General features: G+C 35.7%; 53 protein-coding genes and 1 tRNA gene. 27 read left to right on the top strand and 27 right to left on the bottom strand.

The window, feature by feature from the left end:
- The first annotated feature begins 36 nt into the window (after positions 1 to 36).
- From VJJ03_RS02735 to VJJ03_RS02725, 3 genes are read left to right on the top strand one after another with little or no spacing between them, the layout of a single operon-like run.
- Complete coding sequence (locus tag VJJ03_RS02735; RefSeq protein ID WP_323973691.1) at positions 37 to 873, top strand: mechanosensitive ion channel family protein; 837 nt, start codon at positions 37 to 39, stop codon at positions 871 to 873.
- A 29-nt stretch (positions 874 to 902) separates the two neighbouring features.
- Complete coding sequence (galE, locus tag VJJ03_RS02730) at positions 903 to 1,931, top strand: UDP-glucose 4-epimerase GalE (protein ID WP_323973689.1); 1,029 nt, start codon at positions 903 to 905, stop codon at positions 1,929 to 1,931.
- Between the two features lie 11 nt (positions 1,932 to 1,942).
- Complete coding sequence (locus VJJ03_RS02725; RefSeq protein ID WP_040358412.1) at positions 1,943 to 2,590, top strand: rhodanese-like domain-containing protein; 648 nt, start codon at positions 1,943 to 1,945, stop codon at positions 2,588 to 2,590.
- Between the two features lie 83 nt (positions 2,591 to 2,673).
- On the opposite strand, the gene VJJ03_RS02720 is transcribed toward VJJ03_RS02725, so the two are convergent.
- The 5 genes from VJJ03_RS02720 to VJJ03_RS02700 all read right to left on the bottom strand — a co-directional run bounded on the left by VJJ03_RS02720 (position 2,674) and on the right by VJJ03_RS02700 (position 6,256).
- A complete protein-coding gene (locus VJJ03_RS02720) occupies positions 2,674 to 3,507 on the bottom strand; it encodes an alpha/beta hydrolase (protein WP_323973687.1) in 834 nt (277 codons plus the stop codon).
- A gap of 14 nt (positions 3,508 to 3,521) precedes the next feature.
- On the bottom strand, positions 3,522 to 4,037 hold the full coding sequence (locus tag VJJ03_RS02715; protein WP_323973685.1) for a DUF2892 domain-containing protein: 516 nt from the start codon (positions 4,035 to 4,037) through the stop codon (positions 3,522 to 3,524).
- A gap of 29 nt (positions 4,038 to 4,066) precedes the next feature.
- Positions 4,067 to 4,139, bottom strand: a tRNA-Pro gene (locus tag VJJ03_RS02710).
- A gap of 197 nt (positions 4,140 to 4,336) precedes the next feature.
- Positions 4,337 to 5,611: a serine hydroxymethyltransferase gene (glyA, locus tag VJJ03_RS02705; protein WP_323973683.1), complete on the bottom strand. Its 1,275-nt coding sequence runs from the start codon at positions 5,609 to 5,611 to the stop codon at positions 4,337 to 4,339.
- A gap of 84 nt (positions 5,612 to 5,695) precedes the next feature.
- Positions 5,696 to 6,256 (bottom strand): L-threonylcarbamoyladenylate synthase, encoded by a 561-nt coding sequence (locus VJJ03_RS02700; protein WP_009745917.1) that lies wholly within the window; start codon positions 6,254 to 6,256, stop codon positions 5,696 to 5,698.
- A 124-nt stretch (positions 6,257 to 6,380) separates the two neighbouring features.
- Here VJJ03_RS02700 and VJJ03_RS02695 point away from each other — a divergent pair, with 124 nt between their 5' ends.
- Complete coding sequence (locus tag VJJ03_RS02695; RefSeq protein WP_323973681.1) at positions 6,381 to 8,003, top strand: S8 family peptidase; 1,623 nt, start codon at positions 6,381 to 6,383, stop codon at positions 8,001 to 8,003.
- Between the two features lie 143 nt (positions 8,004 to 8,146).
- On the opposite strand, the gene VJJ03_RS02690 is transcribed toward VJJ03_RS02695, so the two are convergent.
- Positions 8,147 to 10,351 carry a RelA/SpoT family protein gene (locus tag VJJ03_RS02690; protein ID WP_009745919.1) on the bottom strand — a complete coding sequence of 735 codons (2,205 nt, stop codon included), beginning with the start codon at positions 10,349 to 10,351 and terminating at the stop codon, positions 8,147 to 8,149.
- 160 nt (positions 10,352 to 10,511) lie between these two features.
- Between VJJ03_RS02690 and purH the strand changes: the two genes are divergently transcribed.
- Positions 10,512 to 12,044, top strand: a complete 1,533-nt coding sequence (gene purH / locus VJJ03_RS02685; RefSeq protein WP_323973678.1) for a bifunctional phosphoribosylaminoimidazolecarboxamide formyltransferase/IMP cyclohydrolase — start codon at positions 10,512 to 10,514, stop codon at positions 12,042 to 12,044.
- 40 nt (positions 12,045 to 12,084) lie between these two features.
- Here purH and VJJ03_RS02680 read toward each other — a convergent pair whose 3' ends face one another.
- Positions 12,085 to 13,104, bottom strand: a complete 1,020-nt coding sequence (locus VJJ03_RS02680; protein WP_323973677.1) for a quinone-dependent dihydroorotate dehydrogenase — start codon at positions 13,102 to 13,104, stop codon at positions 12,085 to 12,087.
- Positions 13,105 to 13,231: 127 nt separating this feature from the next.
- Here VJJ03_RS02680 and VJJ03_RS02675 point away from each other — a divergent pair, with 127 nt between their 5' ends.
- Entirely contained in the window at positions 13,232 to 13,936 is a 705-nt protein-coding gene (locus tag VJJ03_RS02675; protein WP_009745922.1) for a ZIP family metal transporter, read from the top strand.
- 63 nt (positions 13,937 to 13,999) lie between these two features.
- On the opposite strand, the gene VJJ03_RS02670 is transcribed toward VJJ03_RS02675, so the two are convergent.
- Positions 14,000 to 14,950 carry a peptidylprolyl isomerase gene (locus tag VJJ03_RS02670; protein ID WP_323973675.1) on the bottom strand — a complete coding sequence of 317 codons (951 nt, stop codon included), beginning with the start codon at positions 14,948 to 14,950 and terminating at the stop codon, positions 14,000 to 14,002.
- Between the two features lie 11 nt (positions 14,951 to 14,961).
- A complete protein-coding gene (locus VJJ03_RS02665; RefSeq protein ID WP_323973673.1) occupies positions 14,962 to 15,894 on the bottom strand; it encodes a sulfite exporter TauE/SafE family protein in 933 nt (310 codons plus the stop codon).
- Positions 15,895 to 16,054: 160 nt separating this feature from the next.
- On the opposite strand from VJJ03_RS02665, the gene VJJ03_RS02660 reads away from it, so the two are divergent.
- Positions 16,055 to 17,008, top strand: a complete 954-nt coding sequence (locus tag VJJ03_RS02660; RefSeq protein WP_323973671.1) for a PhoH family protein — start codon at positions 16,055 to 16,057, stop codon at positions 17,006 to 17,008.
- On the opposite strand, the gene VJJ03_RS02655 is transcribed toward VJJ03_RS02660, so the two are convergent.
- Positions 17,005 to 17,442, bottom strand: a complete 438-nt coding sequence (locus VJJ03_RS02655) for a nucleoside deaminase (protein ID WP_009745926.1) — start codon at positions 17,440 to 17,442, stop codon at positions 17,005 to 17,007. The genes VJJ03_RS02660 and VJJ03_RS02655 overlap by 4 nt on opposite strands.
- Before the next feature lie 32 nt (positions 17,443 to 17,474).
- Between VJJ03_RS02655 and VJJ03_RS02650 the strand changes: the two genes are divergently transcribed.
- Positions 17,475 to 17,834: a YraN family protein gene (locus tag VJJ03_RS02650; protein WP_009745927.1), complete on the top strand. Its 360-nt coding sequence runs from the start codon at positions 17,475 to 17,477 to the stop codon at positions 17,832 to 17,834.
- A gap of 48 nt (positions 17,835 to 17,882) precedes the next feature.
- Here VJJ03_RS02650 and VJJ03_RS02645 read toward each other — a convergent pair whose 3' ends face one another.
- From VJJ03_RS02645 to VJJ03_RS02620, 6 genes are all read right to left on the bottom strand, one after another.
- Positions 17,883 to 18,626, bottom strand: coding sequence for a uroporphyrinogen-III synthase (locus VJJ03_RS02645; protein WP_009745928.1), 744 nt, complete (start codon positions 18,624 to 18,626; stop codon positions 17,883 to 17,885).
- A 3-nt stretch (positions 18,627 to 18,629) separates the two neighbouring features.
- Positions 18,630 to 19,301, bottom strand: a complete 672-nt coding sequence (locus VJJ03_RS02640) for a DUF4271 domain-containing protein (protein ID WP_009745929.1) — start codon at positions 19,299 to 19,301, stop codon at positions 18,630 to 18,632.
- A 19-nt stretch (positions 19,302 to 19,320) separates the two neighbouring features.
- Positions 19,321 to 19,710 (bottom strand): DUF4296 domain-containing protein, encoded by a 390-nt coding sequence (locus VJJ03_RS02635; RefSeq protein ID WP_040358068.1) that lies wholly within the window; start codon positions 19,708 to 19,710, stop codon positions 19,321 to 19,323.
- Positions 19,711 to 19,842: 132 nt separating this feature from the next.
- Entirely contained in the window at positions 19,843 to 21,417 is a 1,575-nt protein-coding gene (gene rny / locus VJJ03_RS02630; protein WP_323973669.1) for a ribonuclease Y, read from the bottom strand.
- A gap of 185 nt (positions 21,418 to 21,602) precedes the next feature.
- Positions 21,603 to 21,899: a cell division protein ZapA gene (locus VJJ03_RS02625; RefSeq protein WP_009745932.1), complete on the bottom strand. Its 297-nt coding sequence runs from the start codon at positions 21,897 to 21,899 to the stop codon at positions 21,603 to 21,605.
- Between the two features lie 6 nt (positions 21,900 to 21,905).
- A complete protein-coding gene (locus VJJ03_RS02620; protein WP_253908267.1) occupies positions 21,906 to 22,235 on the bottom strand; it encodes a hypothetical protein in 330 nt (109 codons plus the stop codon).
- A gap of 117 nt (positions 22,236 to 22,352) precedes the next feature.
- Here VJJ03_RS02620 and VJJ03_RS02615 point away from each other — a divergent pair, with 117 nt between their 5' ends.
- The gene (locus VJJ03_RS02615) at positions 22,353 to 22,892 is read left to right on the top strand and encodes an isochorismatase family protein (RefSeq protein ID WP_323973667.1); all 540 of its coding nucleotides are present in this window, start codon (positions 22,353 to 22,355) and stop codon (positions 22,890 to 22,892) included.
- A gap of 37 nt (positions 22,893 to 22,929) precedes the next feature.
- Here VJJ03_RS02615 and dnaB read toward each other — a convergent pair whose 3' ends face one another.
- Positions 22,930 to 24,495, bottom strand: coding sequence for a replicative DNA helicase (dnaB, locus tag VJJ03_RS02610; RefSeq protein ID WP_323973665.1), 1,566 nt, complete (start codon positions 24,493 to 24,495; stop codon positions 22,930 to 22,932).
- 317 nt (positions 24,496 to 24,812) lie between these two features.
- Between dnaB and VJJ03_RS02605 the strand changes: the two genes are divergently transcribed.
- Genes VJJ03_RS02605 through VJJ03_RS02590 form a run of 4 tightly spaced genes read left to right on the top strand, consistent with a single transcriptional unit; the run spans position 24,813 to position 28,933 of the window.
- Entirely contained in the window at positions 24,813 to 26,597 is a 1,785-nt protein-coding gene (locus VJJ03_RS02605) for a long-chain fatty acid--CoA ligase (RefSeq protein WP_323973663.1), read from the top strand.
- A 12-nt stretch (positions 26,598 to 26,609) separates the two neighbouring features.
- Positions 26,610 to 27,125 carry an IS1096 element passenger TnpR family protein gene (locus tag VJJ03_RS02600; RefSeq protein WP_009745937.1) on the top strand — a complete coding sequence of 172 codons (516 nt, stop codon included), beginning with the start codon at positions 26,610 to 26,612 and terminating at the stop codon, positions 27,123 to 27,125.
- Between the two features lie 6 nt (positions 27,126 to 27,131).
- Positions 27,132 to 27,761 carry a rhomboid family intramembrane serine protease gene (locus tag VJJ03_RS02595; protein WP_323973661.1) on the top strand — a complete coding sequence of 210 codons (630 nt, stop codon included), beginning with the start codon at positions 27,132 to 27,134 and terminating at the stop codon, positions 27,759 to 27,761.
- Between the two features lie 47 nt (positions 27,762 to 27,808).
- On the top strand, positions 27,809 to 28,933 hold the full coding sequence (locus VJJ03_RS02590) for a nucleoid-associated protein (RefSeq protein ID WP_323973659.1): 1,125 nt from the start codon (positions 27,809 to 27,811) through the stop codon (positions 28,931 to 28,933).
- A gap of 68 nt (positions 28,934 to 29,001) precedes the next feature.
- Here VJJ03_RS02590 and VJJ03_RS02585 read toward each other — a convergent pair whose 3' ends face one another.
- The 5 genes from VJJ03_RS02585 to atpD form a co-directional block, all read right to left on the bottom strand.
- On the bottom strand, positions 29,002 to 30,009 hold the full coding sequence (locus VJJ03_RS02585) for a 3-oxoacyl-ACP synthase III family protein (RefSeq protein WP_009745940.1): 1,008 nt from the start codon (positions 30,007 to 30,009) through the stop codon (positions 29,002 to 29,004).
- Positions 30,010 to 30,074: 65 nt separating this feature from the next.
- A complete protein-coding gene (gene sucC, locus VJJ03_RS02580) occupies positions 30,075 to 31,268 on the bottom strand; it encodes an ADP-forming succinate--CoA ligase subunit beta (protein WP_009745941.1) in 1,194 nt (397 codons plus the stop codon).
- 102 nt (positions 31,269 to 31,370) lie between these two features.
- Positions 31,371 to 32,780: a 23S rRNA (uracil(1939)-C(5))-methyltransferase RlmD gene (gene rlmD / locus VJJ03_RS02575; RefSeq protein WP_009745942.1), complete on the bottom strand. Its 1,410-nt coding sequence runs from the start codon at positions 32,778 to 32,780 to the stop codon at positions 31,371 to 31,373.
- Between the two features lie 101 nt (positions 32,781 to 32,881).
- A complete protein-coding gene (locus tag VJJ03_RS02570; protein WP_009745943.1) occupies positions 32,882 to 33,157 on the bottom strand; it encodes a FoF1 ATP synthase subunit delta/epsilon in 276 nt (91 codons plus the stop codon).
- 5 nt (positions 33,158 to 33,162) lie between these two features.
- Positions 33,163 to 34,677, bottom strand: a complete 1,515-nt coding sequence (gene atpD / locus VJJ03_RS02565; RefSeq protein ID WP_009745944.1) for a F0F1 ATP synthase subunit beta — start codon at positions 34,675 to 34,677, stop codon at positions 33,163 to 33,165.
- Positions 34,678 to 34,914: 237 nt separating this feature from the next.
- Here atpD and VJJ03_RS02560 point away from each other — a divergent pair, with 237 nt between their 5' ends.
- The 7 genes from VJJ03_RS02560 (at position 34,915) to VJJ03_RS02530 (ending at position 41,785) form a co-directional block, all read left to right on the top strand.
- Positions 34,915 to 35,427, top strand: coding sequence for a 30S ribosomal protein S16 (locus tag VJJ03_RS02560; protein ID WP_323973657.1), 513 nt, complete (start codon positions 34,915 to 34,917; stop codon positions 35,425 to 35,427).
- Positions 35,427 to 35,954, top strand: a complete 528-nt coding sequence (gene rimM / locus VJJ03_RS02555; RefSeq protein ID WP_323973656.1) for a ribosome maturation factor RimM — start codon at positions 35,427 to 35,429, stop codon at positions 35,952 to 35,954. Before VJJ03_RS02560 ends, rimM begins: the two co-directional genes overlap by 1 nt.
- 23 nt (positions 35,955 to 35,977) lie before the next feature.
- Positions 35,978 to 36,460, top strand: coding sequence for a septal ring lytic transglycosylase RlpA family protein (locus VJJ03_RS02550; RefSeq protein WP_009745947.1), 483 nt, complete (start codon positions 35,978 to 35,980; stop codon positions 36,458 to 36,460).
- The gene (locus tag VJJ03_RS02545; RefSeq protein WP_323973654.1) at positions 36,457 to 37,233 is read left to right on the top strand and encodes a hypothetical protein; all 777 of its coding nucleotides are present in this window, start codon (positions 36,457 to 36,459) and stop codon (positions 37,231 to 37,233) included. Before VJJ03_RS02550 ends, VJJ03_RS02545 begins: the two co-directional genes overlap by 4 nt.
- 75 nt (positions 37,234 to 37,308) lie before the next feature.
- The gene (locus tag VJJ03_RS02540) at positions 37,309 to 38,601 is read left to right on the top strand and encodes an MFS transporter (protein WP_009745949.1); all 1,293 of its coding nucleotides are present in this window, start codon (positions 37,309 to 37,311) and stop codon (positions 38,599 to 38,601) included.
- Positions 38,602 to 38,777: 176 nt separating this feature from the next.
- Complete coding sequence (locus tag VJJ03_RS02535; protein ID WP_323973829.1) at positions 38,778 to 40,523, top strand: thiamine pyrophosphate-dependent enzyme; 1,746 nt, start codon at positions 38,778 to 38,780, stop codon at positions 40,521 to 40,523.
- 317 nt (positions 40,524 to 40,840) lie between these two features.
- On the top strand, positions 40,841 to 41,785 hold the full coding sequence (locus VJJ03_RS02530) for an NAD(P)H-dependent flavin oxidoreductase (protein WP_323973652.1): 945 nt from the start codon (positions 40,841 to 40,843) through the stop codon (positions 41,783 to 41,785).
- Positions 41,786 to 41,790: 5 nt separating this feature from the next.
- On the opposite strand, the gene VJJ03_RS02525 is transcribed toward VJJ03_RS02530, so the two are convergent.
- Positions 41,791 to 42,546: a polyprenol monophosphomannose synthase gene (locus VJJ03_RS02525; RefSeq protein ID WP_323973650.1), complete on the bottom strand. Its 756-nt coding sequence runs from the start codon at positions 42,544 to 42,546 to the stop codon at positions 41,791 to 41,793.
- Between the two features lie 118 nt (positions 42,547 to 42,664).
- Here VJJ03_RS02525 and VJJ03_RS02520 point away from each other — a divergent pair, with 118 nt between their 5' ends.
- The 6 genes from VJJ03_RS02520 (at position 42,665) to VJJ03_RS02495 (ending at position 51,533) form a co-directional block, all read left to right on the top strand.
- The gene (locus VJJ03_RS02520) at positions 42,665 to 44,626 is read left to right on the top strand and encodes a M3 family metallopeptidase (RefSeq protein WP_323973648.1); all 1,962 of its coding nucleotides are present in this window, start codon (positions 42,665 to 42,667) and stop codon (positions 44,624 to 44,626) included.
- A gap of 258 nt (positions 44,627 to 44,884) precedes the next feature.
- A complete protein-coding gene (locus VJJ03_RS02515; RefSeq protein ID WP_323973646.1) occupies positions 44,885 to 46,474 on the top strand; it encodes a peptide chain release factor 3 in 1,590 nt (529 codons plus the stop codon).
- Between the two features lie 267 nt (positions 46,475 to 46,741).
- Complete coding sequence (lon, locus tag VJJ03_RS02510) at positions 46,742 to 49,207, top strand: endopeptidase La (protein ID WP_323973644.1); 2,466 nt, start codon at positions 46,742 to 46,744, stop codon at positions 49,205 to 49,207.
- A 76-nt stretch (positions 49,208 to 49,283) separates the two neighbouring features.
- On the top strand, positions 49,284 to 49,580 hold the full coding sequence (locus VJJ03_RS02505; RefSeq protein ID WP_009745956.1) for a hypothetical protein: 297 nt from the start codon (positions 49,284 to 49,286) through the stop codon (positions 49,578 to 49,580).
- Positions 49,581 to 49,691: 111 nt separating this feature from the next.
- A complete protein-coding gene (gene ffh, locus VJJ03_RS02500) occupies positions 49,692 to 51,038 on the top strand; it encodes a signal recognition particle protein (protein ID WP_323973642.1) in 1,347 nt (448 codons plus the stop codon).
- Between the two features lie 27 nt (positions 51,039 to 51,065).
- Positions 51,066 to 51,533: a DUF2750 domain-containing protein gene (locus VJJ03_RS02495; RefSeq protein WP_009745958.1), complete on the top strand. Its 468-nt coding sequence runs from the start codon at positions 51,066 to 51,068 to the stop codon at positions 51,531 to 51,533.
- Positions 51,534 to 51,574: 41 nt separating this feature from the next.
- On the opposite strand, the gene VJJ03_RS02490 is transcribed toward VJJ03_RS02495, so the two are convergent.
- Complete coding sequence (locus tag VJJ03_RS02490; protein ID WP_323973640.1) at positions 51,575 to 53,275, bottom strand: bifunctional alpha/beta hydrolase/class I SAM-dependent methyltransferase; 1,701 nt, start codon at positions 53,273 to 53,275, stop codon at positions 51,575 to 51,577.
- 334 nt (positions 53,276 to 53,609) lie between these two features.
- Between VJJ03_RS02490 and VJJ03_RS02485 the strand changes: the two genes are divergently transcribed.
- Complete coding sequence (locus VJJ03_RS02485; RefSeq protein WP_016479451.1) at positions 53,610 to 54,845, top strand: site-specific integrase; 1,236 nt, start codon at positions 53,610 to 53,612, stop codon at positions 54,843 to 54,845.
- Positions 54,846 to 55,655: 810 nt separating this feature from the next.
- Here VJJ03_RS02485 and VJJ03_RS02480 read toward each other — a convergent pair.
- The 3 genes from VJJ03_RS02480 to VJJ03_RS02470 are packed head-to-tail and all read right to left on the bottom strand — an operon-like array spanning position 55,656 to position 57,450.
- Positions 55,656 to 56,009, bottom strand: a complete 354-nt coding sequence (locus VJJ03_RS02480; RefSeq protein ID WP_323973638.1) for a DUF4280 domain-containing protein — start codon at positions 56,007 to 56,009, stop codon at positions 55,656 to 55,658.
- Positions 56,010 to 56,026: 17 nt separating this feature from the next.
- Positions 56,027 to 56,755, bottom strand: a complete 729-nt coding sequence (locus tag VJJ03_RS02475; protein WP_276884980.1) for a hypothetical protein — start codon at positions 56,753 to 56,755, stop codon at positions 56,027 to 56,029.
- 11 nt (positions 56,756 to 56,766) lie between these two features.
- The gene (locus VJJ03_RS02470) at positions 56,767 to 57,450 is read right to left on the bottom strand and encodes a hypothetical protein (protein ID WP_323973636.1); all 684 of its coding nucleotides are present in this window, start codon (positions 57,448 to 57,450) and stop codon (positions 56,767 to 56,769) included.
- Positions 57,451 to 57,671: the final 221 nt, after the last annotated feature.

Genomic DNA, 57,671 nt, shown 5'->3' with positions numbered 1-57,671 from the left:
ATTTTTATACAATAATACCTCTAAAAATAGAACCTTATGAAACAAAGCTCTGCATCTTTTAATGATTTTGAAGCATTTTTAAATAAGTTTATTGATAAAACTATTTCTTTTTTACCTAATTTAATAGGAGCTATTATTCTCTTTGTTGTGGGAATATGGGTGTGTAGGATTATCAGAAAGTTTGTAAAACGTATCATGATAAGCCGAAGCGTTGATACCACAATCCAGAACTTTGTGAACGAACTACTCAGATGGATTCTTTACATTATCCTCTTCCTAACTGTTATCCAGAAAATAGGAGTTCCCGTTTCCTCCTTCTTAGGAGCTTTAGCTGCTGCTGGTGTAGCCGTAGGTCTTGCTTTGCAGGGCTCTCTCTCTAACTTTGCGGGAGGAATTATGCTCCTTATTCTCAAACCTTTTCGTATAGGAGATTCTATAGAGACGAAAGGTCATATTGGTAATGTTGAACGCATAGGAATGTTCTATACTACCATTATTAAGTTTGGAAACGAACAGGTAATGATTCCCAACGGGCCTCTCTTCTCTGATAATATTGTTAACTATTCTCGAACTAAGAAACGACGAGATAAAATTATAGTGGGTATTGGCTATGGTTCTGACCTTAAAAAAGCAAAAGAAATACTATATACTTTAGCAAAAGAGTGTCCCACAGCCTTACAGGATCCTATGCCTATTGTATATGTGGAAGAATTAGCGGATAGTTCCGTCAATCTCTCTTTACGTGTGTGGTCAAATACTGAGAATTATTGGGATACTCATTTTTATTTAGTAGAACAAATGAAATTGAGCTTTGATAAGGAAAATATTGAGATTCCTTTTCCTCAAACAGATGTTCATATTATACCCAATTAATTTTTAATTTTATAATTTTTAATAAATATATGTCAACTATTTTAGTAACAGGAGGCTTAGGTTTTATTGGTTCTCATACCGTTGTAGTTCTCCAGCAAGCAGGGTATGAAGTCATTATTATTGACAACTTATCCAATTCCTCTATTGAAGTAAAGGACAGAATCGCTCAAATTACAGGTAAAGCTCCTACTTTTGAACAATTAGACCTTAGAGAAAAGGGGAAAGTACAAGATTTCTTCCATCGCTACCCCAATATTGACGGAGTAATCCACTTCGCTGCCTCAAAAGCAGTAGGTGAAAGTGTTAAAAAACCTCTTTTGTATTATGAAAACAATATAACTTCCCTTATATATATTCTTCAGGAACTCCAAAAAAGGGAAAATACAGCCTTCATTTTTAGTTCTTCTTGCACTGTATATGGTCAAGCAGACAAGCTCCCTGTAACGGAAGACGCTCCTTTCAAACAAGCAGAATGTCCTTACGGAAACACCAAACAAATCAATGAAGAAATCATCCGTGATACTTGTGCTGTACAACCCAATATCAAGGCAATTTCTCTACGCTACTTTAATCCTATTGGAGCTCATGAATCTGCCCTTATAGGAGAGCTCCCCAATGGAATTCCTCAGAATTTGATTCCTTATATTACACAGACAGCTATTGGGTTACGGGAAATTGTCTCTGTATATGGTGATGACTACCCTACTCCTGATGGCACTTGTATTCGAGATTATATTCACATAGTTGATTTAGCCGAAGCTCATCTGGCTGCCCTTGAACGACTTTTACAAAATAGAAATTCAAGTAATTATGAAGTGTTCAATATAGGAACTGGAAAAGGGAGTTCTGTATTAGAAGTTATCAAAGCCTTCGAAAAAGCAAGTGGGCAAACCCTTCCCTATAAGATAGTAGGACGTAGAGAAGGAGATGTCATTGCCGCTTATGCCGATACTCAAAAAGCAAATAAGGAACTCCAATGGAGGGCTAAGCTATCTCTTGAAGAAGCACTTCTTTCTGCTTGGAATTGGGAGAAAAAATTACGAAATAAAAATGCTTAATTTTATTATTTATGAGAATAAATCAAATATTTTATCTAACAATTATCTCCCTATTAGGAGTGATTGTTCATGCTCAAGAAAAATCCTTGGCTACTCTTATTAATGAGAAAGATGCTTTCCTTGTAGATGTGCGTACTGAAAAGGAATTTAACCAGGGAAGTGCTCTAAATGCCATAAACATTCCTTTAGATCGTGTAGAAAAAGAACTTTCTCAATTTCAAGGAAAGAGCAATATTATCCTATTCTGTAGAACAGGGAAACGTGCTGAAGCCGCCAGAAAACTCCTTTTAAAGCACCAAATACAAGCTGTCAATGGGAAAGGTTATCTCTTTGTTAAAAGCCTACAAAAGGAAAATTTAATGGACAGGCTTTCTTATCGTACTGATAAGCAAACTGTATCTGTGATAAAAAATGGAAAAGGAATCAAACAGGTAGGTGTAGCCTTGGGAAAAGGAGCAATCCTTAAAAAACATACTACAGATGTTCCTGCCTTCCTTGTCATGATTAAGGGGGAAGTACGCTTCCTTATCAATGGAGAAGAAATTCTTCTAAAGGCATTGGATACCTATAATATTCCTGCCAATGTAGAACATGAACTTATAGGCGTTGAAGACGAAAACCTTTTTATACTCACCAAATCAAAGTATTTTCAAGAGTAAACCAGAATTATACTCTACTTCCTAACAAAGAGAGGCTACTTTTTTTCGGGTAGCCTCTCTTCATATATTATATTCTTTTACTTTTATTGAATAAACTCTTTTAGTTGTTGTATATACCAATCATAGTCGTCATACATGATAAAATGGAGCCCCTTATTGGCATATCTAAGTTCTTTCTTAGGCAACTTTGCGTATTGTTGTTCTATTTTATTTTTTGAAAAGCTAAAAACAGACTCTAATAAGACTAAAGTAGGCACCTGTATCTGTTGTATCTCCTCTCTGAGATCTGTATTAGATAGTTCACAGACCATTTTTGCAATAGTTTCCCTATCTGAATCTACACTCCATTGTACTATTTGTGGTACTTTCTCCTTGTTTTCAGTATAGTAAACCATTAATGATGTTTGTGCTTGCTGGAAAGCCTCCTTGGACATACTTGTTAATTCCTTGATAGTAGGAGTACAATCCTTATTGGGATCTACTTTAAAGTTGTCATTGGAAAGGGCAGCAAGCGCAGGTAGTGCATCTACCACTACTATTTTCTGCAATAGTTTAGGTGCTTTTGCCCCTATTTTCATAGCAAGTACTCCTCCTAAACTGTGTCCTACAATCACAGGATTCTTAATTTTTTCCTTTTTAATATAAGAGATAATGGTATTTGCCCAATACTCTACACTGGGATTTTTTACTGGAGGAGTCCCTGCAAATCCTGCTAAGGTAAGCAGATAACAGGTGTGATTAGAGCTAAGTTCTTTTACGGTATCTTGCCATACTTCACTAGAACAGGCAAGCCCTGGAATAAATAAAATAGAATTCCCTTTATTCCCTATTTTTTGTACTGAGAAAGGAACTTGTCCATAACTCGACAAAGGCAATATGAATAAAAGAAAAAGGAAAGTGATAATACTATTTTTCATAATAGAATAAAAATTTATATCTTCTTCATTTGTTCTTGCATCATTCTAATTTGATCTTTAAGTAAATTCTGTTTATCTAATTTTTTAGCTTGTGTCAAGAACTCTTGAGCCTCTCTTTTTCGTCTCTTTTGCATTGATATTCCTGCCAGACTCAACCTTGCCATAGCTTCATCATATTTCATATTTAACCCATATTTTAAGGCGGTACGGAAATATTTTTCAGCTTGAGTAAGATTAACCTGTGATGTAATTATTCCATACAAATAATTATAATATCCTCTTTGTTTCTTTATAAGAGCAGTTTCAGGATTCTTTATATAATCAAGCCATTTCTTAGTTCCTGCTACATCTTGCTTACGGAGCCTTAAAAAAGCCAATATAAGAAATTCATTTTTGAAATAAAATAATACTGGAAAAAGAGAAAGAAGTATCAAAAAAATCCCATTTCCAATATTTCCCAAGCTAAATTGATAGATAGCAAATGCAAAAATAAGCACTGCTATAACTATTTTAATATATCTGTGAAACATTTCTATGTAAAAGGTAGATTAAAAAATAGTCGGGATGACTGGACTCGAACCAGCGACCTCACGCACCCCATACGTGAACGCTACCAACTGCGCTACATCCCGATCAAATCACTTCCGATTTGCAAGTGCAAAGATACACATTTTTTCTAAACTAAAAAAATATTTTTCACTCCTATTCCCGTATTTTTAAAAAATTAATTCTCAATAAATTAATGTATAGTCAAAAAAATAAGCTGCTAACTAATAGAATTATTTACAGTTAACAGCTTCTAAAATTAAACTTAATCAAATACATCCACTTACTCTACAAAAAGAGGTCTATCATACATATATTTATTTACTTTTTGAGCTATACTTTCTAATAACTTCTCATCCTTAGCATGGGTAATAACCTCATCTATATAATTGGCTATAACTTCCATATCACCTTCTTTCAAGCCCCGTGTAGTAATCGCTGCCGTACCCAAACGGATACCACTGGTTACAAAAGGACTCTTATCATCAAAAGGTACCATATTTTTATTGGCTGTGATATCGGCTTTTACCAGAGCTGTTTCTGCTTCCTTACCACTGATATTCTTGTTTCTAAGGTCAATGAGCATCAAGTGGTTATCAGTACCGCCTGAGACGATATTGTAGCCTTTTCCCACTAAGAGCTGTGCCAATTTCTTGGCGTTCTTTTGTATCTGAATTGTATAATGTAAGAAATCATCAGAGAGTGCTTCCCCAAAGGATACTGCCTTCGCAGCAATAATATGTTCCAAAGGTCCTCCTTGGTTTCCTGGAAATACAGATAGGTCTATTAGGGAAGACATCTTCCGAATCTCCCCTTTAGGTGTCTTAGCACCAAAAGGATTTTCAAAATCTTTTCCCATCATAATCATACCTCCTCGCGGACCACGAAGTGTTTTATGAGTAGTCGTAGTAACAAAATGGCAATGAGGGATGGGGTCATTCAGTAAGCCTTTAGCGATAAGCCCTGCTGGATGTGCAATATCAGCCATAAGGAAAGCTCCCACATTATCCGCTATTTCTCTAAATCTCTTAAAATCAATATTACGTGAGTAAGCTGAATAACCTGCTATAATCATTTTAGGTTTTTCTCTTTGAGCAATTTCAGCTATTTTATCATAATTCAAAAGTCCTGTTTCTTTTTCAACTCCATAAAAAATAGGTCTAAAAAGCTTACCAGAGAAGTTCACTGCAGCACCATGAGTGAGGTGCCCTCCATGAGAAAGGTCAAAGCCTAAGATTTTATCACCTGGAGTAAGGCATGCTGCATATACAGAGGCATTTGCCTGAGAACCACTGTGAGGTTGCACATTTACATATTCTGCTCCAAAGAGAGCCTTAGCACGATCTATAGCTAATTGCTCTACTTGGTCTACTATTTGACATCCTCCATAATAGCGCTTTCCAGGATATCCTTCTGCGTACTTATTGGTGAGTACAGAACCTGCTGCCTCCATTACTTCAGGACTTACAAAGTTCTCAGAGGCAATAAGTTCTATACCTCTTAATTGTCTTTCTTTCTCCTGTTGGATAAGATCAAAAATCTGTTGGTCTCTTTTCATAGGAAATAAATATTTTTATTTTATGTGGTGCAAATATAATACTTTTTTTACTGATTAACTACTTTTCCTCTTTGTTTTTTTAATTTATTTTCTTAAAAATATAATTTCTCCTTCTTCTATCTTTACAAGCTGAGAAGGAGTTTTTCCTTCTTGATTTTGCTGGTGGTAAGGAACTATATAATCCACTAAATTCTTAATCTCTTCACTAATTTGTGAGAATGTCATAGGACTTGGTTCTCCAGTTATATTTGCAGAAGTAGAAATAATAGGTTTTCCAAATGCTTTGATAAGCTCTCTACAGAATTCATCCTGAACTATCCGGAAAGCCAAGGAATTATCCTTTGCTAAAGGAAGATAACTATTACAAACTTCTTGATATATTACAGAAGTTGGGCGTGTTTGACTCTTTAAAAAGAAGACTATTTCTGAGGGTATTTTCACATATTGCTTGAGCATACCCAAGGAAGAGACTAAAAGAATAAAATTCTTATTAATATCTCTTCTTTTTATCTGCCGTATTCTTTCTATTCCTTGATAAGAATAGGCATCACATCCCAATCCCCATATAGTATCTGTAGGATAAAGGATTACCTTATTCTCCTGTAAGAAGGGAAGTGTTAGCTTCACTATTTCTTTTATCTTCATTGACTTATAACATAAATTATTTGAGGGGACAAAAGTACTTCTTTTCAAGGAAAATATATATCTTTTATTTATTTTATTTGAAAAAAATGTAGTACATTTGCATTAGTTTTTAAAAGATTTCATAATGAATACAAGAAAACCTATTTTTTATGTGGCTTTGTCTGGGCTTATGGTAGCCTGTGGAGGAGCTTCTAAGATTGCTTCTTTGCCACTTGAAACTTTGGATGGAAAAACAATTCCTTCCCAATCAGCATCTCCCTCCAAAGAGGAGTTAAAAAGTTGGCCTCATCAAGATCTGCTTACTACTGGCTATCCAGGTATTAGCTTAGAAAAAGCTTATAAAGTTCTTGAAGGCAGAAAGGCAAAAACTGTTATTGTAGGAGTGGTAGATTCCGGAGTGGATATTAACCATGAAGATCTTAAATCCATTATTTGGACAAACCCTAAAGAGATTCCTAACAATGGAATTGACGATGATAAAAATGGCTATGTGGACGATGTACATGGTTGGAATTTCTTAGGAGAAATTAATCAAGATAATCTTGAATATGTACGTATTCTCAAATCAGGGGATACTAATAATCCCGATTATAAGAGGGCAGAGAAGACTTATAAGAAAGAGTACCAAGAGTCTCAAGAGGGCATAGAACGCCTTACACAAATAAAAGAAAAAATTTCCATGAGCGATGCTCTTATCCAAAGCCATTTGGCTAAAAAAGAATATACTTTAGAGGATTTAGATAAGATCAATATTGAATCAACACAGTTAGCAGATGCTGTACGTGGTATGAAACGCTTACTTAGCAATGGAGTTACTGTAAAAGAAACTTTAGAAAATATCGAAGATGGATTAAAATATTATGAAGACCGTATAAAATATAACTTAAATAAAGATTTTTCTCCAAGAAAAATTCTTAAGGACAACCCAGATGATATTAATGACAAAATCTATGGGAATAATAATGTAATAGGACCTACTGCCGAGGGAGCCTTGCATGGTACTCATGTATCAGGTATTATTGCTGCTATACGTCATAACAATATAGGCATGGATGGGGTAGCCGACCATGTACGTATTCTTCCTGTACGTGCTGTGCCTTATGGTGATGAATATGATAAGGATGTAGCTCTTGCTTTGCGTTATGCCATTGATAACGGAGCAAAAGTTATTAATACCAGTTTTGGTAAAGAATTCTCCCCTCATAAAGAATGGGTATATGATGCACTAAAATATGCAGCTAAAAAAGATGTTCTCATTGTAAATGCAGCTGGAAATGAGACAAAAAACATGGATACCAATACCTCTTTTCCTGATGACAATATCAATGGAAAAGAATTTACAGATACAATGATTACCGTTGGAGCCCTTAATTATAAATACAATGAAAATTTAGTAGCTGAATTCTCTAATTATGGGAAAAATAATGTAGATTTGTTCTCTCCTGGGGTGGAAATATATGCTACTGTACCGGAAAATAAATACAAATTCTTAAGTGGTACTTCTATGGCATCCCCTGAAGTGGCAGGAGTAGCAGCCCTCATTCGCGCTTATTTTCCTAAACTTAAAGCCAGAGAAGTAAAGCAAATTCTTATGGAATCAGGAATAGTACCTACTATTAAAGAAGTTCTTATTGGAGAGGAAGAAGGTGCTGAGTCAAAACTTATGCCTTTTTCTAATCTTAGCAAATCTGGAAGAATATTGAATGCTTATAATGCGATTATTTTAGCCGCCAAAAGGAGCAAATAATGTTTTTAGATTAATGGAAAAGAGGCTATCCAAAAGGGGCAGCCTCTTTTTTTATTATCTTTTTATCTAACTTATTATAAAGCCATAGTCCCACCAAACTCCCCTACACATTCACTGCTATTTTCATATTTTCTAATTTGTAATCATTCTCTGAAGACTTTTTCTACCCCATTAAGTTTTCTTAAACTATCTAATAAGGAGTTTAAGGATTCAGTATTGGAAACCAAAAGGGTTATCTCTCCTTCAAAAATTCCTCCTTTACTCATTAGTTGAATATTATTCATTCCTAACCCCTTATGAGTAATATGATTGGTAATTTCTGCAGCTAATCCTTTCCTATCTACTCCTATAATTTTGATGGTTGTTTCATACTCTCTTTCTGTAGATTTTACCCATTTAGCAGGAATTATTCTATAAGCATAATTGGAGAACATGGAAAGTGCATTGGGACAATCCTTCTTATGAACCTTTATACTACCCCCGTTCACAGCTATATAACCAAAAATTTCATCTCCAGGAATAGGTGTACAACATTTTGAGAAAGTATAATCTAACACTTGTTCATCTTTTCCAAATACAATCATGTCATATTCATGAGCATCTTTAGATTTTTCAGGAACTACATGGGTAGACGGTTTCTTTCTGAAGAAGTTAAAGAAAGCGGAAGTAGTACTTCTACTTCCTACAAAATTCTTAAGCATCTGGTTATTAATTTCCCCTGTTGCCATTTGATAAAAAATATCTTGACTGGTTTTTGTTTTAAAATAAGTAACCATATCATTAATTACTTTTTCATCAAGTATTATCTTAAGTTGCTTTAACTTACGTCTTAATATTTCCTTACCTTCCTCAGCTACCTTCTTACGATTTTCTTTGAGTGCTCCTTTAATCTTAGCAAGCGCTTTAGTAGTAGTAGCATAATCCAACCAATTAGGATTAGGTGATGCATTCTCCGCTGTGATAATTTCTACTTGTTCTCCACTTCTGAGCTTATAATTTAAAGGAACAAGTTTTCCATTTACCTTAGCTCCACGAGTATGCATTCCCACTTCTGTATGAATACTGAAGGCAAAATCTAAGGGAGTTGCACCTTTTGGTAAGGATTTAATTTCTCCATTAGGAGTAAAAATAAAGATTTCATCTGCATAAAGATTCATTTTAAATTCCTGTACAAATTCAACTGCATTAGCTTCATTATCTTCTAAGACCTCTTGCAACCGATTAAGCCACATCTCTATACCTCGTTCATTCTGTTCTCCGTGTTTGTATTTAAAATGAGCAGCATATCCTTTCTCTGCTATTTCATGCATGCGATCACTACGAATTTGCACCTCAACCCACTTGTTCTTAGGACCTACCACCGTTATATGCAAAGCCTCATATCCTGTACTCTTAGGAGAAGAAAGCCAATCCCTAAGCCGTGTAGGATTAGGACGAAAATAATCTGTTACGATGGAATATATCTTCCAAGCCAGGAACTTCTCATTCTCAGGGGTGCTTTTATAGATAATACGTATAGCGAATTTATCATATACTTCTTCAAATGGTATCTTCTTGGAGACCATCTTTTTATAAATAGAATAAATAGACTTAGGTCGTCCTTTAATATAATAATCAATTTTTTCTTTGTCCAAAGCTGCTTTTACAGTATTGGAAAACTCTTCTATATACTGCAATTGCTCTTCTTTAGATTCCTCTATTTTACTTAGAATGGCATAATATTGTTCAGGTTCTGTATATTTAAGTCCTAAATCCTCTAACTCAGTTTTAATATTATAAAGTCCTATTCTATGAGCTAATGGTGCATAAATAAAGAGTGTTTCAGAGGCAATTTTTTGTTGTTTGTAGGTGGGCATTGCATCCATTGTTTGCATATTATGCAAACGGTCAGCAATTTTAATAAGGATAACACGGACATCATCATTGAGTGTTAGGAGCATTTTTCGGAAATTTTCAGCTTGAAAAGAGACATCCGTATCACGACTAAGGTTTGAAATTTTAGTAAGTCCTTTAACTATCTTAGCGACCGTATCTCCAAAGTTTTGAGCAATTTCTTCTATGGTAATGGGAGTATCCTCTACCACGTCATGCAACAGAGCTGATGCTATAGAAATAGCATCTAAGCCTATATCATAAGCTACAATTTTCGCCACTGCGATGGGGTGAAATATATAAGGCTCTCCACTTTTCCTACGTTGTTCCTTATGGGCATCCACTGCCATATCAAATGCTTTGCGAATAAGCTTCTTATCATCCTCACTAAGAATCTGATAACTCTCTCGCAATAGATCTTTATATCTTTTAGCTATTTCTTTACTCTCTTCAGGAGTATAATATTCGGTTTCCATAAAATTGAATTTTTATAATCAACCGCTATATTACGTTTTTTTTCTAAATTAAAAAAGTTTTTTAACAAAAAATCATGCCTTTTTTTAAAAATAAAAATTTGTTCTTTATATTAGAAATGTTTACTTTTGTACTTTCATTATCTAAATAAATCTACAAAAAATGGAACAAAAAAAACGTATTCAATCAGCCTTAGTTTCCGTATTCAGTAAAAAGGGATTAGAACCTATCATTCATAAAATGAATGAATTGGGGATTACTCTGTATTCCACAGGAGGTACAGAAGCCTTTATCAAATCCTTAAATATCCCTGTCATTCCTGTAGAGAATGTTACTGAGTATCCCTCCATTCTGGGGGGAAGAGTAAAAACTCTACATCCTAAAATATTTGGAGGTATCCTTAACCGACAAGGAAACCCTACAGACCAAGAACAAATGGAAACCTATAATATCCCTCAAATAGATTTAGTTATTGTAGATTTATATCCTTTTGAAGAAACAGTTGCTAATGGTGCCTCTGAACAAGATATTATTGAAAAAATAGATATAGGAGGAATTTCTCTTATCCGTGCAGCTGCTAAGAACTTCAAGGATACTGTTTGTATTTCTTCTAAAGAGGAATATCCTATTCTGTTACAAATTCTATCCGAAAATAATGGAGAAACAAATCTTTCAGAAAGGAAATCCCTTGCCTTAAAGGCTTTTGCTACTTCATCAAGGTATGATACAGCCATCTTTAACTATTTTAATAGAGAATTTTCTATAGAATGCCTACGTATAAGTGAGGACAAAGCACAATCACTTCGTTATGGAGAAAATCCTCACCAAAAAGGAGTATTCTTTGGAGATTTTGAAGCTCTTTTCACCAAACTACATGGTAAAGAACTCTCCTATAACAACCTATTAGATGTGGATGCAGCAGTAAATTTGATGAACGAATTCATGAATGACTCTCCTACTTTTGCTATCTTAAAACATAATAACACCTGCGGAATTGCCACTCGCTCTACCCTATTGGATGCTTATAACACTGCACTCTCCTGCGATCCTGTTTCTGCCTTTGGAGGTATTCTTATCGCTAATCGTCCTATAGACAAAACGACAGCTGAAGCTATCAATCCTCTATTCTGCGAAGTGATAATCGCTCCTGGTTATGAAAATGAAGCTTTGGAAATCCTTGAAAGCAAGAAAAATCGTATTCTTTTGGTACAAAAAGAAACTTTATTGCCACAAATCTCAATTCGTTCTTGTCTAAATGGTTATCTATGGCAGGACAAAGATCTAAAGACAGATGCTGTTTCCGACATTTCTTATGTTACTGACCAAAAACCTTCTGCTGAGGACTTAGAAGACTTGCTTTTTGCTTCCAAAATATGCAAGCATACCAAATCCAATACTATTGTACTGGCTAAGAACAAACAACTCCTTGCCTCTGGAACAGGACAAACAAGCCGTGTAGATGCCCTTAAGCAAGCTATTGAAAAAGCTAAAGAGTTTAACTTTTCTTTACAAGGAGCTGTTATGGCAAGTGACGCCTTCTTTCCTTTCCCTGATTGTGTAGAAATTGCTCAGAAAGAAGGCATTAGAAGCGTCATACAACCAGGAGGGTCTATCAAGGACAACCTAAGTATAAAGTACTGCAACGCTCACCAAGTCGCTATGGTGATGACTGGTATACGTCATTTCAAACACTAATTAAAAGAATAGCAAGAAGTGAAGAGTGAACAATCATTCTTCACTTTTCATTGAGTATTGCTTTGTTTATCTTCTTGATAAGAGAAGGACCTTCATAGATGAATCCTGTAAAAATTTGTATCAAAGAAGCTCCAGCGTGAAATTTTCCCAAGGCATCTTGGGGAGAATGTATGCCACCAACCCCTATGATAGGGAAGCCATGGTTACTCTTCTCGGCTAAGAAGCGTATCACCTCTGTAGCACGCTGGGCTAGCGGTTTGCCACTTAGACCTCCTATCTCCCCCTGCTTAGGAGAAGTCAGTCCGTTCCTGCTTATAGTAGTATTGGTAGCGATTACCCCTGCTATTTGAGTTTGCTTAATTATATCTATAATATCCAATAACTGCTCATCGGTAAGATCTGGAGCTATTTTCAGTAGTATGGGTTTAGATTTAGGAAGTTTCCCATTAGCCTCTTGCAAGAGGGTTAAGAGTTTTTGAAGAGGCTCTTTTTCTTGAAGAGAACGGAGGTTAGGTGTATTAGGAGAACTAACATTCACTACAAAATAATCCACATAAGGGGCTAGTTGTCCAAAGCAATACAAATAATCCTCATGTGCCTTCTCATTCTCTGTCCATTTGTTTTTCCCTATATTCCCTCCTATGATAACATGCTTGTTCTTTTTGAGTCGTGCAGTGATTGCCTCTACCCCATCATTATTAAAGCCCATACGGTTGATAATTCCTTTATCCTCTACCAAGCGGAAAAGCCGTTTGGGAGGGTTTCCTGGTTGGGGCTTTGGGGTTACCGTACCAATTTCTATAAAGCCAAATCCTAAATTAGAAAGTTCTGTATAGAGTTCTGCATTCTTATCCAAGCCCGCAGCCAATCCTATAGGATTAGGAAACTTTATGCCAAAGACTTCTCGCTCTAATCGCTTATCTCTAAGGAAGTAACGACTCCTAAGCAGATTAGAGATTAAAGGAATTTTATTAATAAATTTAAGCCAACAAAAAGTAAAACGATGAATTTTTTCAGGATCAAATAAGAATAATAATGGACGAATAAGATACTTATACATGAATAATTATTTTCTTGCAAATATACGATATTTAGTTGATTTTTTTGTATGATTTTTTACCATTTCTTCCATAAAAATAAATTACCTTTGCACCCTTGAAAACATCAATTATTTTGAGCTATACAGAATGAAAAATTATTTACTTCCTTTTCTCTCCATTATTATAGGAGCTTGCTTCGTCCTATGGGTAAAACCTAATAATAAAAATCGTATCAAACTGCTTTTAGCTTTCAGTGGAGCTTTTCTAATGGGAATGACTGTTTTTACACTTATTCCAGAGGTATATCATTCTATAATAGAAGAATCACATTCCCATATTCAAATAAAGAATATAGGTATCTGGATTATTATAGGAATACTTTTGCAAATTATTTTAGAATTTTTCTCTCATGGTGCGGAACATGGGCATTTTCATTCTCCTGCCAAAGGACTTAGAACACAATTTCCATGGGGTCTTTTTATAAGTTTAAGTATTCATTCTATTTTGGAAGGTTTCCCTTTACATGAGCACAATAATATGGTATACGGTATTTTTATCCATCATTTACCCATAGCCATGGTACTGACCATTTTCTTTTTAGATTCGGGAATAGGCACTAAAAAGACATTTATTTTTCTATTTCTTTTTTCTTTGATGACCCCTTTTGGGGCTTTCCTTGTAAATTATGTACCTGAGTTTGTAAAATATCATACACAGATGAGTGCTATTGTAATAGGAATTTTCTTACATATCTCTTCTGTAATCCTTTTTGAAACTTCAGAGAATCATAAGTTTAATTACCAAAAACTTGGAGTCATTATTTTAGGTTTCATATTGGCTTATGGAGTATAAAAATATCCAAAGAACCCTTGCAAAAATTCTTTGGATACTACTACTTAACAAGTTTTACTTTGATTAGGATAATACTCTTATAAGCTCTACATCAAATATAAGAGGTGCATTAGGGGGAATTACTCCTCCCGCTCCTTGTGCCCCATAAGCAAGGTCAGAAGAAATTATAAGACGTGCCTTATCTCCTTCACTTAAGAGAAGAATCCCCTCATCCCATCCTTCAATTACCTGACCTATTCCTACAGTAAAATTAAGTGGCTTCCCTCTGTACAAAGAAGAGTCGAAGACTTTTCCATCCAAAAGCATTCCTGTATAATGTACTGCTACATTATCTCCTTTTTTTGCTTTTTTTCCTTTCCCTTTTTCTGTGATTTTATAAAAGAGCCCTGAAGTAGTTTTTTCAAATCCTTCTGTCATCTGCCTTAGAACTTCTTGTTGTTTACGTTTTTCGGCTTCTATACGAGCTTGCTTTTCAGCATTAAATTTTTCAAAAGTTTTCAAAGCATCCCATTGTTGAGCCTTCTGTCCTACTCGTATAATTTTCACTGCTTCTATCTTATCATTTTGAGCAATACTATCTACTACCTCTTGACCTTCTATTACATAGCCAAAAACAGTATGTTTATTATCCAGATGAGGCGTAGGACGGTGTGTGATAAAGAACTGACTTCCATTGGTATTAGCTCCTGCATTAGCCATAGAGAGAATTCCTGCTCGGTCATGCTTTAGGTCAGGATGAAATTCATCATCAAAACGATATCCTGGTGTTCCTGCTCCCGTTCCTTGAGGGCATCCTCCTTGAATCATAAAATCAGCTATTACACGATGGAATTTCAATCCATCATAGAAGGGAATCCCTATAGGTTTAGCGGTATTTTTCATTTTTCCTTCTGCTAAAGCTACAAAATTAGCCACAGTAGCAGGTGTTTTTTCATAAGTGAGGCGAAGAAGAATATCTCCTTTTGCTGTCTGAATTTGTGCATAAATTCCATCCTCTAACTTTGTTATATCCATAAAATTAAAAATTAAAAAATAGCTTTATAAATAGTAGTGAATCCCATTATAATAATAAGAAATCCTATGATAAAGAATATCTTTCTCGGAGGAAGTTTAGAAGTAACTAAAGCAGAAATAGGTGCTGTAACTACTCCTCCTATAATGAGTCCTAAAGCAATGCGCCAATTAATAGCCTCAGGTACTGTAATAAAAATAATTGTACTAACTACAGTAATAGCAAAATTAGTAAAAGTAGAGACTCCTATCACATATCGTGGAGTATGACCATTTTTGATAAAGGAACTGGTAACCAAAGGTCCCCATCCTCCTCCTGTAAAAGCATCCACAAAACCTGCAAAGAGCCCCAGAGGAATGGTCTTTACCTCTTTGTTCTCTACCTTTCCACGAAAACCATTACGTAAAATTTTAAATCCCAGAACAATGGTATACATCGCAATAAAAGGTTTTGTAAGTTTAGCCAATCCATTACCTTCATTTCCCAAATAAAGTAATAACAAAGCTCCTATCACAGTTCCTATAATAGCGGGAATAAGCAATCGTTTAATGAGTTCCTTATCCATGTTCTTAAGCTTAAAATGACTGATACTCCCCGCTGCTGCCGTAACCATTTCAGATGCATGAATACTACCGCTAATAGCACGAGGATCTACATTCATTATCAGTAATATAGTGGCACAAATGACCCCATATCCCATCCCCATAGAGCCTGCAATGATCTCTGCCCCACAACCTGCCAATATCATCCAATAGAACAAGTAATTCTCTTGAGCCAAAGTATTTTTTAACGATATCAGAGATTCTGTAGAATAAATGATACAAAGAGTGATTCCTATTAAAAGAAAAAAAATAAAAAACAAAAGTAACCTATTCCTTTTTTGTCTTTTAAGCAATTGTGCTTGTACTATAGGAGGGTTATTTTCGTTTTCTTTAAAACTCTTCATTAGTAATTATTATATTTTGTGTTACAATATCGAAGGGCAAAGATATAACTTTTTTTCCTATTAACCATATTTCTATGAAGTTCTTTTTATAATTGAAAAATAAAATTACCCTCTCTTTTCTAATTCAAAAAAAATACGTAATTTTGACAAAAAATAAGATTTGAATCAAAGAACTATCCTATTAGAAGTAAATCCGCAAGCTTTCTTCGGAGAACAGAACAGTACTATTGACCTCTTAAAAGGTTACTTTCCTAAAGTGAAGATAGTGGCAAGAGGTAATGAAATTCATGCTTTTGGAGAGGAATCACTCCTTGATGAATTTGAAAAACGCTTAGAGCAACTCATCTTACATTTTGAGAAATATAATCATCTGGACAGAAATACTATTGAACGTATCCTAACTTCTGACAATAGCATACTACTCCCTTCCACACTCTTAGATAGAGATTTTATCGTACATGGAGTAAAAGGGAAGATCATTCGTGCACAGACCCCCAACCAACAAAAGTTATTAGACCTAATTGGCAAAAATGATATGGTTTTTGCTATAGGTCCTGCAGGAACAGGGAAAACTTACACAAGTGTAGCTTTGGCTGTGAGAGCCTTAAAGAACAAACAAGTAAAACGCATTATTCTAACTCGTCCTGCGGTAGAAGCAGGTGAAAATTTAGGCTTTCTTCCAGGTGATTTAAAAGAAAAATTAGACCCTTACATGCAACCACTCTATGATGCCTTATTGGACATGATTCCTTTTGACAAACTCAATTCTTTCATAGAGAATGGAACTATTCAGATTGCCCCCTTAGCTTTTATGCGAGGAAGAACCTTGGATAATGCCTTTGTCATTTTAGATGAAGCTCAAAATACTACCTATGTGCAAATGAAGATGTTTCTTACCCGTATGGGAAAAAATGCTAAATTCATTATTACGGGAGATCCTGGACAAATAGACCTCCCAAAGAAAGTATCCAGTGGGCTTATTGAAGCACTACACATTATAAAAGAAATCAAAGGTATTGGAACTCTTTGGTTAGATGATAAAGATGTAGTAAGACACCCTTTAGTAAAAGAGATTATCAATGCTTATACCCGCGCTGAGCAGGAAGAAGACTAAAAATTTCTCTTTTGTTGGAAGAATTTTTTAAGTAATTGACTACTTTCTTTCTCTAAGATACCATGAATAACTTCTGTCTTAGGATGTAGAAGATTTCCATAGAGATGATAACCACGCCTTTCATCTGTTGATGCATAAACTATTTTGCCTATCTGACTCCAATAAAGAGCCCCAGCACACATTACACAAGGTTCTAGAGTAACATACAATGTGCAATTAGTTAGATACTTACCTCCCATATATTCACTGGCAGAAGTAATGGCTTGAATCTCTGCATGAGCTGTAACATCACCCAATCTTTCAGTAAGATTATGAGTTTTAGCTATGATAATTTCATTTATAGTAATAATAGCTCCTACAGGAACCTCTCCTTGCTCAAAAGCTATCTCAGCTTCTTGTAGTGCCTTTTGCATAAAATAAGTATCAGATAACATATAAAAAAACAAACTATTACAAAAATAATTTTATGGCTGAACATAATGACTTTGGTAAAGAATCCGAAGAAGAAGCTGTCCTTTATTTAGAGAATTTAGGATATGAAATTCTAGTGCGTAACTTCTATTGGCAGAGTGCAGAAATTGACATTATTGCTAAGTATAATAACATACTAATCATCGTTGAAGTAAAATCAAGAAGATCAGCTTATTACGGAGAGCCCTATTCTTTTGTAAATCCTCAAAAAATGAAACTATTAGCTAAAGCAACTAATCATTATATCAATATCAATAATTTAGATATGGAAGTACGTTTTGATATTATTTCTATTATAAAAAATAATACAGAACACCACCTAGAGCATATAGAAGATGCCTTCTATCCTTTCTAAAAATTAGTTCACAGCAAAAAAGACTACTTAGGTAGTCTTTTATATCCATTATCTTTTGTTCGTTTTCTCTAAGTATTTCTCTAAAGCCATTGTCATGGAAGGAGTTTCTGGAAGAGGTGCTTGGATATCTATTCTCAGTCCAGCTTCTTCAGCTGTTTTAAGAGTAGAAGCTCCAAAAACAGCTATACGAGTAGTTCCTTGTTTAAAATCAGAAAAATTTTTGAAAAGAGACTCTACTCCTGCAGGACTAAAGAAAGCTATTACATCATATTTTACATCTTTCAAATCTGTAATATCAGCATGAGCAGTTCTGAATAGGATACCCCTTTTCCACTCTATTTTTAAATCATTTAATGATTTTTCTATTGTAGGGCTTAATACTTCTGAAGTAGGGAAAAAGAACTTTTCTTCTTTATGTTTTTTCAAAAATGGTATAAGATCTGCAAAATCTTTTTTTCCTACATAAATCTTTCTTTTTCTGTAAGTTATATATTTTTGTAAATAAAAGGCTACTGCTTCAGAAAGACAAAAGTAACGCATCATATCAGGAACTTTAAATCTCATTTCTTCTGCCACTCGAAAAAAATGGTCTACGGCATTCCTACTAGTAAGAATAATAGCTGTATGATTCTGAAGTTCAATCTTTTGAGTTCTCAAATCCTTTCCAGTCACTCCTTGTACTTCTGTAAAAGGACGGAAATCTATTTTTACTTTATATTTTTCTATAATCTGGTGATATGGTGAATTCTCTGACTGCTCTGGTTGGGAGACCAAGATTGTTTTCACTTTCATAATTTAACTTATTGATGAGGAATTAATTATCCAATGTTTAATAAAAATATAGGGTACTATTTCTACGGTGCAAAGATACAAAATAAAATAATACCAGTAATGTCTTATTTCATTTTTGTACAACTTTACAAATGAAACTAATCCAAGTATCTGTATATATAAAAATGTAATCAATGAAAATCCTAGTAAATATATGTTATTATTCATCCCATAAATATCGAAAAAAAGAAGAAAGACCAATATAAAAGAAGCATAATTAGAATAACTTAAGCGAATGAAAAGATATGACCTGGAAAACAGATCAAAATCAAATACATAACTTATAAAACGTTGAAAAGTAATTTTCAATAAAAGAAAAGCAGCTACCCCTACCATAATAATATAAGGAAGAGGAATTGAATAAAAAGAAAAATCTATAAGAAAATATCTCATTAATAACCAAATGGTAATACTAAGGACTAACCACTGTATCCCTAATAACGAAGAGGTAAAGAGTACATTTGTCTTCTCTTTTTTGTTAAATATGATAATATATTTATTATTAAAAAGTAAATTCAAAAATTCTCTAAAACGAAAGGAGTGATATGTTTTTATAAAAGCTATAATTGCTAAAATAGCTATAAAAACAAAAGAAATCCAATCAATATTATTAGAAACAACAGGAGTCCATTTCATAAATTAATTCTTTAAATATTTACTTTTCTATTATTTTCAAACTATCTGATGAAGACTCTTTTACAGGGACATTAGGAATATTCTCTTTTCGCAGCAAACTATCTTCCTTTTCCAAGCGAATATTCACACGGGAGAGTATTTCCTTACATTTTTGAGGATTTGAAGTGTAAAAAGATATATTCTGTGCCAATTGTAAACTATCAACTCCATATTTCTTATAAATGATATTGGAGATACTCACTCCCTGTTCATCATAGAGCTTTGGGTCAACACTTTTTGAGGCATTTAATAGGACTAAATCATAAAAGATGGACTCCATTTGTTCTTCTGACAATTTTTTTGAGGGAGGAGAAATAAGTTGGGAACAAGCTATTAAGCTTAAAAATAAAAGGTTATAAAAGTATTTCACACTTATAAATTATTATGGTACAAAAGTACAACATTTTTTAAAATAGGCAAAGATAATTCCTAATCAAATTTCTATAAAATAGAAGAGCTAAAGAAAATCCTTAGCTCTTTTCTCTATTACCATTTATAAAATTTACTTTGCAATATTCACAGCTCTTGTTTCTCGAATTACAGTTACCTTAACCTGTCCAGGATAGGTCATATCTGTTTGTATTTTTTGAGAAAGATTAAAAGAAAGCTCAGCAGCTTTTTCATCAGATACCTTTTCACTTTCTACAATTACACGGAGTTCTCGTCCGGCTTGAATAGCATAAGCTTTCTTCACTCCTTGAAAGGAGAATGCAGTATCTTCCAATTCTTTAAGCCGTTGAATATAGGAGTCCAATACTTGTCTACGGGCTCCAGGTCTCGCTCCTGATATAGCATCGCATACCTGTACAATAGGAGAAAGTAAAGAGGTCATCTCTATTTCATCATGATGTGCTCCTATAGCATTGCATACTTCAGGCTTTTCACCATATTTTTGAGCCCATTCCATACCTAAGAGAGCGTGAGGAGTCTCTGTATCTGTTTCAGGCACCTTCCCTATATCATGAAGGAGTCCAGCACGCTTAGCTAATTTCACATTAAGCCCCAATTCTGCAGCCATGAGACCACATAAGCGAGATACTTCACGAGAGTGCTGTAATAGGTTTTGACCATAGGAGGAACGATATTTCATTCGCCCTACAGCCTTAATAAGTTCTGGATGAAGCCCATGTATACCTAAGTCTATAATTGTTCTTTTACCTATTTCTGCTATCTCATCTTCTACTTGTTTGGTTGTTTTTTCTACCACTTCTTCTATACGTGCAGGATGAATACGACCATCCGTAACCAATTTATGTAAAGAAAGACGTGCAATTTCACGCCTTACTGAATCAAAACAAGAGAGGATAATTGCCTCTGGTGTATCATCTACAATAATTTCTACTCCGGTAGCCGCTTCTAAGGCACGAATATTGCGACCCTCACGTCCAATAATGCGTCCTTTTACATCATCTGATTCAAGATTGAAAACTGACACACAATTATCAATAGCTTCCTCTGTACCAATACGCTGTATAGTATTGATGATAATTTTCTTTGCTTCTTGTCGAGCTGTAAGCTTAGCCTCCTCAATAGTAGTTTGGATGTAAGCCATAGCATCTGTTTTTGCTTCGCTTTTTAAGGAGTCAATCAACTGTGTTTTAGCTTCTTCGGCAGTGAGCCCGGAGATTACTTCTAATTGTTTTACTTGACTTTTATGTAATCTATCTACTTCTTCTTGTTTTTTATCTACCAAAGAGATACGATATTCACATTCTTGAGTTTTCTGGGCTAACTCTTCATTGAGCTTTTTATTTTGAGCTAATTCAGTAGAAACTTGAGATTCTTTATCTTTTACACGTTTCTCTGCCTCAGAGATCTTTTTTTCTTTACTTAAGATAAGTTTTTCATGTTCTGCCTTAAGTTCTAAGAATTTTTCTTTTGCCTGATAAATTTTTTCTTTTTTAATATTTTCAGCTTCTATTTTGGCCTGCTTGAGGATATTTTGCGATTCATCTTGTGCATCTCTGACCACTTTAAAAGCATATTTTTCTTGCTTTTTCTTAAGGGAGTACCATACTAGGACAGCTCCCACAAATATTCCAATAATGGTTCCTACTATTAATGTTGTTATATCCATAAAAAAATAATTATATAAAAAGCCTGCAAGAAGACCTGTGAATAAACTCCTAAAAAGCATATTTAGAGCTACCAAACCCTTCAAGTATCTGTAAGTGAACACAGCACGCTTTGGTGGTTTGACTCACCCTTCTGAATTATTTTCTGTTGAGTTTACCAAAAAAACTATTCTTGCAGGCAGTATTTTTATCTATTGTTACTGATCTCTGATAATATTCTATATATTTTCTCTAATTTTTCTATATTATCCTTTCTTTGATTTTCATTAGTAAGTACCTCTTGGGATAGAGGTGTTGCTAAAGAAATAGCACACATAGCCAATGAATCTTGGCGATCCTTTATAGGGAAATTTTGCTCAAAATATCTGACTTGTTCATTAATTTTTTCAGCAGCTTTTCGATAAGCTTCTTCCTGTTCAGGGAAGATTTTCAAGGGATATACCCTATCGGCTATCTTCAAAGTTATTCTTAATTTCTCACTCATTCTTATTTAGTTTTGTGAAAGTTGTACAATACACTGCTCTATTTCACGAATGAGCCTATTTATTTTGAGTTTGGCTTCCGCTTTTGTTTCATCACTGCCTAAAAGAGCCTGGGTCACTTTCAATGCATTATACTTTTGTTCATACAAATTCTTCTGCTGTTGTGCTTGTTGAAGCTCTTGATTAAGTTCCTCTATCTGCTTCAAAAGAACCCCATTTTTCTCTTGCAAAGAAAGTACATATTGCTGTACCTCCGGAAGTAATATTTCTATTTTTTCAATCCATTCTTCCATCTTATTCTCTAAGTAAGAGAAACAACCCTTGCTTTTGGTGTGCAAAGGTAAGACATTTTATAGTTAAAAACAACTATTTAGATAAATATTTATTTAATTTCATAATTTGCTGATTATTATATTATTTATTATCTTTGTGGCAAAATTAAACAAAATATATCTATGTTATCTGTTAATGATACTCAATTAGTTATCCTTGACATTCAAGGAAAGCTATCTCAGATTGTATACAAATCTGAGGAAATACTCAGACAAAGTCATTTGCTTATTCAAGGATGCAAATTACTAAATATCCCCATCATCTGGGTGGAACAAACCCCTGAAAAGTTAGGAGATACTAATTCCATCATCGCAACATCCCTCTCAGAGTTATCTCCTATCAAAAAGTATACTTTTTCTGCCTATAGGAATAAGGATTTTGCTGAAAGGGTAAAAGCTAACCTTCGTCCACAAATACTCCTTATAGGAATCGAAACACACATTTGCATTTATCAAACAGCTTACGATTTGGTTAATGCAGGATATGAAGTTTTTGTAGTGGCTGATGCTGTTTCTTCTCGTACAGTTGAAAATAGAAATATAGGTTTGCAGATGATCACTCAAACTCAAGGAAAAATTATCAGTGTTGAAGGAGCTCTATTCTCTTTGCTAAAGGATTCACAACATGAAAAATTTAGAGATATAGCAAAGCTAATCAAATAAAAAAAAGGTTTGCCCAAGGGCAAACCTTTTTTTCTCTCTAGAAATTAATATCAGGATTGATTGATTTACTCTCAAAGGCATCATCGATATTTCCTTTTGGTATTGATGTAGGAGATGGTATTACTTCATCTTTTTGATCATTATATTTAGAATTATAAGATTGAATTTGTTGTCTCTCTTCTTGTTGCAAGAAAAAATTATTACTCAAGTTGCTGAATACTCCATTAACAAATTGTAAACGAATATTATCCAATCCTCCATTACGATGTTTTGCTACTATGAGTTCAGCTTGATTAGCAGTAGGAGTTTGTTCTGTATCATCCCAAGTATTAAGTTTGTAATACTCAGGTCGGTAAAGGAAAGTAACAATATCAGCATCTTGTTCTATAGCACCTGATTCACGAAGGTCAGAGAGTTGAGGGCGCCTATGTCCTGGTCTATTTTCTACATTACGTGAGAGTTGTGAGAGAGCTATTACAGGAATATCTAATTCTTTAGCTAAAGCCTTAAGATTACGAGAGATAGCAGATATTTCTTGTTCTCGGTTTCCTCCTATTTTTCCACTGGTATTGGCAGTCATTAGTTGAAGGTAATCTATAAAAATAATCTTTACCCCATACTTAGAAACCATACGACGAGCTTTCGCACGAAGGTCAAAGATGGAAAGTGAAGGAGTATCATCTATATAGAGAGGAGCATCGAGCAAACTTTGTATTTTTTTATTTAGTTGTTCAAAATCATCATCACTTAATTTCCCTGTACGAAGTTTATCGGAACTTATTCCTGTTTCTGAAGCAATAAGCCTTGTAATAAGCTGTATTGAGGACATTTCTAAGGAAAAAAAAGCTACTGGAATTTTACTATTTACTGCTATATTCCTTGCCATGCTTAGTGTAAAGGCTGTTTTCCCCATTGCAGGACGTGCCGCCACAATAATAAGGTCTGTTGGTTGCCATCCTGCAGTAAGTTCATCTATTTTGGTAAATCCTGAAGGAATTCCACTAAACTCTTCTTTTTTATCATGTAACTCCACTATCTTTTTACGTGCTTTTATAACTAGTTCTCTTGCAGATTCAGAGGTACGAGTAATATTCCCTTGAGTAATTGAGAAAAGCTTTCCTTCTGCGCTATCTAAAAGGTCAAATACATCGGTTTCATCATCGTATGCTTCCTCAATAATTTCATTAGACATCTTAATAAGCCTACGCTGAATATACTTTTGGTTAAGAATACGTGCATGGAACTCTATATTAGCAGAAGAAGACACCTTTTCTGTCAAATATACCAAATAGGCTCCTCCGCCTACTTCTTTTAAATTACCGTCCTTAAGTAATTGTTCACGTACCGTCATCATATCCACGGGTTGGGAATCCTTAAAGAGCTTATAGATAGCTGCATAGATTTTCTGATGAGCAGGAGAATAAAAAGCCTCATCAGAAAGGATATCTATTACCTCATCCACACCACGCTTATCTATAAGCATACCTCCAAGTATTACTTCTTCTAACTCCAAATTCTGGGGAGGTATCTTCCCTTTTTCAAGTGTAGGAATTGTACGAGGAGCAATAACTGTCTCTATAGATTGTGGAGAAATATTTTCCATGTATTTAACAATTAAGCATTTAGATATAAGATGGACTTCTTTGAAATCCTTGGCAAAAATACATTCATTTTTTAGATAAGGGAAATGCAAACTCTTATATTTCTATTTTTATATTTTTAATACATAAGGTAAAGAACTGATTTTATGATTTTTCATTTAGATAATAAAAGTCACAGAAGCTATGATTTTTATTTTTCAACAAAAGAAAGTGCATTGTGTAAAAGTTTTTTTGAGAGATGTTTTTTCAATATTTTAATGCTATTTCAAAAATTTAATGTATTTTTGCAGTAGAAATAAAAATGCTAAAATTACACTTAATGAAAGAGGTAACTCGCCTGTTTGATATTCCTTATTATCAATTAGAAAAATATCCTATAGAAAATGCTTTAGTCACTAAATATAATGATAAATGGTCTGCCATTTCCTCTAAGGATTATGTAGAGAAAATAAACCAAGTAAGCCGAGCATTGCTATATTTAGGAGTAAAACCGAAGGATAAAATAGCCGTTGTTTCCTCCAATAATCGTACCGAATGGCACATATTGGATATTGCTATTATGCAAATTGGAGCACATAATATCCCTATCTATCCCACTATTCCAAAAGAAGATTATATTTACATCTTCAACCATGCTGAAGTGAAGTATTGCTTTGTGTCAGACAAAGATTTGCTAGAGAAAATAAGAAATATAGTACCGGAAGTTCCTTCATTAAAAGAAATATTTACTTTTGATAATATAGAAAATGTACGCGGATGGAGTAAAATCCTTTCTATAGGCGAAAACACTGAGAATCAGAATGAAGTAGAAGCTATTAAGGCACAAATACAGCCCACTGATATGGCAACTATTATTTACACTTCGGGTACTACAGGAAAGCCCAAAGGAGTAATGCTCTCTCATGATAATATTATTAGTAATATTAAAAACTGTCATGCTCGGGTTCCTGTAAAAGCAGGAGATGTTTGTCTTAGCTTTCTACCTGTATGTCATATATTCGAACGAATGCTTACTTACTTATACCAGTATAATGGCATTCGCCTATATTTTGCTGAATCCTTTGATAAAGTAGCCTTAAATATTAGTGAAGTAAAGCCTCACCTTATTACAGTAGTACCACGTGTAGTGGAGAAAGTATATGACAATATTTATAACAAAGGAGTCGCTCTCTCTGGTATAGCCAAATCCTTATTCTTTTGGGCTCTAAAATTAGGGTATCAATATAAACCTTATGGAAAGAATGGTTGGTGGTATGGTCTCAAACTAAAGATAGCCAGAAAACTTATATTTTCCAAATGGAAAAAAGCCTTAGGAGGTAACTTGCAAATGATATGTGGAAGTGCTGCTCTACAACCCCGCTTAGTACGGGTATTTTCTGCAGCAGGAATTCCTATTTGGGAAGGTTACGGACTTACAGAGACTTCTCCTGTTATCTCTGTAAATTGTAAGAAAGGAAATCTCTGGAAAATAGGTACTATAGGAAAACCTATAGATAATATTGAAGTCAAAATAGCTGAAGATGGAGAAATCCTTTGTAAAGGGAGCAATGTAATGTTAGGTTACTTCAAGAATGAAGAACAAACCCATAATGCTATTGATAAGGAAGGCTTCTTCCACACGGGAGATATTGGTTTTCTTGATGAGGATGGTTATCTTACCATTACAGATCGTAAAAAAGAGATGTTCAAAACCTCTGGTGGTAAATATATAGCACCACAATACATTGAGAATAAGCTCAAACAATCTCGTTTCATAGAACAAGCGATGGTAGTAGGTGAAGGAGAGAAGATGCCTGGAGCATTCCTCCAACCCGATTTTTCTTTTATAAGAGAGTGGCTCAAGCGACATGGGAATACGCAGAATTTTAGTAATGCAGAACTTGTAAAAGATAAGAGAGTACGAGAACGAATTGCTCAGGAAATAGAACACATTAATAAAAAATTAGGTAAATGGGAACAAGTAAAAGTATTTGACCTTACTCCTGATGAATGGAGTATAGATGCTGGACACCTCACCCCTACCCTCAAACTCAAAAGACGTATTATCCTTGAAAAGTACAAGGATATCTATAATACCTTTTATAATAAAGAATCTCAATCATAGAAAAGAGTAATTATGATATATCGTTTTAGAATTATTTTAGATGTGGATACGGATGTATTCCGTGATATTGAAGTGGAAAGTCAAATTAATTTAGAAGATTTTCACAAATGTATTTCAAAATCCTTTGGCTTCAATGGAGAAGAAATGGCTTCTTTCTACAAAAGTGATGAGGATTGGAACCAAGGAGAAGAGTTTAGCCTTTTTGACACCGAAGGAGATACTCCTGTAATGGCAGATACTATTTTGGAATCCATAATGGACGAAGATAATCGTCACTTACTCTATGTATATGATTTCTACAATATGTGGACTTTTTTTGTAGACTTGAAAGAAATAGGTCAGAAGCAAAAAGGTGTTACTTATCCTAATATCTTGGTTAAGCATGGTTCTGTCCCTGAAGATGCACCAGAGAGGAACTTTGTAGCAGAGGACTTTAATGAATTTGATTCTGAATTCAATGACTTTGAATTTGATCAAGATGAGTTTGATGAATATCATGGATACAATGATGATGATTATTATTCTTAGAAACAGATGACAACAAATATTCTTTTTTTTGCTATACTTATCACCACTATAGGAGTAAGCTATTATGGCTTTAATAATTCCAATTTTTTTAACCGCTATATGTTCAATGTAGGAGCTGTCCAAAGGGGAGATTATCTACGTCTTATTTCCTCTGGATTCTTACATGCCAATTGGGAGCATCTCATTTTCAATATGATTTCTTTGTACTTCTTTCATGGAATTATCATTCATGGAATGGGGAGTTTCATATTTTTACTTATATATTTGGGTTCCATTGTTTTTGGGAATCTTTTTAGCCTATATATATACCGACATCAATCCTACTACTCAGCTATAGGAGCATCAGGAGGTGTTTCAGGTATTATCTTTGCTGCTATTGCTCTTTTCCCATATCTCCAAGTAAACTTTATTCCAGGTTGGCTCTTTGGGACACTCTATTTTAGCTATTCTGTATATATGATGCTTAATCCTCGTCAAGGAGATAACTTAGGGCATGCAGCTCACTTAGGAGGCGCTATTTTTGGGCTTGTTGCCATTGCATTCTTTGAACCTATGGTAATTATCCAGAATGCTCTTTACTTAGGTATCATGGCACTTCCTTTAGGGTATATGGGATATAAATTATTAAAAAAATAAAAAGTTTTTTGTACATTTGCACCCATTAAAAAATCAAAACGAGACAAATGCTTGACCTTTTTAATACTCAAATAGAATCTCTTTCTATTCATCAAGTGGGAAATATGCAAAAAGGAGAAAACCTCTTCCTCTCCCAACAGCCTTATGCTCTTGATGACCAGATGATAAGTGTACTTAAGGAATATTTTCTAAAACCTTTTAGAGAGAAAGAAGAAAATTATATGCACTTTGTGAATGAAACTTCCTTAGAATTCAATGAGATGTTTGCCTTAGCTACCGAAATTTTCGCTAATCCATCCTCTATTCATACCCATTCACTACGTATTGCTCAGTTGCTGTATGAGCAATCCAATCATCCTCATATCAAGTCGGGGGAGTTGTATGTAGCCTATCTTTCTCATATTACTCTTGACAATGCCAAAGTAGAGGCTATTGGAATTTTTAAGTCTGAAATGAAACAAAACTTTCTCCAATTTGAGCAAGAACAGAACCAGTTAGATATTCTATTAGAAGAAGGAGTGAATGTAAATAAGTTGGATAAAGGTTGTCTTATTTTCAATGTAAATGAAGAAGAGGGATATAAAATTCTATCTGTAGATAGTAATCGCTATGATACCAAATATTGGACAGAGCAATTCTTAGGTATTGATGCCCTTGCCGATGATGCTTTTTTTACCAAAAAATACCTAAAAATGTGTCAGGATTTCGCTAAAGAAGTTGTACTTCCCACGGAAGGTAAGCAGGAAGAAATCCTATTTATGAACCGTGCTGTGAACCACTTTGCTAAAAACGATGAGTTTGAGGAAACTCATTTCCTTAATGAGGTATTAGGAGACAAAGTATTCAAAAAAGAATACGCTCCTCATGAGGATGATGAAGATCAGAGCCTTACGGAAGGGTATATGGATCTTATCCCTGAATTTCGTAACTTTAAAGAAACCAAAGGAAAGAAATACTACATTGAGGATGTTTCCTCTTTCCCTATTGTTAATAAAGCAGTATCGGATATGCGTAAGAAAATTAAAAATGTCATTGATCTGGATACCAATATACAAATCCGTATGGATTTTGTCAATCCCGAATCTGCTGAAAAGTTTGTAGAAAAAGGCTGGGATGAAGAACGAGGTATGTTCTACTATCTCATTTATTTTAATGAAGAAAAGAAAAGCTAAATTATAAGGTATAGGTAAAAGGTAAAAAGTAATAGGAGTAGGAAACTTTTTACCTTTTACTTTTTCTTTTACCACTTAATCACCACGCTTCCCCAGGTAAAACCACTACCAAAAGCGGCTAAAATAAGGATATCATTTTCCTTAACGCGATTCTGTTCTACGGCTTCGGCTAAGGCAATAGCTATTGAGGCAGCAGTTGTGTTTCCATATTTCTGGATATTATTAAATATTCTCTCATCTGAGAGTTTAAATTTCTGCTGAATAAACTGGGAGATACGCAAATTTGCTTGGTGAGGAATAAATAGGTCAATATCCTCCTCGGTAAGGTGATTTGCCTTTAATCCTTCCATGATCACTTCAGAGAAGCGCACTACTGCATTTTTGAAAACGAACTGTCCATTCATATAAGGGAAGTAGGAGGTATCTTCTGGATCATTCTCTTTAAGCAAATCCGTAATCCATTTCTTTCCTACTCCAGGAGTAATGATCGCTAATTCCTCAGCATAAGCACCCTCACTATGTAAGTGAGAGGAGAGAATACCTCGATTGGATTGTTCACAACGAGAAAGCACTACTGCTCCTGCTCCATCTCCAAAAAGTACTGCCATATTACGACCCCGTGTAGTAAGATCTAAAGCTGGAGATTGTGTTTCAGAGGCAATAACCAAGATATTCTTATACATACCCGTTTTGATAAACTGATCAGCGACTGAAAGTGCATAGATAAATCCAGAACATTGGTTACGGATATCTAAAGCTCCAATAGTATTGAGCCCTAATTCTTTTTGAGCTAACACACCACAGCCTGGGAAATAATAATCCGGACTCAAAGTAGCAAAAATAAGAAAATCAATATCCTCTTTAGCTATATTCGCTTTATCCATAGCCATTTGGGCAGCACGTACTCCCATAGAAGTAGTAGTATCCTTTCCTCTGGTGGCAAACCGGCGCTCTCGTATGCCAGTACGTTCTTGAATCCACTCATCTGAAGTATCCATCATCTTGGATAGATCATTATTGGTAACAATATTTTCAGGTACATAATAACCTGTACCTACAATAATAGAATTATACATAAATCATTTAATATTAAAAAGAAAGCCTTGATAACAAGGCTCCTTTATTACAAATATAAAATTGTTTATCTCAATACTTCTTTCACTTTATCAGCAGCCTCTTGAAATTGAATAGCAGAATGTACAGCAAGTCCTGATTTATCAATAATTTCCTTAGCAATTTCTGCATTAGTTCCTTGTAGTCGAACAATAATAGGAACTTTAATAGCAGAGCCCATATTCTTATAAGCATCTACAATTCCTTGAGCTACACGGTCACAACGTACAATTCCTCCAAAGATATTTACTAAGATAGCCTTTACATTGGGATCTTTCAAAATAATACGGAATGCGGTTTCCACACGAGCAGCATCAGCAGTACCTCCTACATCCAAAAAGTTAGCTGGTTCTCCTCCTGCTTGTTTTATGAGATCCATAGTAGCCATAGCAAGTCCTGCTCCATTAACCATACATCCTACATTTCCATCCAAATCCACATAATTAAGCCCTGCTGCTTTTGCTTCTACCTCTATAGGGCGCTCTTCACGAGTATCACGTAATGCAGCATAATCCTTATGTCGGAAAAGAGCATTATCATCAATAGTTACTTTAGCATCTACTGCAAGTATCTTGCTGTCCGAAGTTTTAAGAAGTGGATTGATCTCAAACAGATTTGCATCAGAAGAGATATAGGCTTTATACAAAGAGGTTACAAATTTTACCATTTCCTTAAAAGCTTCTCCTTCAAGCCCTAAGTTAAAAGCTATATTTCTTGCTTGAAAGGGGAGCAACCCTAATTCTGGGTCTACCTCTTCAGTGAAGATAAGATGGGGTGTATTTGCCGCTACGGATTCAATATCCATACCTCCTTCGGTGGAGTACATAATCATATTCTTTCCTTTGGCACGATTAAGCAGGATGGACATATAATATTCCTTAGGTTCGCTTTCTCCTGGATAGAATACATCTTCAGCTATCAATACCTGGTGAACCTCTTTTCCTTCCTTAGGAGTTTGAGGAGTTACTAAGTGCATTCCAATAATCTGAGAAGAAATTTCTTTTACTTGCTGCAAATTCTTAGCTAACTTTACCCCTCCTCCTTTTCCACGTCCTCCTGCATGGATTTGTGCTTTTACTACATACCATTGAGTTCCTGTCTGCTCTGTAAGTTTCTCTGCTGCCTTTACAGCTTCATCAGCTGAAGTAGCTACGATTCCACGTTGTACGCGTACACCAAAACTTGATAGAATTTCCTTTCCTTGATATTCGTGTAAATTCATAATGTAACTTTATTTATAGTGGCAAATGTACAAAAAAATAATGATATTTTTATATTTTTTCTATTTTTTGTTAGCAAAAATATTTCAATTTCGCTTAAGAGATTATTTCAATTCCAAAAGTGCTACATTTTCAATATGATAAGTCTGAGGGAACATATCTACAGGTCGTATTTTGACCACCTTATACATAGGATCCATCAGGGCTAAATCTCGGGCTTGAGTAGCACTATTACAACTCACATAAACAACTCTCTTGGGAGCTATTCTAAGGATTTGTGCTATTACATCTTTATGCATACCATCTCTGGGAGGATCTGTAATAATCACATCAGGGGTACCATGCTTGGTGATAAACTCTTCATTGAAGATATTCTTCATATCTCCCACAAAGAAGTCCACATTATATATTTGATTAGTATGTGCATTCTCTTTAGCATCAGCAATAGCTTCTGGAACAGACTCTACTCCTATTACTTTTTTAGCTCCTTTGGCTATAAACTGTGCAATTGTTCCCGTGCCTGTATAAAGGTCATACACTAATTCTTTTCCTGTAAGTGCTGCAAAATCTCTAGTTACTTTGTATAACTGATAAGCCTGTAAGGAATTAGTCTGAAAGAAAGATTTAGCATTAATCTTAAAGCGTAAATCTTCCATCTCTTCATGAATAAATTCTCTTCCATGATAACAAATCACCTCTTGATCATAAATGGTATCATTAGGCTTACTATTAATAATGTACTGAAGAGAAGTAATCTGAGGGAATTGTACCAACAAATAGTCTAACAACTCTTTTCTTTCTTCCTTTCTCTCCTCTAAGAATTGTATAACAAGCATAATTTCCCCTATAGAAGTGATACGAATCATCATAGTTCGTAACCAACCTGAATGACTACAAGGATTATAGAAAGTATATCCATGAGTATTAGCATATTCTTTTATAGCATTACGAATGGCATTAGAAGGATCTTCCTGAAGGTAACACTTATGAATATCCAACACTTTATCCCAAGCACCTGCAATATGGAAACCTAATCCATTACGATTATTTATTTCCTCCTTAGATTCAATTTCTTCTGAGGTAAGCCATCGGGATTCACTAAAGGAAAATTCTATTTTATTTCTATAGAAATACTCCTTTTCACTCCCTAAAATAGGCAATATTTCTTCAGGAACAATTCCTCCTAAGCGCTTAAGGTTATTTACCACTTCCTTTTGCTTGTAAAAGAGCTGACTTTGATAGTTCATATCTTGCCATTGACAACCTCCACAATAGAGAAAATGTTCACAGACAGGAGGTACTCTTAAAGGGGATTTTTGATAAAATTTCACCACTGTTCCCTCATAGAATGCTTTCTTCTTTTTAGTTATAAGTACATCCACTATATCTTCTGGAATTGCATTTTCTAAAAAAATAACCCTTCCATCAGGGGCATGAGCAATACTTTTCCCTTTAGCACCCGCATCAGTTACAGTAACTTTTTCTATTAAAAGAGGTTTTTTATCTTTTCTCATGTAATTGATATCCTATAGAGAAGTTAAGAATGAATATTAATGCAATGTAGGGACGAATTATAATTCGCCCCTACATTTAAACCAAATCAATTATAGTTTACTTATTGAGCAAGTACTATTATTCTATTATCTTTTTGTTCTACAACACCCCCTTCAATAGGCAAAGCATATTCTCCCTTCTCTTGTATAAAATGTTCTTGCATAAATACTGCGGGGGATTCACTTTCCTTAAAGGATAAAGTACCTTTCTCTAACAGGGAGACAATGGGAGCGTGGTTCTCTAATATCTGGAAAGAACCTTTAACTCCTGGGAGGGTAACTATTTTAACCTTTCCCCTATAGAGTATAGCTTCCGGAGTTACTATTTCTAATATCATAATACTTAGTTTTGTACCTCAGCAAGCATTTTTTCACCTGCTTCAATTACTTCTTCAATAGTACCTTTTAGGTTAAAGGCTGCTTCAGGCAAATGGTCAAGCTCTCCATCAAGAATCATGTTAAAGCCACGAATAGTATCCTTAATATCTACGAACACACCAGGAATACCTGTGAACTGCTCAGCTACATGGAAAGGTTGGGAGAGGAATCGCTGTACCCTACGGGCACGTGCTACTGCTAACTTATCTTCTTCAGAGAGTTCTTCCATCCCCAAAATAGCGATAATATCCTGTAATTCCTTATAATGTTGTAGTAATTCCTTAACCCTCTGTGCGCACTCATAGTGCTCTTTTCCAAGGATTTCAGGAGTAAGAATACGAGAAGTAGAGTCCAATGGATCAACAGCTGGATAGATACCAAGTTCAGCAATTTTACGAGAGAGTACCGTAGTGGCATCAAGATGTGCGAAAGTAGTGGCTGGTGCAGGGTCTGTAAGGTCATCAGCAGGTACATATACTGCTTGTACAGAAGTAATAGAACCTTTCTTGGTAGAAGTAATACGTTCTTGCATAGCCCCCATTTCAGTAGCCAAAGTAGGCTGGTAACCCACTGCAGAGGGCATACGTCCCAAAAGAGCAGAAACCTCAGAACCTGCTTGAGTAAAACGGAATATATTATCCACAAAGAAAAGAACATCCTTTCCTTCTTCCTCCCCTGCTCCATCACGGAAATATTCAGCAATGGTAAGCCCTGAAAGGGCAACACGGGCACGTGCTCCAGGAGGCTCATTCATCTGTCCAAATACGAAAGTAGCCTTAGAATCCTTAAGGGCTTTTTTATCAACCTTACTCAAGTCCCAACCTCCTTCTTCCATAGAGTGCATAAACTCATCACCATATCTTATAATACCTGATTCAAGCATTTCACGAAGCAAGTCGTTTCCCTCACGCGTGCGTTCTCCTACTCCTGCAAATACGGAGAGCCCTCCATGTCCTTTAGCAATATTATTAATAAGCTCTTGGATAAGTACCGTTTTTCCTACTCCAGCACCTCCAAAGAGTCCAATTTTTCCTCCTTTTGCATAAGGCTCAATAAGGTCAATTACTTTAATCCCTGTAAAAAGTACTTCTGTTACAGTGGATAAATCCTCGAACTTAGGAGCTGGGCGGTGAATAGGAAGCCCATTTTCTCCACTTTTGGGCAAGTTGCCAAGTCCGTCAATACCATCTCCGATTACATTGAATAACCGTCCAAATACATCATGTCCTATAGGCATTTGAATAGGATGACCTGTAGCAATCACTTCCATTCCTCGACTAAGTCCTTCAGTAGCATCCATGGAAATGGCACGAACAGTATCCTCTCCTATGTGAGATTGTACCTCCAGAATCAAAACTTTTCCATCTTCACCTATAATTTCTAATGAATCATAAATCTTAGGCATTTCCTTTTCGGAAGGAAATATTACATCCACCACAGGACCGATTACCTGTGCTATTTTACCTTTGTATTGAGCCATATTTCTTATTTAAAAAAGACGCATTATTTTTGAGGGCAAAGATATTCATTTTATTTGTAAATGACAAGAAATATTCTTCTTTTTTGGAATAAATCTCCCTTTTAATCTAATACTTTTGAAAATCAATATAATAGAATAATAAGTACATTTTTTCTAAAAAATTTGTCTGTAATATAAAAATGTATTACTTTTGCGCTCTGTTAACGGAGGTCGTGTACCTCAAAAGTCTTAAAATTTATGCCTGTAAAAATTAGATTACAAAGACATGGTAAAAAAGGGAAACCTTTTTATTGGGTAGTAGCTGCAGATGTACGAGCTTCTCGCGATGGTAAGTTCCTTCAAAAATTAGGTACTTACAACCCAACTACTAACCCAGCTCAGATTGAGCTAAATATTGATGAAGCTATCAAATGGCTTCACTTCGGTGCGCAACCTACTGATACTGCACGCCGCATCCTTTCTTATAAGGGGGTCATGCTTAAGTATCACTTGGAAGGAGGTGTAAAGAAAGGAGCTCTTACTAAGGAGCAAGCAGACGCTAAATTTGCTGCTTGGTTAACTGAAAAAGAGCAGAAAATCAATGCTAAAAAAGAAGCCCTTCAAAAAGGAAAAGTTTCTGCCAAGCAAGAAAGTGTAAAAGCAGAACAAGCTTATAGCCAAAAACGCAAGGAAGCTATCGCTGCTAAAGCACAAGCAGCAGAAGCTCCCGCTGAATCCTCTGAAGAAGGAGCTAATGAAACAGAAGCTTAATGAAAAAGGAAGATTGCTTCTTTGTAGGAACAATTGTCTCCAAATTTAGCTTCAAAGGAGAAGTCCTTGTCAAAACAGACACGGATGACCTCTCCTTACTTGAAAATGTGGAATCAGTTTTTGTTGAATTAGGCAATGAACTGATTCCTTTTTTCATAGAAAAATGCAGCCTACACAAGTCCTCCCTATTTAGAATCAAGTTTGAAGAAGTAGACACTGAAAAAGATACTGAAACTCTTCTCAAACATCACTTATACTTACCCTTAACCTTGCTACCAAAACTTTCTGGAAATAAATTTTACTACCATGAAGTAGTTGGTTTTGAAGTATATGATACAAAGCATGGTCTTATAGGCTCTGTTACTCATATCAATGATCATTCCTCTCAGCCACTCTTTGAAATCCAACATAACGGGAGAGAGATACTTATACCTATCCACGATAATTTCCTTAAGGAGGTTAATCGTAAGGAAAAGAAAATCATTGTAGAGACTCCAGAAGGACTCATTGACTTATATTTACAATAAATCTCCAATTAAAATCTTCTTTTATGAAACTCTCTTACATTCTAAAAATAAGTTGTATTCTTTTATTGGTAAGTTGTCATACACAAAAGGTAGCTCAGCAGAGGACAACCCATAAAGGCAGTAGAATAACTATTAAGAATGCAAAAAACACTTCTCAAAGTACTAAGCCAACAACTATAGCTACTAAAGCAAGTACTTCCGATAGCCCTAGCAGGATAAGCGGTATAGCTTCTTATTACCATAATAAGTTTAATGGGCGCAAAACTGCCAGCGGAGAAGTATTCAATAATAATAAACTTACAGCAGCTCATCGTACTTATCCTTTTGGAACCTTACTAAAGGTAACCAATATAGATAATGGAAAGTCTGTAATAGTAAAAGTAAATGATCGGGGTCCTTTTACCAAAGAAAAAGTACTTGATCTTTCTAGAAAAGCATTTATGACTATTACCGATAATCCCAACAAAGGAAACTTACAGGTAAATATTGAGGTTATTAGTCAATGAGGCAGATATTCTCCCGTATTTTGCACTTTCTAATAAGAGAAAATATTATCGTTTCCTCTGCAGTAACTTCCTTAGCCATTAGCACTTTTCTTATCTTTAGCTTGCCCATAAAGTACCCTCCTCTATTCTCTTTGTGGGGAGGCACTATTTTGTCCTACTCCTTTGCTAAGGGAAGGACACTAAAATATAATTCTGTATTATGGTGGGGATGTGCTATTATGGTTTGTTATAATTTCTTTTTCCTAACCCTATATGGGAAAGTGATACTACTTGCAACAGGATTACTCAGTATTATGTATAATACTCCCCTTCTCAGAAGAAATCTTCGGAGTATTCCTTTTCTTAAAATAGGGATTGTTGCTATCTGCTGGGTCTCTGGTAGTATTTTTCTACCATTATCTGAGTACAGTACCTTTTCCTATCCTTATACTGTAGGCTTACTCTCCTTACAATATTTTCTTTGGATATGTGTACTGATACTTCCTTTTGATATCAAGGACAAATCCTCAGAGGAGTCCTATCTTCAAACGCTTCCCACTGTATTAGGAATAAAAAAAACAAAAATAATAGGAACCATCATTATAGGAATCTTTATTCTCCTTGCCTTCTATCATTCCTCAATTTATCTTTTGAGAATACAAATAGTAACCGCAGGGATTACCCTCCTTTCTTTACTTTTTGCCAAAGAAAAACAATCTTCTTTTTACAGTGGATTCCTTGTGGAGAGTATCCCTATTTTCTATTTTATATCATTATATTTGTTTTACAAATAAAAAAAATTAAGTTGTTTTTCTTTGATATCATAAGATATTTTTTTAATTTTGTCCCTATATTAATAAAAAGTAGATATGGAACAAAATCAACAAAACAAGAGTTATCTGCTTCCCATTATAATGATGTTTGCTCTATTCTTTATGATAGCTTTCGTCACCAATTTACAGAGTCCTATGGGAGTGATTGTAAAGAGCCAATTTGGTGCTAGCAACTTTCAGGCACAACTGGGAACTTTTGCCAACTTCATCGCCTATGCTTTTATGGGAATCCCTGCTGGACAGATGTTACAACGAATAGGTTATAAGAAGACTGCACTAGCGGCGGTAACAGTTGGTTTCATAGGGGTGTGTATCATCTTCTTATCAGGTGCGATGGAGAGTTTTGCTATATATCTCACAGGAGCCTTTATAGCAGGTTTCTCTATGTGTATGCTCAATGTAGTGGTCAATCCAATGCTCAATACCTTAGGAGGTGAAGGCAAGCGAGGGAACCAATTGCTACAGTTCGGTGGTGCACTTAACTCTATGGGAGGTACTATAGTACCCGTTTTTGTAGGATATCTTATAGGGGAAAATATAGAAAAAGCCTCTATTGACAAAGCCAATCCAGCCTTATACTTAGCCATGGGAACCTTTGCTTTAGTATTTGTTGTACTCTCCCTAATGCAAATTCCTGAACCTCATATTGTAAAAAAAGTAAAGAACAAAGTAAAAGAGCCTTATAGTGCATTATCCTTCAGGCACTTTGTCTTTGGAATCATCGCTATTTTTGTATATGTAGGAGTGGAAGTGGGAATTCCTGGAGTAGAGAACTATTTCATGACTGCTAAAGCAGACAAAGGCGGCTTAGGCATAGATGCTACTACTGCAGGTTCTGTAGTGGGTACTTATTGGTTCTTAATGTTCATAGGACGATTTATAGGAGGTACCTTAGGAGCTAAATTCTCCAGCAAGGCTATGCTTTCTTTTGTAGCTTCCTTAGGATTGCTCTTTGTACTCATGGCAATATTTCTACCTACAGACTTATTGGTGAACATGCCTGTATTCAATAAAAATATATCCTTTAGTCTTGCTGAAGTACCTGTTACTGTGATGCTCTTGACTCTCTGTGGACTTTGTACTTCAGTGATGTGGGGAGGTATCTTTAACTTAGCTACTGAAGGCTTAGGCAAGTACACTGCTGCTGCTTCAGGTATTTTCATGGTTATGGTATGTGGTGGAGGTATCTTATCTACTCTTCAGAGCTATGTAGCAGATATCTTAGGCTACGTGCAGAGCTACTGGGTAGTCATTTTAGGACTTGCTTACATCCTATACTATGCCCTTATTGGTAGCAAAAATGTGAACAAAGACATTCCAATTGCATAATTTTTCTTTTTTTAATTTAAATAAAGGGTTAAACGATGAGAACTAGTGGGGGGAATCTCCACTAGTTTTTTCATAGAATCATTCAAAATAGGAGTATTATATCCATTATTCTCATAAAAAATTTGTTAGAAAAAATAAAAGCTGTACTTTTGCAACCGAAATTTAAAGAAAAAATCATGAGCAAAAATGTATCTGACCAATTGGTCGAAATGTTAGTACAAGCAGGCGTAAAAAGAGTCTATGCCATTACCGGCGATAGCCTCAACCCTGTGAACGACGCTATCCGTCGCGATGGTCGCCTTGAGTGGATACACGTCCGCCACGAGGAATCAGCAGCTTATGCAGCCTCTATGGACGCCGAACTAAATGGCATAGGCTGTTGTATGGGAAGTTCAGGACCTGGACACGTGCACCTTATCAACGGACTCTACGACGCCAACCGCTCAGGCAACCCTGTGATTGCCATTGCCAGCACCTGCGCTACCCATAAATTCGGTACCCACTGGTTCCAAGAAACCAACCCCTTCTTGCTGTTTCAAGATTGCAGTAAATACGTATATGTAGCCAATACCCCCAAACAGTTCACCACAATGATGCAACGCGCCATACAAACGGCCATCAACGAGAAAGGCGTGGCAGTGTTGGGACTCCCTGGTGATGTGGCAGGTGCCGACCTCGAAGAAGTGCCTACTGCTACACAAACCTTCTTAGCAAAACCCGTAGTACGCCCTTCCGATAGTGAACTCGATAAATTATCAGCCGTACTAAACGACAACAAAAACAAAAAAATAGCCCTTTACTGCGGTCACGGTTGTCAGTATGCGGTGAAAGAAGTAGAACAGCTTGCCGAAACCCTTAAAGCGCCTATCGTCGCCTCTTTCCGTGGCAAAATATTCTTCGACCACACCGATAGCCCTTATATAGCGGGAATGAACGGCTTGCTCGGGCATCGTTCAGGTTATGATGCTTGCGCCAAAGCCGATGTGCTCGTAATGCTCGGCACCGATTTCCCTTATGCTGAGTTCTTACCTAAGAAAAACACCATTATCCAAATAGATGAACGCCCCGATATCATTGGTCGTCGTGCCAAAGTAGATTACGGTTTTGCAGGCGATGTGAAGGATACAATTATCGCCTTATTGCCTAAACTCAGCCCTCGCACTGACGATAGTTTCCTCAAGGATATTCACAAAGAATATTTGGAACTCGAAAAATCATTAGATGATTACACCAAAAAGAAAACCGAAGAGAATCAAATAGACCCCGAATATGCGGCTAAACTTTTGGATAAATACGCCGCTAACGATGCTATTTTCACTGTCGATACAGGTATGAATGTAGTATGGGCAGCGCGCTTTATCAAAGGTACGGGCAAACGTTACCTCACCGGTTCGTTCAACCACGGTTCTATGGCAAATGCTCTCCCAATGGCGATTGGTGCAGCGGCTTCCTCCAATGGCAGACAAGTGGTAGCAATGTGTGGTGACGGCGGTCTATCAATGCTCTTGGGCGATTTGGCTACCCTAATGCAATACCAATACCCTGTGAAAATATTTGTGTTCAACAACCGTTCGCTCGCAATGGTAAAACTCGAAATGGAAGTATCGGGCTACCTCGATTGGCAAACCAATATGGTAAACCCACCTTTCGACAAACTCGCCGAGTTGATGAACATCAAAGGCTATGAAGTGCGCAAAACCGAAGACCTCGAAGCCACCGTAAAAGCAGCTTTCGAGCACGACGGGCCTACTTTGGTGAATATCTACACCAATCGCGATACCTTAGCGATGCCTCCTCATGTTACCTTCGATCAGATGAAAGGCTTTGCTACTAATGTCATCAAAAAAATAGGACAAGGTGATTTTTCAAATGCAAAAGACAGTATTGCCAATAGTATGAAACATATCAAAGATGTGTTCTAAATAAGTAAATTAAAAATACAGAAAAGTAGGGGTGATATCTCATCTCTACTTTTTTTTATAAAACTATGCTGTCATCGCCATTATCGCTTAAAACAAAGACAAAAAAGAATAAAAATACAAATACAAAAAAGAACAATGAAGACGATGTAAAAGTTATCGCCTTCATCGCCAACTTTTTAACTTTAGCTATTAAATTATCCACAGCTAATAGCTTTTACTTTAATAAAACTTTAACTTGACAAAACCTCAAAAATGTTGTACATTTGCAACACTTTTTGATATAGTTTAAGGAAAAGAAACTTGAATTTGCAGTACTGATGAAAACGCGTATTACAGAATTATTTGGTATACAGTATCCTATCATTCAGGGAGGAATGGTGTGGGCAAGTGGTTGGCAGTTAGTAACAGCAGTAAGCAATGCAGGAGGCTTAGGACTGTTGGGCTCTGGATCCATGTCCTCAGAGGAATTAAGAGCTCAAATTAGGCAATGCAAGGCTCATACAGTAAAGCCCTTTGGAGTAAACGTTCCTATTATGTATGAAAACAGTGCTCATACTATGGAAGTGATTATGCAGGAGCATGTTCCTATCGTATTTACTTCAGCAGGTAACCCTACCCTTTGGACCGCTCAATTGCAAGAGAAAGGGATTAAGGTAGTACATGTGGTCAGTAGCAGTAAGTTCGCCTTAAAAGCAGCACAGATAGGAGTAGATGCCATCGTAGCTGAGGGGTTTGAGGCAGGTGGTCATAATGGTCGGGAGGAGACCACTTCTTTAGTTCTTATCCCTGAAGTTTGTAAAACAGTAAACATCCCTGTTATCGCAGCAGGAGGAATTGCCACTGGCGAGGCTATGTACGCTGCAATGGCTCTGGGAGCTGAAGGGATACAAATGGGGAGTAGATTTGTGGCTACAGAAGAAGCCTCAGTTCACCCTCTCTTTAAGAAAGAAGTCATTAAAGCTAAAGAAGGAGATACGATACTGACCTTAAAGGAATTGTCACCTGTTCGCCTGCTAAAGAACAAGTTCTATGGACAAATAGAAACACTTTATAACAAGCAGGAAGCTACTACAGAGAACCTTAAACAGTTACTGGGAAAAGGACGTACTCGTTTGGGAATGTATGAAGGCAACCTTGATGAGGGTGAATTAGAAATAGGACAAGTAAGTAGCCTTATCCATGAAGTGAAAAGTGTCAGTGCTGTATTTGAGGATATATTGCAAGAGTTTGAACAAACAAAAATAAGAATGCAGAGGATATAACCCTCTCATTCTTCTCCCAAAAGATGACGAATACGCATAGCTAAAACCCCAAAGATAGCTTCTTTGATAATGGAGGCATTCATTTTGGACTTTCCACGCACACGGTCGGTAAAGACAATGGAGACCTCTGAAAGATGATACTTCTTAATATAAGCTTTGTATTTCATCTCTATTTGAAAGGCATAACCTACAAACTTAATTTTATCAAAATCAATACCCTCCAAAACTTCTTTACGATAACAGATAAAGCCAGCAGTAGGGTCTTGTACCCTCATACCTGTGATGAGTTTCACATAGATAGAGGCACAATAGGAGAGCAATACACGTCTTAGGGGCCAGTTAACCACATTTACCCCCTTAACATAACGAGACCCTATGGCTACATCAGCATTATTCTCTTTACATTCCTTATATAGGCGTGATAAATCAGTGGGATTATGGGAGAAATCAGCATCCATTTCAAAGAAAAAAGCATATTTTTTTTCACTCCTAAGTCCCCAAAGGAAACCATGTATATAAGCGGTTCCTAAACCTGCTTTCTTATCTCTTTGAGTAAGAAATAAGCGGTCGGGAAACTCTTTTTGTAATTCCCTGACTCTAAGAGCGGTACCATCTGGAGAATTATCATCCACTATAAGCACATCAAAATGAGGCGCTTGCAGAAGAGTTACCCGAACAATACTCTCTATATTTTCTATCTCATTATAAGTGGGGATAATCACCAAACTATCTGAGAGGATTTCCACTAAAGAAGTATTCATTTTTTAAAATAAAGTGCAAAAGTACAACTATGAAAGTTATTATGCAAATGTTTCTTTGGTATGATTTTTGATAGTTCCCCTAACTTCAACATTCAATTTATTCATTAACTATCAATTTATGTCTTCTTTTCTGTTAAAAAAAAGCACTCTTCCGTATGAGGCACCAGATTTTACACAAATTCACAATGAGGATTTTATACCTGCTTTTCTTGAGGCGATAACTATACAGAGTAATCGTATAGAAGAAATTGTTCAAAATAAGACCTCTCCAACCTTTGAGAATACTCTACTCCCTTTGGAAAAGAGTAACGTGGAGCTCATGCGTGTGAGTAACATCTTCTATGCTTTATCAAGTGCACATTCTGATCCTATAATTCATGATACAGAAAAGAAAATTCTACCACGCCTTGCTACTCATCAAGACGATATTTTCCTCAACAAAAAGCTCTTCGAACGTATAAAGTTCCTCTATAATAGTCGTGAATCCTTAGCTTTGGATAATGAGTCATACAAGCTTCTTGAATACTATTATGACAATTTTGTGCTTAGTGGTGCTAATCTGTCAGATGAACAAAAACAAACTCTTAAAGAAATCAATAGTCAGTTAGCTGCCTTAATGAATGATTTCAATTTTAATACTTTAGAAGCACGTAAGGAAGCTGCCCTCATTATTTTGGACGAAAAGGACTTAGAAGGACTCTCTCAAGAAGAAAAGAAATCACTTGAACAAACTGATGGTTCTTGGAAGATTTCTCTTACCAATACTACCCAACAGCCTATACTCTCTTTGTTAGAGAATGAGCAAATCAGAAAGCGTATCTTTGAAAAATCATGGAATCGTGCGACTGAAGGAAAGTATACTACAGAAGATATTATATTAAAAATCATAGATTTACGGCAAAAAAAAGCTACCTTATTAGGATATAGAAACTATGCCGAATGGGCTTTACAAAAAAGTATGGTGAAGACCCCAGAAGCAGTGATGGATTTCTTTGAGAAGGTGATTCCTTCTTCTTCAGAAAAAGTAAAAGAAGAGCTAAAGACACTTCAGGGCATAGCTCAGAAAACTAAAATAGCACCCTATAATTGGAATTACTATACAGAAAAAGTACGCAAAGGCAAATATGACTTAGATGAAAACGAATTAAAGCCCTACTTCGAGCTCTTCAATGTATTAGAAAAAGGAGTTTTCTATGCCGCCACCCTACTCTATGGTATTACTTTCAAAAAAAGAACTGATTTGCCCGTATATCATCCGGATGTAGTAGTATATGAACTTTTTGAAGAAAAAGGAGATCCTTTAGGTTTGTTCTATGGAGATTTCTTTGCCCGTGAACAAAAAAGCGGAGGTGCCTGGATGAGTGAATTTGTTACTCCTTCTAAGTTATTGGGACAAAAGCCCGTTATTTACAATGTATGTAACTATACTCCTGCTACTAAAGATCAACCTTGTTTGCTTACTTTTAGTGAAGTAGAGACTCTCTTTCATGAATTTGGGCATGCCCTACATGCTTTTTTCGCCGAGCAGCAGTATGCCTCTTTAGCAGGAACCGCTGTAGCCAGAGATTTTGTAGAGTTTCCCTCTCAGTTTAATGAAAATTGGGCTCTCTACCCTACCATATTAGCCAATTACGCTACTGATTATCAAACAAAGAAACCTATAAAAGCTGAACTTATCCAAAAAATAAAGGATTCAAGAGATTTTAACCATGGATATGCCTTTACTGAAGTATTAGCCTCTTCTTATTTGGATATGAAGTGGCATACCCTTCCTTCTGATAGTAAGATTACTAATGTGACTCTTTTTGAAGAAAAAGCTACCGAACGCTTCCCTAAGGAAGTCCCTGTACGCTACCGATCTTCCTATTTTTCACATATTTTTTCAGGAGGTTATGCTGCCAGTTATTATGCTTATCAATATTCAGAAATACTTGCACATGACATCTATCACTGGTTTGAGGAAAATGGTGGGCTCACCCGAGCCAATGGTGAGCGCTTCCGAAAGAAAATCCTCTCCAAAGGAAATACTATGGATTACCAAAAAATGATAACATCCATGATGAATACCAATAATGATTAATGTTTGATATAGACTACAAAAATATTTATTTTATGTTCATCTCTCTATTATAATAGCTTTCATTTTAATATCATTACAGTTTTCTAATTGGTGAGTTGCTTTCATTGAGTAAGTTGTATAATTAATAAGAAAAGTCGTAAACGATTGAATTATTAGAAAATATTTTTAAGTATGCTCAAGAAATAAGATTGCCTGCTAACGACTAACCACAGAAGAAGTAAATTAATAATTAACCTTGACCATTAATAATTAAAAAAAGTGTCTTTAGAAACAGAAATACAAAAGCGCCGCACTTTTGGCATCATCTCGCATCCTGATGCAGGAAAAACAACCCTTACCGAAAAACTACTCCTCTTTGGAGGAGCTATCCAAGAGGCAGGTGCCGTCAAATCCAATAAAATTAAGAAAGGAGCTACTTCCGACTTTATGGAGATAGAGCGACAAAGAGGCATCTCTGTAGCTACCTCTGTTTTGGCTTTTAACTATAAAGAGCATAAAATCAATATTTTAGACACTCCTGGACACAAGGATTTTGCTGAAGATACCTTCCGTACTCTAACGGCAGTGGACAGTGTAATCGTAGTGATTGATGTAGCCAAAGGGGTGGAGGAACAAACCCAAAAACTCGTGGAAGTGTGCCGTATGCGTAACATTCCTATGATTGTCTTTATCAATAAGCTTGATCGTGAAGGAAAAGACGCTTTTGACCTATTGGACGAAGTGGAACAAAAATTAGGTTTACGCGTAGCTCCTTTAAGTTTTCCTATTGGAATGGGGTATGATTTTAAAGGTATTTATAATATCTGGGAAAAAAATATCAATCTTTTCTCGGGTGATAGTCGTAAGAATATTGAGGAAACCATTTCTTTTGATGATATCAATAACCCTGATTTGGAAAAAATTATTTCTGAACGATCTGCACAAAAGCTCCGGGAGGATCTGGAATTAGTGTATGAAGTATATCCTACCTTTGACCGTGAGGCATACCTCAATGGAACACAACAACCCGTATTCTTTGGTTCTGCTTTGAATAATTTTGGGGTAAGGGAGCTCTTGGATTGTTTTGTGGAAATAGCTCCTGCACCTCGCCCTAAAGCTAGCGAAGAACGCTTAGTAAGACCAGAAGAGAAGAATTTCTCAGGCTTTGTATTCAAAATACACGCCAACATGGATCCTAATCACCGTGACCGCTTGGCATTTGTTAAGATTGTTTCAGGTACTTTTGAACGTAACAAACCTTACCTACATACCCGTTTGGGCAAGAAACTCAAGTTCTCCAGCCCTAATGCCTTCTTTGCTGAGAAGAAGGAGATTGTGGACATTTCCTATGCGGGGGACATCGTAGGTTTACACGATACAGGTAACTTTAAGATAGGAGATACCCTTACCGAAGGTGAAGTATTGCATTTCAAGGGGATACCAAGCTTCTCCCCAGAACATTTCCGCTATATTAACAATGCTGATCCTCTTAAATCTAAACAATTAGAAAAAGGAATAGACCAACTTATGGATGAAGGAGTTGCACAACTCTTTACCTTGGACTTTAATGGCAGAAAAGTAATAGGAACCGTAGGTGCTCTGCAATATGAGGTTATCCAATACAGATTAGAGCACGAATATGGTGCTAAGTGTAGCTATGAAAATTTTCCTATTTACAAAGCTTGTTGGGTAGAGGAACCTGAAAATACAAAAGACGCCGATTACTTAGATTTTTTACGTGTCAAACAGAAGTTCTTAGCCCGAGACAAACAAGGTCAATTAGTATTCCTTGCTGACTCATCTTTCTCTATTGAGATGGTCAAGCAGAAGTATCCAAACCTAAAATTACACTTTACCTCAGAATTTTAAAATCATAGTAACTGACCATTACTACTCCTTAGAAAACCTAACAAAAATGTTCAACCTGTTAGACATGCTCTAAAAGAAAATCTATAAAGAGTTTAGATAAATTGAATAATTATTCTTGGCACATTAATTGCCTTGTTACAAGGGTCAGTACTTTACTGTTTACAAGAGCAATTGATTATAAGCGAGTTATGAGAGTTTTTATTTTTTATCTTAATTATAAACCCAAGAAAGTCGCTGACAAAATTACATAATTATAGCAAATAGAACATGAGAATAGGAAATTTTGACAGCCTTTTACATGAGGAGAATCTTAATGAAAATACAGAAATTATTCCTTTAACAAACCCAGATGAGGAGCACGAAACTCAAGAGGAACCCTTACCTGAAATAATTCCTATACTTCCGGTAAAGAATACCGTACTCTTTCCTGGAGTGATAACCCCTATCTCCATCAGGAGAGAATCGGCTATGCAACTTATTCATGAGGCTAAAAATGAGAATCTCATAGGAATCGTCAGTCAGAAGAATAACAATGAAATTCCTGATAAGGAAGATATTTACCGAGTGGGTACCGTGGCTCATGTACTCAAAACTCTTAAAATCCCTGACGGAAGTATTAGCATTTTTGTTCAAGGTGCTCGTCGTTTTGAGATTGAGGAATTTGTAGAAGAACAGCCTTATTTCAAAGCTCGTATCAATGAAATTCCTGAAGTTCGTCCTAATCCTGATGATGAGGAATTCTCAGCTACCGTAGAAGTAGTCCGAGATATTTCTTTACGCTTGGCAAAGGAAATGTCCAACGGCTCTTTTGAAATTCCTTTCGTATTGCAAAATATTGACAGTGAGTATTTCCTTATCAACTATGTGGCTTCCTCCTCACCTTTGTCTGTGGTTGAAAAACAGGACATTTTAGAGCAGAATAACTACCTAACACGTGCTTGGGCTATTATCAAATATTTTGGAGTAGAACTACAAAAAGCAACCTTGCGTAAGGAAATTCAGAATAAGGTCAACTTGGATTTTGATAAGCAACAACGAGACTATTTTCTACACCAACAGATACAAACCATCCAGAAAGAGCTTGGTAACGAATCCTTCGAAGCCGATATAGAAAAATTCAAAGAACAAGCTAAAAACAAAAAGTGGAATGAAAAAATTCAGAAACACTTTGATAAGGAATTAGCTAAACTACAACGCTTAAATCCACAAATGCCCGATTATGCTATTCAGCGTAATTATATTGATTTACTATTAGACCTACCTTGGGAGGATTACTCTAAGGATAAGTTTGACCTCAAGCGTGCCCAAAAAATCTTAGACAAAGACCATTATGGCTTGGAGGATGTTAAGCGCCGTATCATAGAATACTTAGCTGTACTCAAGCTCCGTAATGATATGAAATCACCTATCCTTTGCCTATATGGACCCCCTGGAGTTGGAAAAACATCCTTAGGGCGCTCTATAGCCAGAGCCTTAGGACGTGAATATGTACGTATGGCATTAGGAGGCTTACGTGACGAAGCAGAAATACGCGGTCATAGGAAGACCTACATTGGAGCTATGCCTGGACGTATCCTTCAGCTAATCAAAAAAGCAGGAAAATCTAATCCTGTTTTTGTCTTGGACGAATTGGATAAACTTAGCAATGGTTATGGAGGAGATCCTTCCTCAGCTATGTTGGAGGTACTTGACCCTGAACAGAATAGCGAATTCTATGACAACTTCCTTGAAATTGGTTATGACCTTTCCAAAGTGATGTTCATTGCTACTGCCAATGATCTAAGCACCATACAACCTGCCCTTAGGGATAGGATGGAAATTATTAATATATCAGGCTATACTATTGAAGAAAAGATAGAGATTGCCCGACATTTCTTACTTCCTAAAGTACTCAAGGAACATGGTATGGAACCCAAACAGGTACAATTGGGTAAAAAGGAAATAGAACGCATCATTGAAGGCTATACCCGTGAGTCAGGAGTACGTAATTTAGAAAAACAAATTGCTAAAATTGTACGTTACATAGCTCGTTCTATAGCTATGAAAGAGGATTATAATCCAAAAATATCCTTAGAGGATATTAGTAAAATATTAGGAATTGCCACCATGGATAGGGACAAATATGAAAACAATGAGGTCGCAGGAGTAGTCACAGGATTGGCATGGACAAGTGTAGGGGGGGATATCCTCTTCATAGAATCTGCCTTTTCCAAAGGTAACGGAGGACTCACTATTACTGGAAATATAGGGACGGTAATGAAAGAATCTGCTACTATTGCCTTGGAATATATCAAAGCACATGCCGAACAATTTGGATTAGATACCCGTATCTTTGAACAATACAAAATCCATATACATATTCCCGAAGGAGCCACTCCTAAAGATGGACCAAGCGCAGGAATTGCCCTACTGACCTCTCTTTATTCATTACTAACCCAAAAGAGGGTGAAAAAGAACTTAGCTATGACAGGGGAAATCACCCTGCGAGGAAAAGTACTTCCTGTAGGAGGTATTAAGGAGAAAATACTTGCCGCCAAGCGTGCAGGTATCAAGGAGATTATTCTATGTAAAGACAATGAAAAGGATATCAATGAAATAAAACAAGAATATCTACAAGGACTCACTTTCCATTATGCTACTGAAATGGAAGAGGTACTCGCTTTGGCAATCACTAAAGAAGATGTAAAGAATCCTAAAAGTTTTTCCTTTGAAGATTCCAAGAAGAATAATTAATTATAATTTATTATTTCATTAACACTTCTCTTAGGAGGAATCATGTATTTTTGCACAGTTAATTAAAAAATTTGTTATGGATAAAGAACAATTTCTAAAAGAAGCACAAGAGAAAATCAGTGTATTAACAGAAAAAATCAATTCCTTAACTAAAGAATTAGGGCTTAAGACAGGAGACCTTAAGGAAAAGGCTCAACAGGAGCTTAATAAACTTTTAGCTGATAAATCCTCCCTTACTGAAAAATTTGAAGCCTTAAAGAATGCTTCAGGAGACAAATGGGAAGAAGCTAAAAAAGCTTTCACAGACCTCTCTTCAGGTTCTCTCTCTGATGGACTCAAAAAGGGAATAGATGCTGTTAAAAATTTATTCTAAAAAAGGTTCAAATTACCTTATTAAATCCGCATAAAAAGCGGATTTTTTTAAATTCTATTTCAAAATATAAGAAAAAAGTTGTATCTTTGCCAACCCTCAATAGGATAACTTATGTTTGATAATTTAAGTGATAAATTAGAAAGAGCTTTACATGTTCTTAAAGGACATGGACAAATTACTGAAATCAATGTAGCAGAGACACTTAAGGAGGTACGCCGTGCCCTCTTGGATGCCGATGTGAATTACTCCATTGCTAAGGACTTCACCTCTAAGGTAAAAGCAAAAGCACTTGGACAGAATGTGCTAACTACTTTGCAACCAGGACAGCTCATGGTGAAGATTGTCCGAGATGAACTCACAGAACTCATGGGAGGAGATGCTACAGGGATAAATCTTAGTGGAAATCCCTCCGTAATCCTCATGTCTGGATTACAAGGTTCTGGGAAAACTACCTTTTCTGGGAAATTAGCCAATTTCTTAAAAACCAAGAAAAACAAAAAACCTCTTCTGGTTGCCTGTGACGTATATCGTCCTGCTGCAATTGATCAACTTCATATAGTAGGAGAACAAATAGGAGTTCCTGTATTCTCTGAAAGAGAAAATAATAATCCTGTAGATATTGCCCAAAAAGGACTTCAATATGCTAAAAGTAATGGCTTTAATGTAGTAATTATAGATACTGCAGGTCGTTTGGCTGTGGACGAGCAAATGATGAAAGAGATAGCTGAAATTCACAAGGCAGTAAATCCTCAGGAAACACTCTTTGTGGTGGATGCTATGACCGGGCAAGATGCCGTGAATACTGCCAAAGCCTTCAATGATGTATTAGACTTTGACGGAGTGATCCTTACCAAATTGGACGGAGATACCCGTGGTGGAGCTGCCATTTCTATTAAATCGGTAGTTAACAAACCTATTAAGTTCGTTGGTACAGGAGAAAAGATGGACGCAATAGATGTCTTCTATCCTGATCGTATGGCTGACCGTATTCTGGGCATGGGAGACGTAGTATCTTTGGTGGAGCGTGCTCAAGAACAATTTGATGAAGAACAAGCTCGTAAGCTCCAGAAGAAAATTGCTAAAAACCAATTTGGTTTTGATGACTTTCTCGCTCAAATACAGCAAATCAAAAAAATGGGTAGCATGAAAGACCTATTAGGAATGCTTCCCGGAGTAGGTAAAGCTGTAAAAGATCTCGATATCAGTGATGATGCTTTTAAGTATATTGAAGCTATTATCTTTTCAATGACTCCCGCTGAGCGTAGCAATCCTTCTATTATTAATACCTCTCGTAAAAATCGTATTGCTAAGGGAAGCGGACGTAATATTGCAGAAGTCAACCAGCTTCTCAAGCAATTTGATCAGATGAGTAAAATGATGAAAATGATGCAAGGTGGAGGAGCTAAACAAATGATGCGTATGATGCAATCCATGCAAGGTGGAATGCCTAAATTCTAATAACTAACACTAAAAACTAAAAATAAAATGTCAGAGAACAAACAAGAATTATTGGACAAATACTTTCATTTTATTAGGGAAGTAGTTGCCTCTGGAATTGTCTATTGTCTAAAAGATGAAAAAGACTATATAGCCTCTTGTACCTCTTCACAGTTTGAAACTCAGGATGATGAGGACGAGGAGGTAGGAGTACTCGCTTTCTGGTCAGATAAAGAGAAAGCACAAGCGTGCAAACAAGAAGAATGGGCAGACTATAAGATTAGTGAAATCCCCTTAGCAGAATTTATGGAAAGTTGGTGCTTAGGGATGCTTGAAGAAGATGTAGTGGCTGGTATTAATTTTGATACAGAACTCTTCGGATATGAAGAACATCCTATTCACTTGCTCAAAGCTCTTATTGATGAGGTAGAAGCTAATGATACCAAATTAGAATTCCAAAGTTTTTCTTCTCTCAATGACCTTAAAGATTATGTAAATGATTTAGAGAAAGAATAATAATAAGTGAAAAATAAAATAAAGAGGCAAGGCAAGCCTCTTTATTTTATTATCTTTCCTAATGAAACAGTAAAAATACCAAAATCATCAATAAGCATACTTTCTTTCTGTACTCCATTGAGGGCAAAAATACTGTCTAACTCTCGCTGGCTGCGACGGCGCATTACCCAATCTTTATCTTGATGACTCTTCAAAACAAAAGCTATTGTCTTAAGTTGTGGATGCCACGGTTGACCTGTATAAATCAAAAAACCATTATCTGAAATAGAAACAACTCCTTTCACAGCTTCATTAGCTAAAGTATTATTGCCAAAAAGTTCAAAAATACCTGAAATAATAGTAATATTGGGAGAGAATTCCATTCTTCGGTAGTTATCCTTATTAAAACAGTTATAATTGGTAAATCTTATATTCGTATATCCCTTCTCTCTAATAATTTTTTCACCTTTTTCTATATTAGAAGGCAGGAATTCATTAATAACAATTTCTACTTCGGGATGTCTTTCCTTGACATCAAACAAATAATTACCAACTCCTCCCGCAATATCTAATATTTTTACTTTTCGTCCTTGAACTTGTAGTACTTGTATAGCTTTCTCCACTTGTTGTAGTAGGTGAGTTTTACGTATGCGTACCCCTCGCCAACCTACAGCATTAAGATAGTTCTTATCCATCCATTTACCAATACCCCATTTTCCTTGTGGTATATTTTTATAAACATAGTCCATAGAAACTCCCGAATCAAAACCATACTCTAATCCCACTTCCATTCCACTGCTAAGATGTCCTAATTTGCCCAATGCCCATTTTTGGAAGTGATAATACCATTTCTCTCCTCTAGGAATGAGTTCATATTGCATTGTTTCGAATTCCTTTTGAGTAAATTTGTCAGGAGTCAAAGAAGGTGGTAAAGCAGGAGTTTCAAAAGCTTTAGTGATGAACTGTTGTAGGATTTTATATACTTCTTCCCTATCTTTCTCAAAGAGTATACCATGATGAAATCCTTTTAAAGTAATAAATTCTTTCACTTCTGAAGATAGATTTACATAAAATTGCTTTTGCTCTTTATTTATCACCACAAAATCCTCTTCAGCTGAAAGAAGCAATGTAGGAATTGTAATAGCAGCAGCATCTTCTACCAAACGCTTACCTGCATTAGCTAAATCAATTAGTAATTTTCCATTAATAGAGCGTGTAATAAAACGATCTGTATCATAAGCCTGTTGTTGCTTAGGATCATGGGTAAGCATCTTAGATTTTACATAACTCTTTACAATAAGCTTAGGATTCACTTTTAATGCAAGTTCAATAGCCTGCTTAGCCAAAGGGACAAGAAGATTTATTTCAAAAGCAGGTGCCAAAAGAGCCATTCCTGCAATGTGTGGTGCAAAATCATGTACCCATGCCGATACAATAACTCCCCCAATACTATTAGCTACCACAAAGATATCTTCCTCTCGTACAGCATATTCCCTTTGTAGAAACTTAGTGAAAGTATCCAAATCACGTACTGAATCCATAAAAGCAGGCGACACAGAAGCCTTAGTATGCCCATGCCCTCGCATATCAAAGGCAAAAATATTATAAGAGGCAAACAGTGGGTGAGTTGCAAATTCCTGTAAGCGCTCGCCATATTCATGTCCACGATGGATAACAATAAGGGTTTTCTGACCTGGTTTGTAATTCCATTCGTAAAAGAATATTTCAGCCCCTTCATAGCTATTAAAAAAACCTGTATTCATTTGTATTATATTTTACAAAGGCAAAGGTACAAAATAATATTATTCCAGCTAATTTTCTTTCTTATTTTATCGGAAAATTACGAATAAAAAGCAAAACTACAAAAAATAATGTAATTAGCTCATACAAAGAGGATTAATTTTTTGACAGGAAGATAAGAGAAGACAGAGTCTTAGATGTTTTAGATAGGTTTTTTCAAAATTAGGTTTCTAAATCGTTACCTACCATACTGAAAAATATTTTTTATTAATAGGTTATATTTCAGTGTTTTACACCTTTTTTCATATTGTACAGTAACTTGATAAAAAGTACTTTCGCAAATTAAAAAATTAGAGTATGAAAAAAGTAAAACGCTCAACCTTTAAGGTATTGTTTTACCTTAAAAAGAATGCCCCAAAGAAGAACGGTAAGGTTGCTATTATGGGACGTATTACCATTGACAATCAGGTAGCTCAGTTTAGTACCAAACTTGAAATCCTTCCACAGAAATGGGATTTGAAGTACGGAAGGGTAACAGGTAAAACAGAAGAAGCTACCCAACTTAATCGCAAGCTGGAAGAGATTCGCTCACGTATCATTACTCATTATGAGGAGTTGATGAAGTACGAGGGAGTGGTTACTGCTCAGAAGCTAAAAGCTACTTTTCTAGGCATAGGAGTAATGGAAGATTCCTTGCTAAAAGTCTATGAGAAGTTCAAAGAAGACTTTGCCCTGATGGTAGAAAAAGGTGTTAGAAGTTACAGTACGCTTAACAAATACGAAAATGTATACACTCATTTGAGCGAGTTTATCCAGTACAAATACCACAGAAGTGATATTTCTTTCAAAGAGCTTACAGAAGACTTTATCAACGATTTTGACTTCTATCTTAGAGTTAATAAAAGTCTTACTCACAACACAATATGGGTTTATATGATGCCCCTTTGTAAAATGGTAGAAATAGCCATAGACAAGGGTATCATCTATCGTAATCCTTTTAAGAATTATATAAGTTCTATGGAGGAGAAAGACAGAGGCTATTTGCTTAGAGAGGAAGTAGAAGCTCTTCTGCAATATCACCCTAAGAGTGCTTCTGTTGAATTAGTACGAGACCTATTTGTTTTTAGTTGCTTTACAGGCTTCTCTTACATTGACATCAAGCAGCTCAAGAAAAGTCACTTACAATCGTTCTTTGACGGCAACAAATGGCTTATCAAACGCCGTCAGAAATCCGATGTGCCCTGTAATGTACGTCTGTTAGATATAGCCGAGAAAATTATTGAAAAATATGAGGGTACGACTCGTACAGAGGCACTATTTCCTACACCCTCCAATGCTAATTGCAACCTCCTGATTAAAAAGATGATGAAAGATTGCAACATCATTCGTGAAAAACCCATTTCATTTCACTGGGCACGCCATACCTTTGGTACTCTGTTCTTAACAGAAGGGGTTCCCTTGGAAAGTGTTAGCAAGATGATGGGACATAAGAATATCAAAACCACCCAGATTTATGCTAAAATCACCAATGAAAAAATCAGCAAGGATATGGAAATTGCTGCCGAACGATTAAAAAACTTAAAGATAGGATAGCTTCTCAGTGTCTTTTAAAAATTAGAAATCCATTGATAACATTTCAAAAAGAGATGTGTCAATGGATTTTTTTGTTGCCTTACAGAAAGCTATCTGACAAAGATAAGAGTGTTATTAAGGCTTACCTATTTTCCCTGTTTTAAACACTTAAGGCACGTAATGGCGGTTCGTTGTTCGAGTGCAAAGGTATTTCTGTGTTCTTAACGCTTCTTGCAAGGTCAAGCCCGATGGGTTTTCAAAAAAATCTCCAGCCCTTGTCCGTTGTCCTGCGGGTAGTATTTTTTTGAAAAACCTTGCAGAAGCTAAACACAGACCTTTTATGGCACTCGAAACGAAACCAGCTCATTCCGACCTTTAAGCGAATAAAAAAAATGTCAAATATGAGAAAAATGCCGCTTCTTACAGATTGTTTTTTGAAACGAATACCGCTTTTCCTCCCATTGTCGAATAAAAATTTCAAACTATGTAGCTACTTAATTACGTTTTTACCTTCGTACATACTTGCTTGCTCTGATACGTGAAAGCAAAGTAATGTACAAATATACATATAGCTTTACATAGAATTGTAAATAACTTTGTAAGTAAGTGATTGGTTAAATATATTACTAATATGCCCTAAATCACTTTATGAGCTTGTAGTGTTTATCTTCTTTTCTTATGGTTAATTAAAATTTGACCTTTAGGGAGAATTTTCTGTTCACCGGAACAGAGCAAGTTGTGTTTTGAGGCACGCAATAGGCGTTTAGGCACTCAAAACAACTTGCCCTTGCAGTGAGCTTAAAACGCACTCCGAAGTCGTGGCGATTAGACTTATTCCACATTGTGATTTTCGTTGTGTCCTTTATCTTTTACGGTGATTTTGCCACCAACTGAGCACATACAATAGGAGCTTTCTGTAAGTATTTTTTGTCCGTTGATAGAGTCTTTCTCTGCGGTATCTTCCCATTGAATAGGAGCAGGCACACAAGGTAAATAACCACCTGAAGAAGGTTTTAGTTTACATTGCTTAAAGGGCTGTATATTAGTATTCGCTTGCTTGTCCTCCTCAGTAGCCATAGCTTTACCCTCAATAGTTACAAAATCTTGACTTGTAACATTGAGTTTACTTGTTGCAGTACCTTGATTGCAACTGAGTTCTGCAGTATCAGTGATGATTTGTGGCATAACTAATAAAAATTATTTCACTTTTTTATTGCTCTATCTTTATTCTCTTTACTATTCTTTAATTGAGGTAACCCAGAAAGATCTATTGCTTTATTATTATAGCGTTCATATTCTTCTCGAGTATATGTCCCAGCTACACAATCAAAGATATATTCATAATAAACATCAATAAAAACATCTATTACTTCTTTAACAACTACCACTGTCCATTTTTTTTCTTTTTCATCAAAATCAAAGTCTAATTCATTTGCTTCTCTATGTTTTCCCGTTCGCAAATTGATAACTCCATCTTTTTCTAATACCTCTAAAACCTTATAAAAAGACCATTTCTCAAATTTTGCTTCTTCATCTACTTGTGTTTCATCTCCTATTGTATCATATTGTTTCCAAATGCCTATTCTTACATCACTGTCCAAACCCGCAAAAGCCCCATATTCTTTTAGTCTTCCTCCAGGATAATAAAAATACATATAGTGATGATAAGATGGTTTAGGGGGGATTACAAAATAATAAATATAATCCCCTGCTACAAATGATTCGAAGGCACTTCCATCCGCTAATATATAAAATGGGGGACGCGTTGGGTCTTCTTTATAACCTTTATAGTTTCTTTTGTATAATTCAAAATCAAATCGTTTAAACATAATCGTATCTTTTAAAGAGTTTTTAACTTCAATGCTATATCTCTGCGCATTTTTACATTGTAAAAATAGAGTGATGATTATTAAGCTTATAAATATTCTCATAATATCATTTTTTATTCCAATAATGTACTTTCTCGTACTATTAACCATTGCCAATGCCACGTAAGATAACGCTCTTTTGGCGAGTCTATTCGATTTTTTGTAACAGGGTTTACTCCCAGATGTGAATAGTCCATTATGTTGTTTGTTTCCATTGCTTTGAATACAAAAAAGTTCTTATCTCTTATTTTTTCTTCCATCCTTGATTTATATATTTCTGATGGGTAGTAGAATGAATGTGGCAATCCTAAAGCGTGTAAACACTCGTGTGCAATGGTTTCCTTTTGGTGCCCTTTAAATAACATTACACATTTAGATACTGAATCAAAATAACCTCCTGCTCCTTCAGTATTAGGTTCCTTATATTCAAGATCAAGAAAATACAATTTAAAATAATTCGCATAAATAGTAGAATATTTACGTTCAAATTCATTTTTGATAAAATCATCCAATCCATTATTATCTGTTATTGTTTTAGAGAGAATTGTAAAAGGGTAAGGCGCAGGTAAATCTAAATAGAAAGACTCTCCTTTGATACTGTTAGGGTCTTTTTCAAGTAAGTTTACTTTGATCAATGCTTGCCCTAAAGCTTTTTTGAGCAAAGTAAACGTATTATCTTTATTATTACCATATTTACTTGTTATAGTTTTTACATAAACTGGAAGTATATTGATAGTTTTTACAATAGGTGCAATCATTGTAATGCAGCCTGCTAAATTTTCTGTTTTGTTCCCTTTTTCATCTACTTTAATGGCATATATTTTAATATCTATATCCTTGTCAAACTTTATTCCTGTCCATTTTTATCTATGACTTGAAATGCCTTACAAGTAATTTTTATGGTTTCTTTTTTTCCTGATTTCGGGTGTTCTATTTTTAATCTATCAATTCCTATAAAATGGTGATTGGCAGTTAGTTC

The sequence above is a fragment of the Capnocytophaga sp. G2 genome, assembly GCF_035282625.1.
In the GTDB taxonomy this organism is placed as follows: Bacteria; Bacteroidota; Bacteroidia; order Flavobacteriales; family Flavobacteriaceae; genus Capnocytophaga.
The sequence above is the reverse complement of the archived record's forward strand: the minus strand, read 5'-3'. Positions and strand labels throughout refer to the sequence as shown.

Bases quoted from the DNA above. Each gene is read 5' to 3' on its own strand.
- VJJ03_RS02540 (WP_009745949.1), top strand. From the start codon at position 37,309: ATGGAACAAAATCAACAAAACAAGAGTTATCTGCTTCCCATTATAATG.
- VJJ03_RS02585 (WP_009745940.1), bottom strand. From the start codon at position 30,009: ATGTATAATTCTATTATTGTAGGTACAGGTTATTATGTACCTGAAAAT.
- VJJ03_RS02715 (WP_323973685.1), bottom strand. From the start codon at position 4,037: ATGTTTCACAGATATATTAAAATAGTTATAGCAGTGCTTATTTTTGCA.
- sucC (WP_009745941.1), bottom strand. From the start codon at position 31,268: ATGAATTTACACGAATATCAAGGAAAGGAAATTCTATCAAGTTTTGGT.
- VJJ03_RS02680 (WP_323973677.1), bottom strand. From the start codon at position 13,104: ATGTATAAGTATCTTATTCGTCCATTATTATTCTTATTTGATCCTGAA.
- VJJ03_RS02605 (WP_323973663.1), top strand. From the start codon at position 24,813: ATGAAAGAGGTAACTCGCCTGTTTGATATTCCTTATTATCAATTAGAA.
- lon (WP_323973644.1), top strand. From the start codon at position 46,742: ATGAGAATAGGAAATTTTGACAGCCTTTTACATGAGGAGAATCTTAAT.
- VJJ03_RS02675 (WP_009745922.1), top strand. From the start codon at position 13,232: ATGAAAAATTATTTACTTCCTTTTCTCTCCATTATTATAGGAGCTTGC.
- rlmD (WP_009745942.1), bottom strand. From the start codon at position 32,780: ATGAGAAAAGATAAAAAACCTCTTTTAATAGAAAAAGTTACTGTAACT.
- VJJ03_RS02670 (WP_323973675.1), bottom strand. From the start codon at position 14,950: ATGGATATAACAAAGTTAGAGGATGGAATTTATGCACAAATTCAGACA.
- rny (WP_323973669.1), bottom strand. From the start codon at position 21,417: ATGGATATAACAACATTAATAGTAGGAACCATTATTGGAATATTTGTG.
- VJJ03_RS02570 (WP_009745943.1), bottom strand. From the start codon at position 33,157: ATGATATTAGAAATAGTAACTCCGGAAGCTATACTCTATAGGGGAAAG.
- VJJ03_RS02695 (WP_323973681.1), top strand. From the start codon at position 6,381: ATGAATACAAGAAAACCTATTTTTTATGTGGCTTTGTCTGGGCTTATG.
- VJJ03_RS02545 (WP_323973654.1), top strand. From the start codon at position 36,457: ATGAGGCAGATATTCTCCCGTATTTTGCACTTTCTAATAAGAGAAAAT.
- VJJ03_RS02625 (WP_009745932.1), bottom strand. From the start codon at position 21,899: ATGAGTGAGAAATTAAGAATAACTTTGAAGATAGCCGATAGGGTATAT.
- VJJ03_RS02520 (WP_323973648.1), top strand. From the start codon at position 42,665: ATGTCTTCTTTTCTGTTAAAAAAAAGCACTCTTCCGTATGAGGCACCA.
- VJJ03_RS02615 (WP_323973667.1), top strand. From the start codon at position 22,353: ATGTTATCTGTTAATGATACTCAATTAGTTATCCTTGACATTCAAGGA.
- atpD (WP_009745944.1), bottom strand. From the start codon at position 34,677: ATGGCTCAATACAAAGGTAAAATAGCACAGGTAATCGGTCCTGTGGTG.
- VJJ03_RS02475 (WP_276884980.1), bottom strand. From the start codon at position 56,755: ATGAGAATATTTATAAGCTTAATAATCATCACTCTATTTTTACAATGT.
- VJJ03_RS02645 (WP_009745928.1), bottom strand. From the start codon at position 18,626: ATGAAAGTGAAAACAATCTTGGTCTCCCAACCAGAGCAGTCAGAGAAT.
- VJJ03_RS02505 (WP_009745956.1), top strand. From the start codon at position 49,284: ATGGATAAAGAACAATTTCTAAAAGAAGCACAAGAGAAAATCAGTGTA.
- VJJ03_RS02550 (WP_009745947.1), top strand. From the start codon at position 35,978: ATGAAACTCTCTTACATTCTAAAAATAAGTTGTATTCTTTTATTGGTA.
- VJJ03_RS02735 (WP_323973691.1), top strand. From the start codon at position 37: ATGAAACAAAGCTCTGCATCTTTTAATGATTTTGAAGCATTTTTAAAT.
- glyA (WP_323973683.1), bottom strand. From the start codon at position 5,611: ATGAAAAGAGACCAACAGATTTTTGATCTTATCCAACAGGAGAAAGAA.
- VJJ03_RS02525 (WP_323973650.1), bottom strand. From the start codon at position 42,546: ATGAATACTTCTTTAGTGGAAATCCTCTCAGATAGTTTGGTGATTATC.
- ffh (WP_323973642.1), top strand. From the start codon at position 49,692: ATGTTTGATAATTTAAGTGATAAATTAGAAAGAGCTTTACATGTTCTT.
- VJJ03_RS02560 (WP_323973657.1), top strand. From the start codon at position 34,915: ATGCCTGTAAAAATTAGATTACAAAGACATGGTAAAAAAGGGAAACCT.
- dnaB (WP_323973665.1), bottom strand. From the start codon at position 24,495: ATGGAAAATATTTCTCCACAATCTATAGAGACAGTTATTGCTCCTCGT.
- VJJ03_RS02700 (WP_009745917.1), bottom strand. From the start codon at position 6,256: ATGAAGATAAAAGAAATAGTGAAGCTAACACTTCCCTTCTTACAGGAG.
- VJJ03_RS02485 (WP_016479451.1), top strand. From the start codon at position 53,610: ATGAAAAAAGTAAAACGCTCAACCTTTAAGGTATTGTTTTACCTTAAA.
- VJJ03_RS02595 (WP_323973661.1), top strand. From the start codon at position 27,132: ATGACAACAAATATTCTTTTTTTTGCTATACTTATCACCACTATAGGA.
- galE (WP_323973689.1), top strand. From the start codon at position 903: ATGTCAACTATTTTAGTAACAGGAGGCTTAGGTTTTATTGGTTCTCAT.
- purH (WP_323973678.1), top strand. From the start codon at position 10,512: ATGGAACAAAAAAAACGTATTCAATCAGCCTTAGTTTCCGTATTCAGT.
- VJJ03_RS02655 (WP_009745926.1), bottom strand. From the start codon at position 17,442: ATGTTATCTGATACTTATTTTATGCAAAAGGCACTACAAGAAGCTGAG.
- VJJ03_RS02720 (WP_323973687.1), bottom strand. From the start codon at position 3,507: ATGAAAAATAGTATTATCACTTTCCTTTTTCTTTTATTCATATTGCCT.
- VJJ03_RS02490 (WP_323973640.1), bottom strand. From the start codon at position 53,275: ATGAATACAGGTTTTTTTAATAGCTATGAAGGGGCTGAAATATTCTTT.
- VJJ03_RS02725 (WP_040358412.1), top strand. From the start codon at position 1,943: ATGAGAATAAATCAAATATTTTATCTAACAATTATCTCCCTATTAGGA.
- VJJ03_RS02600 (WP_009745937.1), top strand. From the start codon at position 26,610: ATGATATATCGTTTTAGAATTATTTTAGATGTGGATACGGATGTATTC.
- VJJ03_RS02530 (WP_323973652.1), top strand. From the start codon at position 40,841: ATGAAAACGCGTATTACAGAATTATTTGGTATACAGTATCCTATCATT.
- VJJ03_RS02495 (WP_009745958.1), top strand. From the start codon at position 51,066: ATGTCAGAGAACAAACAAGAATTATTGGACAAATACTTTCATTTTATT.
- VJJ03_RS02690 (WP_009745919.1), bottom strand. From the start codon at position 10,351: ATGGAAACCGAATATTATACTCCTGAAGAGAGTAAAGAAATAGCTAAA.
- VJJ03_RS02665 (WP_323973673.1), bottom strand. From the start codon at position 15,894: ATGAAGAGTTTTAAAGAAAACGAAAATAACCCTCCTATAGTACAAGCA.
- VJJ03_RS02470 (WP_323973636.1), bottom strand. From the start codon at position 57,450: ATGATTGCACCTATTGTAAAAACTATCAATATACTTCCAGTTTATGTA.
- VJJ03_RS02640 (WP_009745929.1), bottom strand. From the start codon at position 19,301: ATGAAATGGACTCCTGTTGTTTCTAATAATATTGATTGGATTTCTTTT.
- rimM (WP_323973656.1), top strand. From the start codon at position 35,427: ATGAAAAAGGAAGATTGCTTCTTTGTAGGAACAATTGTCTCCAAATTT.
- VJJ03_RS02480 (WP_323973638.1), bottom strand. From the start codon at position 56,009: ATGCCACAAATCATCACTGATACTGCAGAACTCAGTTGCAATCAAGGT.
- VJJ03_RS02535 (WP_323973829.1), top strand. From the start codon at position 38,778: ATGAGCAAAAATGTATCTGACCAATTGGTCGAAATGTTAGTACAAGCA.
- VJJ03_RS02650 (WP_009745927.1), top strand. From the start codon at position 17,475: ATGGCTGAACATAATGACTTTGGTAAAGAATCCGAAGAAGAAGCTGTC.
- VJJ03_RS02590 (WP_323973659.1), top strand. From the start codon at position 27,809: ATGCTTGACCTTTTTAATACTCAAATAGAATCTCTTTCTATTCATCAA.